The sequence below is a fragment of the Nonomuraea sp. NPDC050202 genome (assembly GCF_040656115.1).
Classification (GTDB): domain Bacteria; phylum Actinomycetota; class Actinomycetes; order Streptosporangiales; family Streptosporangiaceae; genus Nonomuraea.
The window spans coordinates 1-57,671 of record NZ_JBFALF010000029.1; the positions used below are offsets into that span (position 1 = coordinate 1).

Consider the following 57,671-nt stretch of genomic DNA (forward strand, 5'->3'; position numbering starts at 1 on the left):
GAGGTGGCGCGGGGGTTGACGTTTCATGCGCCGTCGATTCCGATCGTGTCCACGTTGGCCGGGGAGCCGACTGCGGAGATCGCCACTGCCGGGTATTGGGTGCGGCAGGTGCGGGAGCCGGTCCGGTTCGCTCAGGCGCTGGAGTGGCTGGGCGAGGTGCCGGTGCTGTTGGAGATCGGCCCGGACGCCACGCTGACCGCGATGGCCCCCGACCGCGACGTCGTCCCGCTGCTGAGAAGGGACAAGGACGAGCCGCGCGCACTGCTCACCGCCCTGGCGACCGCCCACACGCGCGGAGCGCAGGTCGACTGGCGCGCCATGCTCACCGGCAGCCTGGTCGACCTGCCCACGTATCCGTTCCAGCGCAGCCGCTACTGGCTGGATCCCACCTCCGGTACGGACGCCACAGGCCTCGGCCTCACCCCGGCCGGGCACCCCCTGCTCGGCGCCACCGTCTCCCTCGCCCAGGAAGGCGGGACCGTCGTCACCGGCCGGCTGTCCACGCGGTCCCACCCGTGGCTGGCCGACCACGTCGTGGCGGGCGCACTCGTGATCCCCGCCGCCGTCTTCGCCGACCTGGCCCTGCACGCCGCCGCCCACGCCGGCCAAGACCAGGTCGGCGAACTCTCCCTCGAGACTCCGCTGGTCATCCCGGAAGGCGGCGAGGTCACCCTCCAGATCTGGGTGGACGCCGACGGGCACCGGCTCACCATCCACGCCCGCCCCGGCCCCGACCAGCCCTGGACCCGCCACGCCACGGCCACGCTCACCGCCGGTGCCGGCACCCCGCCACCCGAGGACGGCACGGAGCCCGATCCGGCGGGCGGTCCTCCCGAGGGCGACCCCGCCGACCTCGACGCGCTGTACACCGCCATGTCCGCCGCCGGGCTGGAGTACGGCCCGGCCTTCCAGGGCCTGCGAGCCGCCTGGCGGCACGGTGACCGCGTGTACGCCGACGTCGCGCTGCCCGAGCCGCTGCAGGCGGGCGCCGACCGCTACACCCTCCACCCGGCGCTGCTCGACGCGGCGCTGCACGCGGCCGGGCTCGGTGTGCTCGCCGCCACGGTCGCGGCGCGGATCCCGTTCGTCATGACGGGCATCCGCGTGCACGTACCCGGCGTGACGGCGGCGCGAGCCCGCCTGACGCCGCTCGCCCCCGACTCGCTGGCCCTGACCCTGACCGACGCCGCCGGCCGCACGGTCGCCGACGTGGACGCGATCACCTTCCGCCCGCTCCCGGCCGAGCGGCCGGACGCGGACATGTACACCGTGGACTGGGCCGAGATCCAGGCACCCGACGCCGTGCCCCAGGCCGGCATCGCCGTTCTCGGCGAGCCGTACGAGGGGATCGCCGCACCGTGTCACCCCGACCTGGCCGCCCTGCCCACCGGCGCGCAGGCGCCGCAGTACGTGCTGGCCCCGATCACCGCGGCACACGCCGGGCGGCCGGACGACGAGGTGGCCGCCGTGCACAGGACGGCCGAGCGCGCGCTGGACCTGGCACGTGCCTGGCTGGCCCACGACCGGCTCCCGGGCGCCCGCCTCGTCCTCCTGACCCGGGGAGCCATGGCGCCACGACCGGGGGAGGACGTCACCGACCTGGCCGGCGCGGCGGCATGGGGCCTGATCCGCTCCGCGCAGTCCGAGCACCCGGGCCGGTTCGTGCTCGTCGACCTCGACGAGACGGCGCAGTCCCGCGACGGCCTGCGCCGGGCGCTCGCCACCGGCGAACCGCAACTGGTGCTGCGCGGCGGCACGATGCTGGTACCGCGCCTGGCCCGCGCGAGGCCAGGGGACGAACCTCCCGCGGCGTACGACCCGGAAGCGTACGGCCCGGAAGGGACGGTCCTGATCACCGGCGCGACAGGGGCGCTGGGCGGGCTGCTCGCCCGGCACCTGGTGTCCGAGCGCGGCGTGCGCAGGCTGCTGCTGGCCAGCCGCAGCGGCGCGGACGCTCCCTCGGCCCCCGGACTGCGGGCCGAGTTGCAGAGGCTGGGAGCGCGCGTCGAGTTCGTGGCGTGCGACCTGGCGCACCGGGACCAGGTCGCCGCCCTGCTCGGCACCGTCGATCCCGAGCACCCGCTGACGGCTGTGGTGCACGCGGCCGGAGTGCTCGACGACGGCGTGCTGGAGTCCCTCACGCCCGACCGGCTCGCCGCCGTGCTCCGCCCGAAGGCGGACGCGGCGCTGCACCTGCACGAGCTCACCCACGGTCTGGCCGCGTTCGTGCTGTTCTCGTCGGCCGCCGCCGCGTTCGGGACGCCTGGCCAGGCCAACTACGCCGCCGCCAACGCCGTGCTGGACGCGCTCGCGCAGCGCCGCCGGGCCCGCGGGCTTCCGGCGACCTCGCTCGCCTGGGGCCTGTGGGACGTGGAGGCCGGAATGGCGGCCACCGCCAGGCCGGGGACCGCCGCGCTGACGCCCGGGGCGGGGCTGGCCCTGTTCGACACGGCCGGCCGGTACGACCACGCCGTCCTGGTGCCCGCGCGCCTGGACCTCGCGGCGATCGCGCGCTCCGGCGAGCCGCCGCACCTGCTGCGCGGCCTGGTCCGCACCCGCCGGCGCCCCGCGGAGGCCGGAGGCCCGCAACTGGCGCGCCGCCTGGCCGGGCTGTCCGGCCAGGAACGGGAGCGAGCCGCCCTGGAAGCGGTGCGGACCGAGGTCGCGGCGGTTCTGGGACATCGCGGCCCGGAGGCCGTGCCGCCCGCCGCGACCTTCGCCGAGCTGGGCCTGGACTCGCTCACCGCCGTCGAGCTGCGCAACGCCCTCGCCGCCGGCACCGGCGTCCGCCTGCCCGCCACCCTGGTCTTCGACCATCCGACGCCCGCGGCGCTGGCCGGATTCCTGCTGCGGGAGATCATGGACACGCCGGCCACGCCCGCCCCTGTCGTCGTGGACCGGCCGAGCGCGGACGAGCCGATCGCGATCGTGGCGATGGCCTGCCGCTACCCGGGCGGCGTGCGCTCGCCGGAGGACCTGTGGGACCTGGTGACGGCCGGCGGCGACGCGATCTCGCCGTTCCCCACCGACCGGGGCTGGAACCTGTCCACCCTGTACGACCCCGACCCGGACCGGCCCGGCACCAGCTACACCCGTGAGGGCGGTTTCCTGTACGACGCCGACCGCTTCGACGCCGACCTGTTCGGCATCGGCCCCCGCGAGGCGCTGGCGATGGATCCGCAGCAGCGGCTGCTGCTGGAGGGCGGCTGGGAGACGTTCGAGCGCGCGGGCCTTGACCCCACCTCGATGTCCGGCAGCGACACCGGCGTCTTCGTCGGCGTGATGTACCACGACTACGTCACGCTGCTGCCGTCCGTCCCCACCGACCTGGAGGGCTACGTCGGCACCGGTACGGCCGGCAGCGTCGTCTCCGGCCGCCTCGCCTACGCCTTCGGGCTGGAGGGCCCGGCCGTCACGGTGGACACGGCGTGTTCGTCGTCGCTGGTGGCGATGCACCTGGCGGCACAGGCGCTGCGGCGCGGCGAGTGCTCGATGGCGCTGGCGGGCGGCGTCACGGTGATGGCGACGCCGGGGACCTTCGTGGAGTTCAGCCGCCAGCGCGGGCTGGCGCCGGACGGCCGGTGCAAGTCGTTCGCCGCCTCCGCCGACGGCACGGGCTGGGCGGAGGGCGTGGGCCTGGTGCTGCTGGAGCGGCTGTCCGACGCCCGCCGTAACGGCCACCGCGTGCTGGCCGTGCTGCGCGGCAGCGCCGTCAACCAGGACGGAGCCTCCAACGGGCTCACCGCCCCGAACGGCCCCTCGCAGCAGCGGGTCATCCAGCGCGCGCTCGCCGACGCGCGCCTGGCCCCCGGCGACGTGGACGCCGTCGAGGCGCACGGCACCGGCACCGCGCTCGGCGACCCCATCGAGGCCCAGGCGCTGATCGCCACGTACGGCCACGACCGCGACCGGCCGCTGTGGCTGGGGTCGGTCAAGTCCAACATCGGCCACACCCAGGCGGCGGCAGGGGTCGCCGGCGTCATCAAGATGGTGCAGGCCATGCGGCACGGCACGCTGCCGCGGACCTTGCACGTCGACGAGCCGACACCGCACGTGGACTGGTCGTCCGGGGCGGTGTCGCTGCTGACCGAGCAGCGGTCCTGGCCGGCGAACGGGCGGCCCAGGCGGGCCGCGGTGTCGTCGTTCGGGATCAGCGGCACCAACGCGCACGTCATCCTCGAAGCGGTCTCCGCCGAACCCGACCCCCCGGCGAGCCGCGAACCCGGGCTCGAGCCTCCGGCGAGCCGCGAACCCGGGCTCGAGCCCCCGGCGAGCCGCCAACCCGAACCCGAACCCGAGTCTCGGGCGAGCCGCGAAGCTCAGCCGCTGCCGTGGGTGGTGTCGGCGGCGACCGAGCCCGCGCTGCGCGAGCAGGCCCGCCGCCTGCTGACCCGCTTGGAGCGCGACCCGCAGCCGGATCTCGCCGGCCTCGGACTGGCCCTCGCCACCACCCGAGCCGGCCTCGAACAGCGCGCGGTGCTGGTGGGCGCCGACGTGGCCGCCTTCACCCGAGGGCTCGGCGCGCTCGCGGCAGGCGAGCCCGCGGCCGGAGTCGTCCGGGGATCCGCCCGCGCAGGGACCGAGGCGGTGTTCGTCTTCCCCGGCCAGGGACCGCAGTGGCTCGGCATGGGTGCGGCGCTGCTCGACTCCTCGCCGGTGTTCGCCGCGCGGATCGCCGAGTGCGCCCAGGCGCTCGCCCCCTACCTCGACCTCTCCCTCGAGGACGTGCTGCGCGGGAAGGGCGACCTGGAGCGCGTGGACGTGGTCCAGCCCGCGCTCTGGTCCATGATGGTCGCCCTGGCCGAGCTGTGGCGCGCGTACGGCGTGCGGCCCGCCGCCGTCGTCGGCCACTCGCAAGGGGAGATCGCCGCCGCCTGCGTGGCGGGCGCCCTCTCGCTGGACGACGGCGCGCGGGTGGTCGCGTTGCGCAGCCGCGCGCTGCGCGCCCTCGCGGGCACGGGCGGGATGGCGTCGGTACAGGCGCCGCCGGACCGGCTCGCCCTCGACGGCACCGGGCTCACCGTGGCCGCAGTGAACTCCCCGTCGTCGGTAGTGGTCGCGGGCGCGGACGCGGCTCTCGACGCCCTGATCACCCGATGCGAGGCCGAGGGGATCCGCGCCCGGCGGCTGCCCGTCGACTACGCCTCCCACTCGCCAGGGGTCGAGCCGATCCGCGACGACCTGCGCGCGGCGCTGGCCGGGATCGCGCCCCGCCCGCCCGCCGTGCCGTTCCTGTCCACGGTGACGGCACAGTGGGTCGAGGACGAGCCGCTGGACGCGGAGTACTGGTACCGCAACCTCAGACAGCCCGTCCTGTTCGCCGAGGCCACCGGCGCGCTGCTCGGCCGAGGGCACCGGACGTTCCTGGAGGTCGGCCCGCATCCCGTGCTGGCCGCGGGCATCCAGGAGAGCGGAGAGCAGGCAGGGCTCGCCCTCACCGTGGCGGCGACGCTGCGACGTGACGACGGCGGCCTGGACCGCTTCCTGACCGCGCTGGGCGAGGCGTACGCCGGCGGCGTGGCCGTCGACTGGCGGGCCGCCTACGACGGCCGACCGGTCACCAGGGCGGAGCTGCCCACGTACGCGTTCCAGGGCCGGCGGTACTGGCTGGAGCCCGAGCCCGAGCAGGCGACCGCCGGGGCCGATCCGGCGGAGACGGCCTTCTGGCAGGCGGTGGCGAGCGCGGACGCCGGCCAGGTCGCCCGGACACTCGGCGTGGACGACCCGGGCCCGCTGGACGCGGTGCTGCCCGCGCTGACCGCCTGGCACGCCCGCCGTGGCGAGCGGAACGCGACGGCGTCCTGGCGCTACGAGGTCACGTGGACGCCCGTCGCACCCGAGGCGTCCGGGCTGTCCGGCACCTGGCTCCTGGTCGTCCCCGAGACGCCCGCCGCGGGCGAGAGCGCCGCGTTCTGCGCCGCCGCCCTGGCCGAGGCGGGGGCCGAGGTGGTGACCGTCACCCACGGCCCGCGGTTCACCCTGCCCGCCGGGCTCGCCGGAGTGGTGTCGCTGCTCGCGCTCGACGACGTGCCCGTGCCCGGCCACCCCGCCGTCTCCGCCGGCCTCGCCGCCACGGTGGCGCTGGTTCACGAGCTGGACGGCGCCGGCGTCCCGCTGTGGCTGGTGACGCGCGGCGGCGTGCGCACCGGCGCGTCCGACGGTCCGGGCGAGCCGGGCCAGGCACAGGTGTGGGGGCTGGGACGTACCGTGGCGCTGGAACTCCCGCGGCTGTGGGGCGGCCTGGTCGACCTGCCCGCCACCCTCGACGCCCGCGCCGCCACCCACCTGGCGCGCGCCCTCGCGGGCACGGGCGGCGAGGACCAGCTCGCCGTGCGGCCCAGCGGCCTGCTGGCCCGCCGCCTGGCCAGGCTGCCGGTCCCGGCGCCCGGACCGGGCTTCCGCGCTCGCGGCACCGTCCTCGTCACCGGCGGGACGGGCGGCTTCGGCGCCCACGTGGCCCGCTGGCTCGCCGGCCTGGGCGCCGAGCACCTGGTGCTCGTCCCCGAACGCCCGGGAACCGGTGACCTCGACGCCGGCGCCTTCGGCGGCACCCGGGTGACCGTCGCCGACTGCGACCTCACCGATCGCGCCGCGCTGGCCGCCCTGCTCGCCGAGCATCCGCCGACCGCGGTCTTCCACACGGCGGGCACGCTGAACGCGGCCCCGCTGGCAGGCACCTCCCCGGCCGAGCTGGACGCGGTGCTCGGCGCCAAGGCGCTCGGCGCCACCCATCTGCACGAACTGCTCGCCGGCCACGAGCTGGACGCCTTCGTGCTGTTCTCCTCGATCGCCGGAGTGTGGGGCAGCGCCGGGCAGGCCGCCTACGCCGCCGCCAACGCCCACCTGGACGCGCTGGCCGAGCACCGCCGCGCCCGCGGCCTGCCCGCCACCGCCGTGGCGTGGGGCCTGTGGGCCGAGGTCGATCTCGGCGATCCGGCGGCCGAGGCCGAACGCCGCGAGCAACTGCGCCGCCGCGGCGTGCCGCCGATGCCGCCGGACCTCGCGCTGGTCGCGCTCGGCCAGGCGCTGGAGGAGGACCGCCCGGCTCTCGTGCTGGCCGACGTGGACTGGGAACGGTTCGTGCCCGCCTTCACCGCGCTTCGGCGACGGCCGTTCGTGGAGGACCTGCCCGAGGTGGCCGGCCTCCTGCGCGCCGCCGCCGACAGCCGGCTCGCCGACGCCGGGAACGCCGAGCTGCCGCGCAGCCTCGCCGGGCTCACCGACGCCGAACGCCGCCGCCGGCTGCTGCGGGCCGTACGCGGCGAGATCGCGGCCGTGCTCGGCCACGACGGCGCGGACGCGGTCGAACCCGGCCGCCAGCTGCGCGAGCTGGGCCTCGACTCCCTCGCCGCCGTGAACCTGCGCAACCGGCTCGGCGCCGCCACCGGGCTGGACCTGCCCCCCACCCTCGTCTTCGACCACCCGACCGCCGAGGACCTGGCGGCACACCTGGGCGCTCGCCTGGACGAGGCCGCCCGCCCGTCCCTGGACGACGCGCTGGCGGGCATGGCCGCGGCGATGGCCGCGATCCCGCCGGGCGACCCCGCGGCGGAGCGGGCCGCCGCCCGGTTGCAGGCGTTGCTCGGCGAACTGACCGCCCGGCACGAGCCGCCCGCCCTGCCGGGGGAGGCCGTGGCCGAACGGCTGCGCGTGGCCAGCGACGACGAACTGTTCGACTTCCTCGACGCCGAGCTGGAAGGGTGAGAATCGGTGACCGCTGGCGCCGCGCCGACCGGAGAGTCGACCGAAGACAAGCTGCGTGACTACCTCAGAAGGGCCACGCTGGAGCTGCACGAGACCCGCCGCAGGCTCCGTGAGGCCGAGGAACGGCACCGCGAGCCGATCGCGATCATCGCGGCGAGCTGCCGCTACCCCGGAGGCGTGCGCACGCCGGAGGACCTGTGGCAGCTCGTGGCCGGGCAGGCGGACGCGATCGGGCCGTTCCCCGCCGACCGGGGCTGGGACCTCGAGTCCCTGTACCACCCCGATCCCGACCATCCCGGCACCACGTACGTCCTGCGGGGCGGGTTCCTCGACGACGCGGGCGGCTTCGACGCGGCCTTCTTCGGGATCTCCCCGCGCGAGGCCCTGGTCATGGACCCGCAGCAGCGGCTGCTGCTGGAGACGTCCTGGGAACTGCTCGAACGCGCCCGCCTCGATCCGGAGTCGACGCGCGGCAGCCGGACCGGGGTGTTCGTCGGCACCAACAACCAGGACTACGCCGCGCTGCTCGACCCCGTCCCCGACGGGCTGGAGGGATTCCTGCTGACCGGTGTGGCCGCGAGCGTGCTGTCGGGCCGGCTGGCGTACAGCCTGGGATGGGAGGGGCCCGCGCTCACCGTCGACACCGCCTGCTCCTCCTCGCTGGTGGCGTTACACCTCGCCGCGCAGTCGTTGCGGCAGGAGGAGTGCTCGCTGGCCGTGGCGGGCGGCGTGTCGGTGTTGTCCACTCCCTCGGGGTTCGTGGAGTTCAGCAGGCAGCGCGGGCTGTCGCCGGACGGCCGCTGCCGATCCTTCGCCGCCTCCGCCGACGGCACGGGCTGGGCCGAGGGGGTCGGCCTGCTGCTGCTCGAACGGCTCTCCGACGCCCGACGCAACGGGCACGAGATCCTCGCCGTGATCCGGGGCAGCGCGCTGAACCAGGACGGCGCCTCCAACGGCCTCACCGCGCCGAGCGGCCTGGCGCAGGAGCGGGTGATCCGCGCCGCGCTCGCCTCAGCCGGGCTGACGCCCTCCCAGGTCGACGCCGTCGAGGCCCACGGCACGGCGACCGTGCTCGGCGACCCGATCGAGGCGCAGGCGCTGCTCGCGACCTACGGCCAGGACCGGGACCGGCCGCTGTGGCTGGGGTCGATCAAGTCCAACCTGGGGCACGCCGCGGCCGCCGCCGGAGTGGCCGGGGTGATCAAGATGGTCGAGGCGATGCGGCACGGCGTGCTGCCCGCCACCCTGCACGTGGACGAGCCGACATCCCGGGTCGACTGGTCCCGCGGGCGCGTCGCGCTGCTCACCGAGGCCCAGCCGTGGCCCGACACGGGGCAGCCGCGACGGGCGGGCGTCTCGGCGTTCGGCGTGAGCGGCACCAACGCCCACGTCATCCTGGAAGCCGCGCCACCGCCGGAGCCCCGGACGGAGCCCCGGACGGAGCCCCGGACGGAGCCCCGCACGGAGCCTCGGACGGAGCGCCTGCCCGCGATGGGGATCACCGGGGGAGCAGCGGCCGCGTGGCTGCTGTCGGCCAGATCCGAAGCCGCACTCCGCGCCCAGGCCGCCCGCCTGCGCCCCTACGCCACGGACGCGGAGCACGGCGAGCCCTCCCGCGTTCACCGGGTCGCCTGGTCGCTGGCGACCACGCGGGCCACGCTCGACCACCGTGCGGTGATTGTCGGCGCCGAGGCCGCCGACTTCGCCCGGGGCCTCGACGCGCTGGCCGCCGGGCAGTCGGCCCCCGGGCTCGTGCGGGGAACGGCACGCCCGGGAGCGCAGGTCGCGTTCGTCTTCTCCGGGCAGGGCGGGCAATGGGCGGGGATGGGCAGGCGGCTGCTGAGGTCCTCTCCGGTGTTCGCCGAGGCGGTCGGCCGTTGCGCCGACGCGCTGGCACCGTACGTCGGCTGGTCGCTGACCGAGGTGCTCGACGGCGGCTCGAACGCCCCCGACCTGCGCCGCGACGACGTGGCCCAGCCGGCGCTGTGGGGGACGATGGTGGCGCTCGCCGAGCTGTGGCGGGCGGCGGGCGTGACCCCCGACGCCGTGGCAGGACACTCGCAGGGAGAGATCGCCGCCGCGACCGTCGCCGGCGCGCTGTCCCTGGACGACGGCGCCCGCGTGGTCGCGCTGCGCGCCCGGCTGATGGCCGAGGCCGGCGGCGCGGGCGGGCTGCTGGCGGTCGCGCTGCCCGCCGACGAGGTCGAGCGGCGCTGGGGCGATCGGGTGACGGTCGCCGCCGACACCGGGCCGCGCTACACGACGGTGGCAGGGGAGGCGGGGCCGCTGGCGGAGGTGCTGGCCCAGTGCGAGGCCGACGGGGTGCGGGCGAGCCGCGTCGAGGTCGGCTACGCGGCCCACTCCCCGTACGTGGAGCCGGCCCGGGACCGGCTGGTCGCCGAACTCGCCGGGCTGACACCCGGGACGGCGCGGATCCCGTTCTACTCCTCCGTCACGGGCGGGCCGCTCGACGGCCGCGAACTCGGCGCCGCCTACTGGGGCCGGAACCTGCGCGAGCGCGTCCGGTTCGCCGACACGGTCCGGGCCCTGCTCGCCGACGGCGCCACCCTCTTCGTGGAGCCCGGGCCGCACCCCGTGCTGGCGGCGGGTGTGGCGGCGACGGCGGAGGCGGCCGGCGCACCCGCCGCCGCGATCGGCACGCTGCGCCGCGACTCGGGAGACCTCCGCCGGTTCCTGACGGCGCTCGGCGAGGCCCACGCCCACGGGGCACGGGTGGACTGGCGGGCCATCCTGACTCCCGCCCCGCCGGTCGACCTGCCGACGTACGCCTTCCAGCGGCGGCGCTTCTGGCTCACCCCCCGCAGACCCGCCGCCCACGGGGGCGACTCGTGGCGGTACCGGCTGGACTGGCGGCCGATGCCCGCGGCGGCTGCGACGCCGGTGCTGTCGGGCACCTGGCAGGTGCTCGTCCCCGCGGCCCACGAGCGGCACGGGCTGGTCGAGGACGTCGTCGCCGCTCTGACCGAGCACGGCGCCGAGGTCGAGACGAGCAGCCGGGCGCGGCGCGGGGCGTACGCGGGAGTGGTGTCGCTGCTGGGCCTGGACGAGTCCGCGCATCCGGACCATCCCGCGCTGAGCCGGGGCCTGGCCGCCACGCTGGCGCTCGCCCAGCCCGGCGGCCTCCACAGCGGCCCCCTGTGGCTCGTCACCCAGAACGCCATCACCGACACCGGCGCCCCCGCCGGCACCGCTCCCGGCAGCGGTGCCGGGGAGCCGGCGCGCGCCCGGATCTGGGGCCTGGGCCGGAGTCTCGCCCTGGAGCGGCCCGAGCTGTGGGGCGGCCTCGTCGATGTGCCGGAACGGCTGGACGAGCGGGCGCGCGTCGCCTTCGCCCGCGCGCTCGCGCAGCCTCCCGGAGGTGAGGACCAGGTGGTGGTGCGCGGCGGTACGCTGCTCGTCCCCCGCCTGAGCCGCGCGCCGTACGCGGCGCCGGAGTGGCAGGCCGCCGGAACCGTCCTCGTCAACGGCGGCTCCGGCCCCTACGGGCCGCACCTCGCCGCCTGGCTGGCCGAATCCGGTGCCGACCACGTCATCCTGGTCGCCGACGAACCGGTCGCGGACCTGGGCGAGCGGATCACCGTCGCCGTCGCCGACCCGTCGGACCCGGCCGCGCCCGCCCGGCTGGTCGCCGAGCACCGGCCGTCCCTGGTGGTGCACGCGGCCGACCACCTGGAGGAGAGCACCCTGGCCGGGCTCACTCTCGACCGGCTGGAACGCGTCCTGGTCGCCAACGCCGTCGAGGCCAGGGCGCTGAGCGAGGCCACGGAGACGGACCTGGTGCTGTTCTCCACGATCGCGGCCACGTTCGGCGGCGTCGGCCAGGCGGCGTACGCCGCGGCGGGCGCGGAGATCGAGGCGCTGGCCCGGCATCGGCGCGCCCGCGGCCGTCCCGCCACGGTGGTGGCCTGGGGGCCCTGGCTCGAACGCGACAACGGCGAGCTGGGCGCGCGCCTGGAGAGCCAGGGGGTGTCGAGGATGCGCCCCGGCCCCGCCTTGCAGGCGCTGCGGCGCGAACTGTCCGCCGCGGGCACCGCCGCCACGGTATCCGCCGCGGGCACCGCCGCCACCGCCGGCTCCATGTCCGCCCCCGGCGCCGGCGGCGCCGGCGGCACCGGCGGCACCGCCGCCATCGTCGATCTCGACTGGCCCCGGTTCGCCTCCGCCTACGCCGGGGACCGCCACCGTCCCTTGATCGCCGATCTGGACGAGGCCAGGCCGCGCGGCTCCGCCGTCCCGGACGGCATGCCCGCGCTGGCCGGCCCCCTCGACCAGGAGAACCTGATCACGCTGGTCTGCGGCCACGCCGCGTCCGTCCTCGGCCACGACGATCCCGCCGACATCGACGCCGACAGCCGCTTCACCGACATCGGCTTCGACTCGCTGACCGGCCTGCAACTGCGCAACGCCCTCGGCCGGACCGTGGACCACGCCCTGCCCGCCGACCTCGTCTTCGAACACCCCACACCTCGCCGGCTCGCCCAGCACCTGGAGCAGATCCTGAAGGAGCACGACCGATGAACCAACGCGTCAAAGTCCTGATCGTCGGGGCCGGGCCAGTCGGACTGATGGCGGCGTGCGAACTGCGCCGCCGCGGCGTCGCCGCGGACATCGTGGACGCGGCGCCGGAACCCGGCACCGGATCCCGCGCCATCCTGCTGTGGCCGCCGTCCCTGGAGGTCTACCGCGACCTCGGCATCCTGGAGGAGGCCCGCAAGCGCGGCGTGGGGGTCGGCGCGCTGAGCTACCACGTCGGCGGCGCCACGCTCAGGCTGCCGCTCGCCCCCACCATGGCGCCGCTCATCCTGCCGCAGCAGGACACCACCGAGCTGCTGCAGGACGAGCTGCGCAGGCTCGGCGGCGACGTACGGCGTGGCCTGCGGGTGGTGGGCCTGACACAGGATCAGGACTCGGTCACCGTCACCGCCCGGGAAGTGGACGGCCGGGAGGTGACGCTGGAGGCGGAGTGGCTGATCGCGGCCGACGGCTTCCGCAGCACAGTCCGGGACCTGATCGGCGCGGACTTCACCGGCGCGCCCCTGCCGATCACCTTCCTCCTCGCGGAAGGCCGGATGGAGGGCGACTACGACGCGCAAGCGGTGAACTACTACCTCGGCCGTGCCGGGGTGGTGCTCGTGGCTCCGCTGCCCGGCGGCCGGGTGCGGATCTCGGGCGCGGTACCCGAGGGCACCGAGCTCACCGATGAGACGGGGCAGCGCCTGCTGGACGAGCGCGGGCCGGGCGGCCTGCGGCTCACCGACCTGACCATGAACACGCTGTTCACCAGCCACGAGCGCATCGCCTCGCCACTGCGGGCCGGCCGCTGCTTCCTGGCCGGCGACGCGGCACACGTCCACTCCGTGGTCGGCGGGCAGGGGCTCAACCTGGGGTTCGCCGACGTGCGGAACCTGGCGTGGAAGCTGGCCGGCGTCCTCGACGGCAGGTACGCGCCGCACATCCTGGACAGCTACGACGTCGAGCGCCGCGCCGCCGCCGAGCAGACCGTGCAGGCCACCGGCCGGATGGCCAGGCAGGCGGTGCTCAGCCCGGTCGCGCACCGGATCCGCGACCTGGCCATGACCCTCATGCACCGCACCGGCGTGCTCGGCCGCCGGATGCCGCCGCTGCTGTCGGGCTGGCTGATCACCTACCCGGACACCCTGTTCCCGGCCGCGGGCAAGGTGCCGCGGGGGCTGCCCCGGCCGGGCACCCGCCGGCCGAAGTGGCCGCTCGAACCCGACGCCGGCGACCGTTTCCAGCTCGTCACCACCGGGCCGGACGGCGGCCTGGCAGGCAGCCAGGGGGCGGCGCTGGCCGCCCGGCTGCCCGAACTGGTCGTCCACCGCCACCGGGCGGGCGGCGCCGACGCGTTCGTGCTGCTCCGCCCGGACGGCTTCGTCGGCGCGAGCGGCCCCGCCATCGTACTGCCGCACGCCGCCACCGCTCTGGAGCGGCTGGCGCCTCGCACCACGTGAAGGGACAGTCATGACCGAACAGCAAGAGCTTCCCCCTGTACTCGACGGGTTCGACCTCTCCGACCAGAGCCGGTTCGGCGACGGGTTCCCTCATCACGTCTTCACCCGCCTGCGCAAGCAGGCGCCGGTCTTCTTCCACCCGCCGGGCACGACCGCTGACGGTGAGGGTTTCTGGGTGCTGAGCCGCTACGCGGACATCCGTGCCGCGGCGGCCGACCCGGCGTTCTCCTCCCAGGGCGGGGGCGGCCGGGCCGGCGGCGGCACCCACATCGACGACCTGGCGCCCGGCGTCCACGCGGGGACCATGCTGAACATGATGGACGACCCCCGGCATCAGGCGCTCAGAGACCTGGTCAGCCCCTCCGTCGACGGCGAGACGGTCGCCACGCTGGAGCCGGAGCTGCGCGCCGTCGCCGCGAACCTGGTCGCCGGGGCGGTGGCGGACGGCAGGGGCGACCTGATGGTGGACATCGCCGGGCCGTTCGCCATCAGGACGGCGCTGCTGGTCCTCGGCGTGCCACGTCGTGACTGGCCCGCCCTGCACGCGTGGGCCGACGTGAGCATGGGCTTCGACGACCGCGAGGTCGGCGAGGACACCGAACGCTCCCAGATGTCGCGGCTCGCGCTCTACCAGTACGGCAGCGGCGCCCTCAAGGCGCTCGCCGCCGACCCGGGCCCTGGCCTGCTCTCCCTGGTCGCCACGGGCGAACTGCCCGAGGGGGAGCGGCCGCTGTCGAGCTACGAGCGAGAGGTGTTCTTCAACCTGATCCTCGGCGCGGGCTCCGAACCGCCGCGCAACGCCATCGCCCACGGCCTGCTGGCCCTGGCCGAACACCCCGACCAGTGGAAGGCGCTGCGCGAGGACCGTTCGCTGATCCCGGGCGCGGTCGAGGAGATGCTGCGCTGGTCGTCGCCGACGCCGTACAACCGGCGCACCGCCACCCGCGACGTGGAGGTGGGCGGCATGCAGATCAGGGCCGGGCAGAAGGTGACGTTCTGGTGGGCCTCCGCCAACCGGGACGAGGAGGTCTTCGCCGACCCGCACACCTTCGACATCCGCCGCGAGCACAATCCCCACCTGGCGTTCGGGTTCGGCACCCACGGCTGCATGGGGGAGCGGCTGGGCCGGCTGGAGCTGCGGCTGGTCCTGGAAGCCCTGCTGGACCGGGTGGGCGAGCTGAGCACGGCCGGTCCGGTGCGGTGGGCCCGCAGCAACAAGCACACGGTGATCCTGCGCCTGCCGGTCACCTACGGCGCCCTCACCCCGGTCGAAGCGCCCGAACTGCCGGAGCAGCCGCCGCCCACGATCCCGGCCGACCCCGGCCAGTACGCCATCAGCAGGATGCTGCCGTTCAACCCGTTCGATCCGGAGTTCCGCGAGGACCCGTACCCCATCTACCGGCGGATCGCCGAGAACGGCCCGGTCATGCGAACGCCGGGCGGCATGGTCGTCGTCATGGGCCACCGGGAGGCCTCGGACGCGCTGCGGGACCCGCTCGTCGGCTGGGGAGACGGCCAGTCGGTGGCCGAGCACTTCGGCCGCGACGCCGAGGGCAGGCCGGTGCGCCAGTTCATCTTCATGGACCCGCCCGACCACACTCGGCTGCGTTCCCTGGTGAGCGGGGCGTTCACCGCCCGCGTCGTCGAGCGGCTGCGCCCGCGCGCCGTCGAGCTCGCCGACCGGCTGGTGGCCTCGGCCGGATCCTCCTTCGACCTGATGGACGCCATCGCCCATCCTCTTCCGGCGCTGCTGCTCGGCGACCTCATGGGGGTGCCGGAGGAGAACATGGACCGCTTCCGCGGCTGGTCGGCGGCGATCGGGCGGGGCCTCGACCCCGACTTCGCGCTCACCAGGGCCCAGGTCGCGCAGCGGCAGGGCGCGCGGGAGCAGTTCAACCAGTACTTCACGGAGCTGGCCGCGCAGCGCCGCGCGGAACCCGCCGACGACCTGGTCAGCAAGCTGGTCGCGGCCGAGCAGGAGGGCGACAGGCTCACCGAGACCGAGCTGGTGACCACCTGCACGTTGCTGGTCTCGGCGGGGTACGCGCTGACCGTGCACCTGATCGGCAACGGCATGCTCGCGCTGCTGCGCGAGCCCGGGCAACTCGCCTGGCTGCGCGCGAACCCCGGCCAGATCGGGGCCGCCGTGGAGGAGCTGATCAGATATGACGCGCCCGCGCAGGTGATCTCGCGGACGGCACTCAGCGACACGGTGATCGGTGACACGCCGATCCGGCAAGGTGAGTCGATGCTGCTGGTGCTGGGCGCGGCCAACCGAGACCCGGCCGTGTACGACGAGCCGGACCGGCTGGACCTGGCTCGCCGGGCGCCGGTGCGCCACCTGGGCTTCGGGCACGGCATTCACTTCTGCCTCGGCGCGCCGCTGGCCCGCCTCGCCGTCCAGGTGGTGATCGGGCGGCTGGCGGAGCTGGACCTCACCATCGCCGACCCCGGCCCGCGGCACACCGAAGGCATGGTCATCCGCGGCCTCGCCTCCCTTCCGGTGGTGGCCCGATGACCGCGCTCGACCTGGACCTCTGGCTGCGCCGGTTCCACCCGGGGCCCGGCGCGGGCCCGCTGCTGGCCCTGCTCCCGCACGCGGGCGGCTCGGCGACCTACTTCCACGGCCTGTCGGCCCTGCTGGCTCCGGCTCTCGACGTGGTCGCGGTCCAGTACCCCGGCCGCCAGGAACGCCGCAGGGAGCAGGCTCTGGAGGACGTCCACGCACTCGCCGACCAGGTCACCGCCGTGCTGACGGCCGCGGCGGCGGGCAGGCCGGTCGCGCTGTTCGGGCACAGCATGGGGGCGAGCGTCGGCTACGAGACGTCTCTGCGGCTCCAGGCCGGCGGCGTGGAGGTGGCACGGCTGTTCGCCTCCGGACGGCGGGCACCGAGCAGGCGGCGACGGGAGGTCCCCGGCGGGCAGGACGACGAGTCGCTGCTGGCCGAGCTCCGCTCGCTCAGCGGCACCGACGCCCGCCTGTTCGACGACCCGGACGTGGTGCAGATGATCCTGCCCGCGCTGCGTGCCGACTACCGGGCGATCGAGGCGTACGCGTGGCGGCCGGGCGAGCTCCTCGGCTGCCCGATCACCGCCCTCGTGGGGGACGCCGACCCCCGGGTCAGCGAGGACGACGCACGGGCCTGGGCCGGGCACACGACCGGCGGGTTCGAGCTGGTCGCCTTCACCGGCGGCCACTTCTACCTGGCCGAGCACGCGCAGGAGGTGGCGAAGACCATCGTCGACCGCCTCACCTGAGGGGCAGGCCGGCCGGCACCGTCACCAGGGCGGACCGCAGAGCCCACCGCGCGGGTGAATCATCCGTTTCCCGTCGAATGTCCCAGGGATGATCAAGAATGGTGTGCCATGGGATGGATCGGGATCGCGACGGGCCACGAGCTCACCGTCGAGGGGACGCGGCGGCCGGTGCTCGCCTGCCGGACGGCCGCGGGCCGCGTGCTGGCCAAGGTGCCCGCCAACGTCAGGAAGGACCCGGCCGCGCTCCGGCTCGCCGCCCTCTGCGACCGGCTCGGCGAGCACGCGCGGTCGGTGCACGACCGGGTCGAGTCCTGGATGGTGGGGTCGCTGCCCGTCCCGGCCGCGGTGTTCGCGGCCGTGTGGGACGACCCGGTGTGGCGCGAGACGCTCACCGACCTGGTCATCGCCCCGATCGTCGACGGCGCGCCCGACCTCGGCCGCTGCGCGCTCCTGCGCGCGGGCGCGTGGACGGGCGCGGACGCCTTCGCGATCCCGCACCCGCTGCTGCTCGGCGACGAGCTGCCCGTCTGGCGGGGACGGAACCTCACGCAGGTTGTCGAGCAGGTACGCCGCGAGGTGTGGACGCGTCCCGCGAGCATGGACCGGACGTTCGGCGTGGTCGACACCTTCGGCTACCTGGACGCCCGGTACGAGAGCGGCGCCGCGTTCGAGCGCCGCGTGCACGAGCTGGGCGGGCGCATCAAGGGGAACACGGCGCGGTTCACCGTGCACGCGCCCGAGCCGCTCGGCCTCGAGATCGACCTGGACTGGAGCGGGCCGATGAGCCCGGCCTACCTGGCGTGGCTGAGCTTCGCCGCGGGCGGCAGGGAGATCGGCGACATCGCCTGGTCCGAGGGCGTGCGCACGCTCATGGCTCTGTACGCGGGCCGCACCGTGGACGAGACGGAGCCGGTGGTGGAGGCGGCCGAGGCGTACTCCCGCTACTGCGACGCCCACCAAGGCGAGCCCGGCACCGTGGCGCCCTCCGGCAGCACAGCCCCGACGCGCGACGTGCTGCTGCGCGCCGGGGCGGTGCTGCCGGGCACGCCCGCCGGCTCCGGCGAGGACACGTGCGTCGCCGTCCGCTACGAGCACTCCGTCCTGGACGAGCCGGTCGTCGAACTCGTCCGGCGCGCGGCCGTCGACGGCGACAAGGCCGAGAAGTCGCTGCACGACCTGGCCCCGGTGGCCGAGACCGGCGTCGGCACCGTGCACGCGGGCCCGCTCGGCTTCCTCGCGACCGCCCTGCACCGGTACCCGGCGCACCGCGCCCGCATCCTGGCCGCGCACACCGACCTGCGGGCCGCGCGCGGCCTGGCCGCCCGAAAGCCGGGCCTCGCGCGCACCACGCTCACCCGTACCGGCGACGACCTGGAGACGCACGCGCCCGAGCTGCTGCCGCCGTTCTACGAGGAGTGCGCGCGGATCCTGGCCGCCGCGGGCAGCGCCCGCTTCGCCGCCGCCTTCTTCGACAAGGCCCGCGCCGCGGAGGAGGCGCACGCGCTGCCGGTCGACGAGGCCGCGCTCGTCGCGGCGCACCTCGCCGCGGGACCGGACGCCGCCGGAACGGCCACGCTCAAGAAGCACGGCAAGCGGCTCGCCGCCCGCCATCCCGCCCCCGCCGCGTACCGCTGGCACCGCAGCCTGCTCACCGAGTGGTGCGAGCAGGTCCCGGACGGCGCGGACGGCGCGCTGGCCCTGGCCGACGGCTGGGCGGCGCTGGCGAAGGCCGCCAGGCACACGCTCGGTGGGCCCGAGGACGAACGCGCCGTACGGGCCCTGCTGGAGAGCGGCTGCATGGAGTCGGCACCGCCGGCCCTCTGGAAGTTAGCCCTTCCGCTGCTCGGCCCGATGGGCCGGGCGGACGCGGGCATCGGCCGCGCGCTCCTCGGCATCCTGCCGCTGCCCGCCCAGGACACCCCCGAGGCGAAGAGCGCGGCAGTGTCGCTCCTCCTCGGCAACCTCGCGGGCGCGGGCCTGACCGACCCGTTCACCACGTTCCCCGGGGCGGCGGGGGCGGCGGCGAAGGACTGGCTCGGCCGCTTCCTGAGGCTGTACGCGGGGCTCGCGCTCCCCGTCGCCGGTCTCGGCGACCTGCTGCACGACGCCGGCACGCGGCTGCGCGCGGAGGGCCTCACCTGCGACGACCACGAGGCGGTACTGGGAGTGGACGAGGACGAGGTCAACCGCTGGGAGGAGACCGCCGCCGACCTCCCGCTCCTCGACCTCCTCCTGGACCGCGGCGTCCCGCTCGCGCGGCCCCGGCTGCTGCACACGTTCAAGCTGTACGACCGGCTCGCGGCCGGAGCGGGCACCGACCTGGCCGCCGTTGCCGCCGACCCGGACTGGGCCCCGCTGCTGCGCGACGCGATCGCGGGCAACGTGACCAACCAGCTCAACGTCACCGAGCCCGCCGTCCCGAAGCAGACCGCCCCCGAGACCGTACGGGCCCTGACGACGACACCGGGAACGGCGCAGATCGTCGCCGCCATCCTGGCCGAGCATGCCGGACGGGTCCCGGATCAAGGGCTTCCTGACGCGCACGCCGCCCTGTGCGACGCCGAACGGTTCACCATCGCCGGAGTCCCCGGCCCCCTCCTGGACAGCGTCCGGACGATCGCGACCGGGACGGACCCGGCCCGCGCCCTCGCCGCCACGCTGAGCGGCGGCGTCCTCGACGAGCTGGAGCTGCCCGCCTTCGTCCCCGGCCACGTCAACACCATCACCGACTACCTGGAAGAGAGCGGCGCCGACCTGCTCCTGATCGAGGCCGGCCGGCTCTGGGAGCACCAGTTCCGCGCCTGCGTCGTCACACCGGACGGGGCCGGCCCGTCCCACGGCTTCGGCACGTACGAGCACGTCTCCAGCCGGTCCCACGAACGGACCGAGGCGCGCGACCTCTACGACCGCTGCCTGATCGCCGTGAACGGCCGGGTGACCGTACTGGACCACGGCGGCCCGCACTGCCCGCACGGCAGCGCGCACCCCGCCGCCCGCCGCGTCGTACCGGCCGACGGCGAACGGGTCGCCTTCCCCGGCGGCGCCGAGGCCACCGTGTGGCGCGGCCAGGGCCGGATCATCGAGCTGCGGGACCCGGCCGGGCGGACCATCGGCCGCTACGTCCGCGGCTGGGGCAGGGTGCCCGAGCACGACGGTGCCGAGAACATCAGCACGGTCGAGCACCACCGCTACGCGTCCGGGACCCGCCTGGTCGCGCCTCCCGGCTGGTGGTCGGCGATGCGGCCGCGCGACCCCGAAGGATCCAGGGCGCTGCGCGCCGTCGACGATAAGAAGGCGCAGGCCCTGATCGACGTCGCCGACGCCGCGCTCGCCGCCGACCTCATGCGGGTGCTGGACCCCGAGAGCGAGTACCTGGACAAGCACGCCGCCCGCGACGAGCTGGCGGGACGGCTCCGCCCCCTCCTGCCGGAGATCACCGACGAGTCGCTCCGGAAGGGGGTCACGTTCCTGGTGTGGACGGCCGTCGAATGCCGCGAGCGCGCGGCCGCCCTGCTGGAACGCCTGGCGCTGACCCCGCCGCCCCACCTGCGCCCGGCGCCCGCCTCCGCGGCACCCGCCGTCCCGTCCGAGAAGTCCCCCGAGCCGGACGATCCGGGGCCGGAGTCCGCGTACGAGAGGATCGCCCACTTCGCCCGCGCCGCCGTCGAGGTGCCGTACGACAAGAAGATCGCGACCTTCGACGCCGCCGCCGTCAAGGGGGTCGAGAACACGCTGGGCCGCCTCGGCGCCGCCGTCCTGGAGGCCGCGTGGGGCGACGGCGGCGGGCGCGCGCAACTGCTGGAACTGGCGGCCGTCCCCGGACTCCTCCGTACCGACGGCACCTGGCACGTCGCCCGGCTGCGCCCGGAGTACGACCTCGGGCAGATCCGCTCGGGCCGCGGCCCCATCATGGCCGCCGCCGTCGCCGACCACGAGCAGGTGGGGCACGGGTACGCGGTCACGGCGCTCCTCCACACCCCGGACGGCCCCGACCCGCTCCTGTTCACCCGCAACCGCGTCGTCGAGCTGCGGACCTGCCGCGGCTGGGGCGACCAGGACCGGCTCCGGCGGGCGCTCGGCCTGATCGCCGAGAACGGCCCGCCGCCCGTGGACCGGGAGGCGACCGTACGGGCGTTCGCCGAGGCCACCGGCCTGTCACCGGCCCAGTGCCTGATCCTGCTGTCCACCTCGGCCCGCACGCTCTCCTGGCCGGACGGCTGGGCGCGGGGCCGCGTCGCCGCCTTCGGGAAGGGCGACGCCGCCCGCGCCCGCGAACTCGACCTGACCGAGACCGAGCTGCACATCGCCGCGCTCTCCCTGGAGGCGCTCACCACCACCGACGAGGCCGTCGAAGCCGTCGAGCTGCTCATGCCCGACGACCCCGCCGACCTCTGGCGTACGGGCCCCGACCTGGACCGGGCGGTCGCGTACTGGACGGAACGCCACCCGAGGCTCACCCCCCTCACCACCGAGCAGTGGGTCACCCTCGCCTCCGGCGCCGAGGACGCCCTGGAGGCGCTGATCGCCCTGCTCGGCGAGCGTCCGTCCGTGCCGCCGCTGGGTCACCTCGCCCGCGCTGCGAGGCTCCTGGCCGACCGCCTGCCCAAGGACCACCCCGCCCGTACGACCGCCGCCGCCCGCCTGCGTGACCTGCACGAACACGTCACCGGCCCGGACACGACCCTGCCCATCGCCGCCGGGGTGACCTCGGTCACCGCCCTGGAACGAGCCGCCGGAGCGACCGCCGTCCACCTCCCTGAGAGCAGGCTCGCCATCGGCGAAGCCCTCACCCTGGAGCCCGCCGGAGACGGCTACCGCGTCCACCTCCGCCCGTCCCGCCGGCCCGACCCGGACGCGCTGGCCCCGGCCCTCCGCCGCGGCGGCGCCACCGATGTCGCCCTGGTCATGGAGGACCTGCGTTTCCTCGGTTCGTCCGAGTCGCTGGAGGCCGCGGCCCGGCTGCGGTGACGTTCCCGGAGGGGGTGGCAGGCGAACCAGTGGCCCGGGGCCGGCAACCGCCTCCGGGGGTTCCATGTCCGCGCCGCGGGCGTCGGAGCGGGGCCGCAGGTCCAGACGGCCCGGCACGGGCTCTCCAGCCACCCGGTGTACCAGGGCTCGGGCGTGGCGGTCGAGGAAGACCATGCGCACGTAGTCGCGGTGGCAGGGCGGCCAGGTCCCCGAGCAGGGCGGCGGCGAGGCGGTTCCAGGCCAGGATGTCGAGGCAGCGAGGGGGACCAGGCCCAGATCGCCACTCACCCTTGTCGCGGGCTCCAGCCGCACGCTAGCTTAACCCCCTTAGAGGGTTAAGGAGGTAGGGCAGTTCATGAGTGGCATCGTGACAACGACCGGCGTGGCCTTCGTGAACGGCATCCGCGTGCACTACACGCGGGCGGGTTCCGGTCCGCTGGTGATCCTGCTCCACGGCTGGCCGCAGACCAGCCTGTGCTGGCGGGCCGTGCTGGAACCGTTGGCCGCCGATCACACGGTCGTCGCGCCTGACCTGCGTGGATACGGTCTCAGCGACAAGCCGCCGACCGGCTATGACAAGCGGCAGATGGCCGCCGACATGGCCGAGCTCGTGCGGACGCTGGGCTTCGACCGGGCCGCGGTCGTGGGGCACGACCGCGGCGCCCGCGTCGCGCACCGCTGGGCGCTGGACCGCCCGGAGCAGGTGGAGCGGCTCGTCGTGCTGGACGTGGTGCCGACGCGGGAGATGTTCCGCCGGCTGGACGCTTCGGTGGCGGCCGGGTATTGGCACTGGTTGTTCCACCTGCAGCCGGACCTGCCGGAACGCCTGGTCGCCAACGACGTCCGCGGATATCTGGAGTACTTCTTCGAACGCTGGACCTACAACCGTCACGGGCTGGACCCCGACGCCGTGGACGCCTACGTCCGCGCCTACTCCCGGCCCGGCGCCCTGCGGGCCGGCTTCGACGACTACCGCGCCCAGGATCAGGACCTCGCGCTCGACGATGACGACGCGGCGATGGGGCGCAAACTGGTCATGCCCGTGCTGGCCTTGTGGGGATCGGTCGGACTTCCCTCCCGGCTCCCGACCCTGGACATCTGGCGTGAGTACGCCGAGGACGTCACCGGCGCCCAGATCCCCGAGTGCGGTCACTTCATCGCCGAGGAGCGGCCCGACGTCCTCCTCGATCACCTTCGAGGTTTCCTGGCCGAGGGGAGAGGCCGTTGACCCCGTCACGCGAGGACCCGCTCGCCGTTCGCCCCCGCAGACCGGCTGCCGGCCTCACGCTTCGCCGAGGTGCCCGGCCGAGGCGAACCTGGCAGTGGACCACGGCGCGCGGATGACGTCCCGAACCGCAGGCGCGGCAGCGCAGGACGAATGGCTCTGGTACGGCGGCCGGGTGTGCCTCGACTACGTCAACACCCTGCGTGACCGCTGGAAGGAGCCCCGTGAGACGCTCCGCGAACCTGACGACGTGCTGCGCTGGTTGCACACCGCCGGAGTGACCGGCGAGCCGATCCGGACGCCTGCCCAGCCAGAGGTCATGCTGGGCTTCGCGCGGCGACTGCGCGAGGCGATCGACCGCGCCGTCATGGCGGCGGCGGGCGGCGGACTGCCCGACGTAGGAGACCTGTCCCTGATCAACGATGCCGCGATGGTGGTGCCGCGCCCGGCACCCCAGGTCGTCATCGTGGGCGGGCGCCTGGCGCCGGGGAACAGGAAGGACGGAGCCGAGGACGCGGCAGCCGGACTCGGCCTGGTCGCTCATGACGCGGTGGAACTGCTGCTCTCGGACGAGATCCACCGGGTTCGCGTCTGCGGCGCGGACCGCTGCGCCCTGCGCTTCGTCGACCGTTCCCCCGCACACAACCGGCGCTGGTGTTCCATGGCGCGCTGCGGCAACCGGACCAAGGTGCGATCCCATCAACTCCGGCACGGCGGGTAGTGACCGGGGACATCCGCTCCAAGCGGGCCAGAATCTCCAGAAACCGGCGGACGGCGGAACGCGTCAACGGGTGTCCGGCGGACAGTCGCCGCGGAGCTCCCGATGACCGCCGCGACCCTGACCGGGATCGGGGTCGGACCGCTGACGGCGGCGGCACGGCTTGGCGGATCTCCGGCCAGCCGGTCCTCGGCACCGCGATGGCCGCCACAACGGCCCCCCCGATGCGGTCAGGCATCGCAGCGGGAAGCCGCCGGGACACGGGATCAGCCCGGCGGCCGACAGCACGTCCCTGGCCTACGCCGGGATGCTGGGAACGCTAGTTGAAGCAGTCCTGCTTCTTGAGCGCGATGCCGTACTCGGTGACCTTGCCGCGCGTGACACCGAAGGTGTAGTGAGCCTTCCAGTTGCCAGGGACCGTGATCACGTAGTACCCGTGGATATCCTTCTTGATCTTCGGGTAGGCGGCCTTCAGCCGGTCGAGGGTGGAGCCGATCTTGATGCCTTCCGGCGTCCTCATCTCCTTCGCGGCAAAGATGGCGGCCAGTCCCACGCGCGGTGAGATATAGACGCCGACCTCGTCCTTGGGAGTCGGGAACTTCTTCAGGTCCCAGCCGGAGCAGCCGCCTCCGCCCGGCATCTTGCTGACCACCTGCCCTGTCGCCTTGGCCTGCTTGACGGTCATGCCGAGCTTCACGGCACCGTAACCGTACGGCCCCAGCGTCGGCTTCGCCTGCGCCACCGCGGCGGTGGCGCCGGAGACCATCAGCGAACCAGCGAGGAGCGAGGCCCCGATCATCGTCTTCATCATGTCTGCTTCGACTGCCAAGATCGGGTAAAAGTTCTGGGACACGATCAACTGTTGATCGCTGCCGGCCCCCACGGCCTGGTGGCAGCCAGTTGATCACTGAAACCCACCGCCCGCCCGGGCATGTCACCTGGCCTCTTGCGCTGACATACCCCGGACATACCGCGCGCCTCTACTTTGGCGTGCATGTCTCCCTCGTGGTGGCGGCTCGCCGCCCTGATTCTGGTCGCCGCGTTCCTGGTGCCGAGCCCTCCGGCCGCCGCGGCCGCGCTGTCCGACGCGGGCTTCTTCGGGAGGTGGAGCGGCGGCGCCTGGACGGTGGGACCGCGGTTGAACTACGCGCTCGCGGGCCTGAAGCCCGTGGAGAGCGCGGTGAAGGCGGGCGACTACGCGCTGGCCAAGCGGCGGTTGCTGGATTACTACCGCTCGCGCCCGGCCATCGAGGCCGGCGGCTTCTCGCACACGGCCTGGCCGGGCGCGATCGAGCTGACCTCCAGCCACATCTGGACGCTCGGGTCGGGCGAGGTCTACGTCAAGACGCTCACCTTCGGCCCGGGGGAGAAGACCGTCACGGCCGACGTCACCAGCAGCGTCACCAGCGGCAAGACCGGATTCTTCCTGATGAGCCGGCACAAGGACGCGGTCATCGCCCTCATCAACAGCAAGAGCAAGGGCTCGGGCAAGCCCACCCTCCGCTTGACCCTGTCCGACGGCTCGGTGCGGACCCTCACCCCCGCGCACGACACCTACATCTGGGCGGCCAACCCGGGCAACGTGTACGGCGCCAAGTACTACATGCAGGTCAGCGACCAGGGCGCGGGGCCGTTCACCGACGAGACACGCAAGGCCTACCTGCGCTTCGACCTCGGCAGCGTCACGGGTGTGAAGAAGGCGGAGCTGACGCTGACCGGCACGGCCGACACCGCGAAGGACATCATGCTGTACGGCAACGCCGAGACCTTCGACGAGGCCACCCGCACCTGGTCCAACACCGTGCAGAACACCTTCTCCTGGGCGGGCGACCCCGGCGGCTTCGACTGGAAGCTGCCCTCCGGCGCCGACATGGAGTATCTCTACCAACTGCCCCGCTTCTACTTCGCCGGCCCGCTGGCCCTGGAGTACCAGAAGACCGGCAACGAGCAGCACGCCCGCACGCTCATCGGCCTGATGACCGACTTCATCAAGGACGCCGACGTCTACGACGCCGACCAGGGCGCCGGTTCCTACCCGGGCAACCTGCACGCCGCGCGCCGCCTGCACAACTGGATCGCGGCCTACGAGATCCTGCGCAAGAGCCCATCGCTGACCCCCGAGGCCAACACCGCGATCCTCAAGACGATGAACCGGGCCGGCCTGCACCTGCAGGTGAACGTCAACGCCACGCCGAACAAGATGCAGTCACAGAAGATCACGCTGCTGCACGCCTCCGTCTACTTCCCGGAGTTCCGCGTCGCGCCCGCGTGGCGGACCAACGCCGCCGACTTCCTCTCGGCCCAGCTCAACGACTCGACCTACGCCGATGGCGGCTACAAGGAGTCCACGGACGCCTACCTGCGGGGCTACCTCAGACAGTACGTGGACGTCGTCGCCTTCATGCGGCGCAACGGCATCACGTTCACCGCCACCGCCAAGCTGCGGCAGCTGGGCCGCTTCCTCATGGATCAGAGCTATCCCAGCGGCTACGGCCCGGCCTACGGCGACAGCGACTCCCTCGACCTGCGCAGCACCCTCAGGAGCCTGGGCGAGCTGCTCAACGACCCCGAACTTGTCCATGTCGGCACCTCCGGCACGTCCGGCGAGAAGCCGGCGCGCACCTCCGTGCTCTACCCGGACACCCGGGTAGCGATCTCCCGTTCCGGCTGGACCGCCGGCGACTCCCACCTCCGGATCAACGCCGACCGCGGCAACCACAGCCATCCGGACGAGCTGGCGATCACCGCGTACGCCTACGGCCGGCCGCTCCTGCCCGACATGGGCACCTTCACCTACAGCACGGACGAGCGCGCGAAGTGGCTGCGGTTCACCACGGAGGCGCACAGCACGATAGAGATCGACGATCAGCGGCAGACCTCGACCGCGGCCGGCGGGATCTCGCATCTGATCAGCAACCCCGCCTTCGACCTGATCGGCGCGAACACCGAGAGTTCCGCCGGCGTCCGCCACGAACGATCCGTCCTGTCGCTGCATTCGGGCCTGTGGGTGGTCTCCGACCGGCTCAAGCCGGTGGACGCCGTCAAGGAGCACCGCTACGAGCAGAACTGGCATTTCGCCGCGGACGCCAATCCCTCGATCCGGTCCGGGACGGAGGCCACGACCACCGCCTTCGCGACGGGCGCGAACCTCACGATCGTCCCCGCCGACCCTGCCGAGGTCGCCTCCACCCTGCGCGACGGCTACTACGCGCCGCGGTTCTACTCGGTGGAGAACGCGAAGTACGCCTCCTACGTCAAGACGGGCTCCGGCCAGACGACCTTCGACACCCTCCTGCTGCCGTCCAAGGGCGCGGCCGACACCTCCGTGACGGTGGAACGGCTTCCCGTGGGCGGCGCCAAGCCGTACGAGGCGACAGCCCTGAGCCTGAACGGCGGCGAGGGGGTCTACTACAAGTCCTGGACCACGAAGGCGCCGCGCGCGTTCGGGGCCTACACCTTCGACGGCAAGCTGCTCCACGCCGACGCCGGATCGATCGTGATGGTCGACGGCTCGTCGATCGAACGTGCCGGCGAGACCCTGGTCAAGGCGCCGGCCGCGGTCAAGGATCTGGCCGTGACCTTCGACGGGAACGGCACCGTGCGTATCGACGGCAGCGGACTGACCGCGAGCACCGACCCGGCCAGGTCCATCGCGATCAAGGCGCCGAACGCCACCAAAGTGATCCTCAACGGCGCGGTCGTTCCGTTCGAACGCGCGGGCGCGCTCATCCACGCGGCCGCCTGACACCTCCCTTCCCAGGACGCCAGGTCGGGCTCCCCGTGCGATCTGTCATCGGTGCGGACGTCGAGGATGGTGCCGGCCATGGTGCAGGGCCGGCATCGTCGTGCTCACCCACAGCACGTTCAGGAGCCGGTGGTGGGGTGCGTCACCACCGGCGTGCAAGGCATGGCAGGATCGCCGCCATGTCCCTCAGCGTTCCCCGTCTCCGGATCGGCTCGACCGAGATCATCGCCCTCGCCGATGGCGAGGGCCCGTTCTTCTCCCCGCGTGCCGAGGCCTTCCCCGAGGCCACGGCCGATCAGTGGGCCGAGACCGACCGCTACGACCCGGGCGCGGTCGACGCCGAGGGCCGCTGGCGGCTCCAGTTCCGCGCGTACGCGATCCGCAGCGACAGGGGCCTCACCATCGTGGACGCCGGGATCGGCCCGGCGGACGGCCCGGCCGTCTCGTGGGCGCCCGTGCCCGGTGCGCTCCCCGAGTCGCTCGCCGCCGCGGGCATCGATCCGGCCGAGGTCGACACCGTGGTGCTCACGCACCTGCACACCGACCACGTCGGATGGGCGGTCGTGACCGAGGCGGCCGTCCCATCAGGGGGCGGCGCGGCGACGGGCAACGCCTCGACCAGCAGCGCGATGGGCGGCGCCCCTGCGTCCGGCAGCGCGTCCGGCGACCGCCGCCCCTACTTCCCGAACGCCGAATACCTGCTCCAGCGGGCCGAGTTCGACGCCCTCGACGCGCTCAACCCGCAGCTCCGCGAGACCCTCACCGACCCGCTCCAGGCGGCCGGTCGGCTCCGGCTCCTCGACGGCGACACCCAGCTACGCGCCGGGCGCACGGTCGCCACGCCAGGCCACACGCCCGGGCACCAGAGCGTGCTGGTCGCCGAGGGGCGCGAGCTGGTGCTCGTCACCGGCGACCTCCTGGTCCACGCCCTCCAGCTGCTCCACCCCGAGCTCGCCTACTCGCACGAGATCGACCGTGAAGCGGCCAGGCACGCGAGGGAGCGCATGCTCAGCCGCGAAACCGCCACCACGCTGCACCTCGCGACGCCGCACCTGACGGAGCCGTTCATCTCGGTGTGATCGCGGCCGTCCGAGCCGTTCGGCACGGGTCACGCCGCGAGGGCCCTGCAGACGCTCCCGTATGCAGGAGCAGCACGGTCGCCGGTCGCAGGCGTACGGCGGGCGATGGGGTCAGGTGGGGCCGACGCGGGCCGCTTCCGGCGAGCCGACCTGGGCGAACAGGACGCGGGCGCGCCGCCATGCCGCCTCGGCCGCCGTCCGGTCGCCGCGGGCCCGCTGCACGTCCCCGAGCGCGCTGAGCGCGCGGGCCTGCCACAGCGGCGTCAGGATGGAGCCGAAGATCCGCAGTGCCTCGGTCAGGTGGCCGTACGCCTGCTCGTGCTCACCCCGCCGATGGTGCAGCAGGCCGAGCGCGACCCGGATGCGGCCGTCGGTCAGGGGCTCGCGGAGCGGCCGGTTCAGGGCCAGGGCCTGGCGGAAGAGGCCGGCCGCCGCCGCGTACGCGCCGGTCTCCAGCCGCACCAGGCCCAGCGCGTACCGGGCCTCCGCCTCCTCCCTGGGATTGCCGAGGTCCTCGGCGATGGCCAGCATCTCCTTGAAGTCGGACTCGGCCGCGTCGAGCTCGCCTGTGCCGAGGCGGAGCTGGCCCAGCCAGTACAGCACCTCCGCGCGTACCCGCCGGTCGCCGTCGCGGCCCACCGCCAGCGCCCGTTCCAGCAGCGGCCCTGCCTGCTCGAAGCGGCCCACCTCCACCAGGAGCTGGCCCAGCGAGCGGGACAGCAGCGTCTCGGCGCCGCGGTCGCCGGAGGCGCGGTGCACCTCCAGCGCCTCCTCGTGGCGGGCGATGGCCTGGTCGTAGCGGCCCATCATGCCCTCCACATGAGCCGCGATCCCGAGCGCGTACAGGAGGCCGCGAGTCTCGCCGAGCCGCCTGAACGTCCGTACCGACTCGTCCAGGACCTCGGCGGCCTCGGCGTATTCATGCCGGTACGCGCCCAGCAGGCCGAGCCCCATGAGCATGGTCGCCGTGCCGCGGGCGTTGCCCGCACGGCGCGTGCAGGCCAGGGCGCACCACAGGACGTCCTCCCAGTCGTCGTTGTGCCCGCGGGTCAGGAACAACGGGTAGGAGCCGGCTACCAGCTCCCAGCACAGCTCGTCGAGCTCCAGGTCGCAGGCCTGGCGCACGGCCCGCACGAGGTTCAGGTGCTCGGTGTCGTACCAGGCCAGGGGGTCCTCGGCGATCAGGCCGGCCGGCTCGGTCACGGCCGGGCGCCACCGCGGGGCGTCGCCGCGCAGGGTGACGTAGTCGCCGCCGGACAGCGCGAGGTGGGCGTGTTCGGCCAGGGCCAGCCAGCCGCCCAGCGCGCGCACGACGGCCGGGCGGACGTCTTCGGCGACGCTCTCCCTGGCGAACAGCCGGATGAGATCGTGCAGGTGGTAGCGGGGACGGGTGGTGCCGGACGTCTCCAGCAGCCGGGCGCGGACCAGCTCGCCGATCAGCTCACCGGCCTCTGCCAGGTCGATGCCGAGCGTCGCAGGCGTGTCATCCGCCCTGTGGTTGTCTGGCGCCGCGTGGTTGTCTGGCGCTGCGTGGGTGTGGGGTGCCGCGTGGGTGTGGGCCGCGTGGGTGTCGGGCGGACGGTCGGTGCCGAGCAGGGCGGCGCACGTCCAGGCGGAGACGTCGGGCGCGTACAGGTGGGCCAACAGGCACAGCAGCCGCTTCGCCCGCGGGCTGAGCCGGTGGAAGCTGTAGGACAAGCTCCCGCGTACCTCCAGGTCACCATAGGACAGCTCGTCGAGGCGGCGGCTCTCGTCGGCCAGGCGGCGGGCCAGCTCGGCGATCGTGGCACGGCCGTGCACGACCAGCCTGGCCCCCATGATGCGCAGCGCGAGCGGCAGGCCGCCGCACAGCCGGACCAGCTCGCGCGCCGCCCCCGCCTCGGCCGCCACACGCCCGGCGCCCGCGATGCGGCCCAGCAGCTCGACGGCGCGCGAGGTGTCCAGCACGCCGAGCTCGACCAGTCGGGCGCCGGGCAGGCCGGCCAGCTTGGCGCGGCTGGTCACCAGGACGGCGCAGCTCGGCGTGCCCGGGATCAGCGGCCGGACCTGCGCCTCGTCGGCCGCGTTGTCGAGGACGACGAGCAGCCGGCGGCCCGCCAGGCGCGAGCGGTACTCCTTGGCGCGTTCGTCCGCCCCGCGCGGGATCTCCGCGCCCGCCATGCCGAGCGCGCGCAGAAACCGGGCCAGCACCTCGTCCGGCCCGGCCCGGTGGGCCTGCCAGCCGCCGCGCAGGTCCGCGTAGAGCTGGCCGTCGGGGAAGGCGCCCGAGACGGCGTGCGCCACGTGCACGGCCAGCGTGGTCTTGCCGACCCCGGCCTGACCGCTGATCGCCACCACGGTCACGGCCGTGCCGTCCGGGGCGGGGCGAAGCAGCTCGCGCATCCCGGCGGCGATTTCGTCCCTGCCGGTGAGGTCGGCCACGTCCGGCGGGAGCTGGCGGGGCCGGACGGGACCGGCGGCCCGGCCCGCGGACGAGGCCGGCGGGGCGAGGGCGTCGTCGCCGGTCAGGATGGCGTGCTCCAGCCGCCTCAGCGCGGCCCCGGGCTCCAGGCCCAGCTCCTCGACCAGCGCCGTACGCGTCCGGCGGTAGGCTTCCAGCGCCTCGGCGGTGCGGCCGTCGTGGTGGAGCGCCAGCATCAGCAGGGCGCACAGCCGCTCGCGCAGCGGGTGCTCGGCCACGAGGTCCGCCAGCTCTCCGGCGATCTCGTGGTGGCGGCCCAGCCGCAGCTCCAGCTCCAGGCACTCCTCCAGCACCTCCAACCGCCGTTCCTGAAGGCGGCGGGACTCTGCCAGCACCAGGCGATGGTCGATGTCGGCCAGCGGCTGCCCCCGCCACAGCGCCAGCGCGGCCCGCAACCGGGCGGCGGCCTCCTGCTCACCTCCGGCCCTGCGGGCCTCGCCGACCTGGTGCTCGAACGCGAGCAGGTCGAGCTCTCCGGGGGTGGCCGTCAGCAGGTAGCCGCCGGGCCTGGTCGCGATCGTGCCCGCCGGTACGCCGCCGGCCGTCAGGGTCCTGCGCAGCCGTCCCACGCCGTTCTGGATCTGCCTTCGGGCGGTGGCGGGCGTGTCGGCCGGCCAGAACGACTCGACCAGCGTGTCCAGGCTCACCGGGTGGTTGGCCCGCAGGAGCAGCATCGCCAGCAGCTCGCGCTGGTTACGGCCGGCCATGGACACCGGCCGGCCGCGCGCCGTTACCTCCAGCGAACCCAGGACCCCGAACCACGCCACGCCGTGCAAGCTCGTCCTCCCGCCGGAGAACCCGAAGGGCGATCTGGAGGAGTCAAGTGTAGTGCGGCGGACTTCACCGGGCTTGTCAGGCTGCGACAGAACTCGCGCCCCGGCTGTGGCCGGAGGGACGGGCAGGTAGCGGGGGAGCGGCGACCGGCGGCACCCCGGGGCCGGTCGCTCCCCAGGGTGCCGGGCCTGCCGGCCGGCTCGCGGTCGACTGGCCTACGATCGGCCCGTCGCAAACGCACCCCGCACCGGTGAGTTCCTGCCGAAACCCACGGCGCGGGGCGTGGATCAGCTGCCGGGCGGGGGTGTGGCGTCGCCGATGTCGTTGGCCGAGGGATCCGCCACGACCTTGCACGGCTCAATGGGCCCGGTCGTCAGCCGCCCGCTGAACTGCCAGGCGACCCCGGGACGCTCTACGGTGGGCGTGACCGGATTCTCCATGACCTCGATCATCGCGATCTCGCCAGGCTTGATGTGGCGGGGGTAGATGGTGATGCCGTCCTGGGGGCGAATCGCCTGGTAGGAGCTCGACTTCTGCAGTCTCTCCCGGAGCGTGGCCTGCGTGGCGGCATCGCTGCTCGACAGCTCCTCCTCGGTCGCGCCGATGTCGTCACCCTTGAGGAAGGGCGCCCGGTTGTTTCCGCAGCGCTTGCCGAGAGGCAGGTAGGTGATGTCGGCCGGCACACCCCACTTCGCCAGATCCTTCTCGAGGTGCTCGGGGTTCCGGAAATCGTAGATCTTGAGGTTGATCGATCCGTCCTGGTTCTCCGTCAGGGCGTAGGCCGGCTTGGCGGAACCGAGCAAGGAGGGCACGGCCACGCCCGCCGCGACGGCCGCCGCCACAGCTGCGCCCATCGCGAGCCGCCGCCCGCTCAGGAGCGGCCGTTCCAGCCCGGTGCGCCGGCCGAACGGAAGCAACCTCCTCCAGCGCCGGCCGCGCGGTGCCGTGCTCGCCTCCTGAGTGAGCCGGAGTCGTTGCCGAGCCAGGGAGTGGGGTGGCTCATGCTCCAGTTCCTTGATGAGCGTCTTCAGTTCATCCATGATCGTGCTCCTCCAACGGGTTGACCCCACCCAGGGTTCGGCGGATCTTGCGCCTGGCCCGATTGAGTCGTGACTTGACCGTGCCGACCGGAATGTCGAGCGCGCGGGCCGCTTCCTCGTACGTCATGTCGCTCCACGCGACCAGGAGCAGGGCGTCTCGGTCGCCTCGCGACAGCAGCGCGAGCGCGTTCAGCAGAGCCGTCCGCGACCCTTGAGCGGTCAGATCACGAGTGATCGCCTCTTCTGGCCCCTCCACGGTCTGGGCCGGGCCCTGCCGCTCCAGCGCGCGGTAGCGGCTGACCTCGGATCGGCGGTGGCCGGTGATGAGCTTGGTCGCGATTCCCAGCAGCCAGGGCCGGGCCTCGCGGTAGGCGATGTCGTACGCCGCACGCCTGCGAAACGCGATCAGGAAAGTCTCTCCGACGAGATCTTCGGCGAGTTCCGGGCCGAGCCGGAAGGAGATGTACCTGTAGAGCATCGCGGCGTAGCGGTCGAACAGGGCGGCGAACTTCTCCGGATCATCAAGGGAACTTGCGATGATCTCGGAGTCCACCACCAACGGTGACGTGTCCGTCACCATAGACGATCTGTTTCCACTGGACCCCCTTCGAGATGTCAACTGTGTCTTGTCGCAAGAGCCTTGAGTGTTCACGGGCATCCGGCGCGAAGCAGGCTTACCGCCACCTGGCGTGGATGCGCCTGCGTGAGCGTGACCGCTCGTCTTCAGGCAGGAGCAGGCGGGGGCGTTGCCGGCCATGGCGGAGCGACCGATGCGGGCGAGGCCCAGAGCGTGCAGGCGCTGGGCAGGCCGGACACCCGTTCCCGGGTGGAGGGAATGCGGTCCCGCCTTCAGCGGCTGGCGACCGAGGGGTGGTTGCGACGCGAAGAGGACGGGTTCTCGCGCCGTCGCTTCCGGCGTCAACGGGCATGCGCCGAAGCGGGAGGCTGGTTGATCAGCCGTCCATGATCACGGCCGGGCCGTACCGTGAGGAGGCGGGGTGTCGCCGAGGGTTCGGCTCGGCGACACGAGCGATGATGTCTCCCGCACGCCGACCGCAATCACGATCTCGATCAGCGGGCCGCGCCACCCGGAGGGCCGGTGGGCCGCTGTCGCTGCCCGAGGGCGATCTCGAGCAGGGCGATGGTGGCCCCCGGCGGCCGCGCCACGTTCCCGAGCATCTGCCTGGAGCCCGCCCAGTCAGGCTGCAACAAGCGCCTGCACCAGGCCCTGCCCTGTGTGGGGGGAACTTCCCGCGAGTTCAGCGTGCTCGAACGCGGCAATCTGCCGTGTTTCGTCGTTCTGGGGGTGTGCCAGGGTCAGTGCCGCCGGGACCGCAGCCTGTCCAGGAAGCGCCGGGCCTTCTGCTGATTACGCGGGTCGCGGGCCGCGCGCTTGGCCTTCTCGACGGTCTGTCTGCCTTTGGGGCTGCGCAGGTACGCGCGTACTCGATCCATGAGTGTGGTCATGCGACCCTCCCTACCCTTGTCGCCGTACGCGAAGCGCTGCGGCCCCTACGCGTCTCGCCGGCGGCTCGCAACGTGTCCGGCGGGACGGGTCCGGCATACCTTGATCAGTACTGCCAGATGGCGTTGCGACGGTGCCGTGCGGGGTGGACTTCGAGATCATCGATGGCTTCGACGGCGGGAGGACCATCGGTTGTGGCGTTGACCCTCTGACGGATGGCTTCGAGCCTGAGACGCAGGCGCCGGCGTGCCTGGCGCTCCTCGATGTCGGCCCACTCCGATACGGACTGGTCGCGCGGATCGGACCTGGCCCAGGAGTAGACGTCGACCCTGCGGCGGAGGGACATCGGGCGTGGCCGGTGACCGGCCCGCCCGGCCTGTCGCAGGCATGCGGCACTGTAACGGAGATCGACTATCGTCACCGATCGCCAGGGGGTGCCCCCGTCGAGACTCGGGCGATCGATGTGATGGGCAGTGCGGGACATGAGGCTCCCCAGGTAGCACCGCCAGGTATTTCCCGGCGCACTACTGGAAGCCGGCCGGTCCCGTTGATCGCTGTTGAGCCATGGCCGCACCATGGCATTGCGGGCCGGACGGGGGCTCGATGCCGTGAGAGGCGCTTGCCGCTGAACCCGGCGGCCGGTGGCGGCCGGGGTGACGAACCGGCAGGTGGCCAGGGGAGCCGGTGCTGAACGTCAAGATGATCGAACATCACCTGGGGAACGCGGTACGCCAGGCTGGAGGGCAGCTCACGGGTGGTGCCGGCCGCCGGGACCCGCGCCCCGATGGACTGAGCAGCGCCCGCGCGCCCTCCGGCGAGGGCCGGGCTGGACGGATTTTCCGGCTTTGACTGGACGCCATCACCATATGTCCAGCCGCGTGCTGACATTTCGGAAATGTATGGACCATGGAGACGTGAATCTCAACGGTCGTACCTTCGTGATGGTGAGCTCGACGGCGAGCGCGGTGAACCCCGACAGTCCCACCCGGTTCCAGTACTGGGAGGCCGACGAGGTCGTGTGGGGCGAGTACACCGGCGACACGGTGACCCACGGGCGCTTCGTCGGCACGCGCGACGGCGACCGGGTGTCGATCGCGTACGCGCACGCGCTGAAGGCCGGCGGCAAGGCGGGCGGGCAGAGCAGCAGCCGCATCGAGACCGGCGACGACGGGCTGCTGCGCCTGGTGGAGGAGTTCAGCTTCGACGGGGACGACACGCTGCACGTGAGCGTGTGCACCGAGGTCGCCTGAGCCCTCGCGGCGGGTTCAGTCGTCCTTGCGCAGGGCGGCCCGGCCCTCGGCGGCGCCGACGAAGCGCATCTTGCCGAGCGGCACGTCGCCCTGCGCCTCCTGGGCGGGCCGCCGCTGCTGCCGGGGCCGGTCCCGATCGCTCGGCAGCACGTACGGCCGCCTGAGCACCTCGTCCAGGATGAACACGGTCTCGGTCGCCTTGACCGCCGGGATGTTGGCCAGCCGGTCGGTCACCATGGTGTGCACGGCGGCCACGTCGGAGACCCGCACCTGGATCATTGCGTCGTGCTGCCCGGTGGTGATCGCGCAGTATTCCACCTCCGGCATCCTGGCCAGTTCCGCCCGGAACTGCTTCCACATCTGCTGGCGCACGGTCACGAAGATCAGCGCTGTGATGCCGAGCCCCGCCCTGACGTGGTCGATCTCCGCCGTGAACCGTTTGATCGCGCCGTCGGCGCGCAGCGCCTCGAAGCGGGTGTAGGCGTTCGCCCGGGAGATGCCCACCCGCTCGGCCAGCGCCGCGACGGAGATCCTGCCGTTCTCGCGCAGGACCTCAAGGATCTTCAGGTGGATGTCGTCCAGTTCGAGACCGATGCCGATCCGTCCAGGCTGACCGCCACCGCTGACACCATTTCTGGAAATTTCACTCATCATTACCTCATCCACCTTTATATACGTCTAGCTGACCGCACAGTCCCTGGACGATCTGCCGCACAATCCTCGACATCCTTCTGCTGAACGTCCAATTTTGGAGGACTCTCATGGCGACCCGCTCGCAGACGGCGGCCGTGCTGCTCGCCGGTGCACTCGCCCTGGCCGCCTGCGGCGGCGGCGGCACCTCACAGACCCCCGCGGCCTCCGGTGGCGGCGGGAAGACCCTCGTCATCGACACGTCCTTCGACCTCAAGACCGCCGACCCCGGCCGCACGTACGAGCCCACGGGGCTCATCGTCGGCAAGGCGGTGTACGAGACGCTGCTCACGTTCGACGGCGCCGACGTGACCAAGCCGGTGCCGGCGCTGGCCGAGTCGTACGAGCTGTCGGAGGACGGCAAGACGCTGACCCTCAAGCTCAAGCAGGGCGCGACGTTCGCCGACGGCTCGCCGGTGACGGCCGACGACGTGGTGTTCTCGCTGACGCGCGTGCGCGACATGAAGGGCACGCCGTCGTTCCTGCTGGACGGCGTCGAGGTGACCAAGACCGACGACACGACGATCACGCTGACGTCGAAGGCGGCCAACCCGGCGCTGCCGTTCATCCTGCCGAACCCGGCGCTGGGCATCCTCAACAGCAAGGTCGCCAAGCAGAACGGCGCGACCGCCGACGCCCAGGACAAGGCCGAGCAGTACCTGAACGCGAACTCCGCCGGCTCCGGGCCGTACACCATCGAGTCGTTCAACGTGAGCAGCCAGGTCACGCTCAAGGCGAACCCGAAGTACTACGGGACCAAGCCCGCCTACGACAAGGTCGTCATCCGCAACGTCGAGGCCGCCACCCAGAAGCTGAACGTCCAGCGCGGCGACAGCCAGGTGGCGCTGAACCTGTCGGGCGACCAGGTCACCGGCATGCCCGCGACCCTGCAGGTCAAGAAGACCGCCTCGGCGAACGTCATCTTCCTGCTGGCCAACCAGGACTCCGCGATCAGCAAGACCACGCCGAACGCCAAGTTCGTCGAGGCCGTGCGCAAGGGCGTGGACTACGCGGGGCTGCTGGAGCTGGCCGGCGAGGGCTCGACCCAGGCGCCGGGCGTGATCCCGTCCCAGATCCTCGGCGCGCTGCCCGCCGACCAGGGGGCCAAGCGGGACGTCGAGGGCGCCAAGGCGGCGCTGGCCGCCAGCGGGCTGTCCAACCCGACCGTGAAGCTGGAGTACCCGAGCGAGCTGACCGTGAACGGGCTGTCGTTCCAGCCGCTGGCCGAGCGTATCCAGGCCAACCTCAAGGAGGTCGGCATCACGGTGGACCTGCAGCCCGCGCCGGTCACGACGGCGCTGGACAACTACCGCAACGGCAAGGAGGAGATGGGCCTGTGGTACTGGGGCCCCGACTACCCGGACCCCAGCGACTACCTGGCCTTCCTGCCCGGTAAGACGGTGGGGCTGCGGGCCGGCTGGAAGGCCGGGGCGGCCAAGGAGATCGAGGCCGCCGGCGACAAGGCGGCCACGACGATCGGCGACGAGGCGCGCAAGACGGCCTACGCCGACGTGCAGACCCGGCTCAACGCCTCCGGGCCGTTCATCCCGCTGATCCAGCCCAGCCAGAACATCGTGACCGCGGCCTCCGTGACCGGCCTGGACTACCACCCGGTGTGGACGGTCGACGTCGCCGACCTCGGCGTGAAGTAGGGGCCGGCACGTGTCCTCCCCCAAAGCCGGGCCCAGGGAACGGCGGCGAGGGGCGCATCCGCTGGCGCGCTTCCTCGTCCGCCGCGTCCTGCTGGCCGTCCTGATGGCCTGGGGCATCACGCTGGTGACGTTCGTCCTGACGAACCTCGTCCCCGGCGACCCGGTCGCCGCCAACCTCGGGCAGCGGGCACTGGGCGATCCGGCCATCGTCGCCCAGTGGCGGGCCGAGCACGGCCTGGACAAGCCGCTCTGGCAGCAGTACCTGATCCACCTGCAGGGCCTGGTCCAGGGCGACCTGGGCACGAGCCAGCAGAGCCACCGCCCGGTCAGCCAGGACCTGGCCGAGTTCGTGCCGGCGACGCTGGAGCTGGCGGGCGCGGCGATCCTGGTCTCGCTGGTGCTGGGCGTGGCGTTCGGCGTCGTGGCCGCGCTGCGCCGCGACCGCCTCTCCGACCACGCGCTGCGGGTGCTGAGCCTGATCGGCATCTCGGTGCCCACGTTCTGGCTGGCGCTGGTCGCGTTCTACGTGTTCTTCTACCGCCTGCAGATCACCCCGGGCAGCGGCCGGGTGGACGCCGCCCTCGGCGGCGCCCCCGCCGTCACCGGGCTGCAGACGGTGGACGCCGTGCTGGCCGGCCGCTGGGACATCTTCTCCTCGGCCGTCGGCCACCTCGTCACGCCCGCGCTGGTGCTGGCGCTCTACACGATCGGCCTGCTGACCCGCTTCACCCGCTCGGCGGTGCTGGAGGTGCTCGGGCAGGACTACGTGCGCGCCGCCCGGGCCAAGGGCCTGCCCGGCCGGGTCATCCTCTTCCGGTACGTGCTGCGCTCGGCGCTGGTGCCCATCATCACCGTGGCGGGCCTGGCCTTCGGCAGCCTGCTGTCGGGCACCGTCCTGGTCGAGGCGATCTTCGCCTGGCCCGGCATCGGCCAGTACGCCTACAAGAGCGCCACCACCCTCGACCTGCCCGCCGTCATGGGCGTCGGCCTGGTGGTGGGCATCGTCTACCTCGTCATCAACCTGGTCGTGGACGTCCTGTACGGCGTCATCGACCCCCGAGTGAGGCTCCAATGAGACGGCGCGACCCCCTGACCCGCGTCAGGGAAGGCAGGGGCCTGCTGCGGCGGCTGCCCGAGGCGTGGCGGCAGCCGCTGGCCGTCGCCGGCGCCGTGCTCGCGCTGCTGTGGCTGGTCGTGGCGCTGGCAGCGCCCTGGCTCGCCCCGCACGACCCGCTCGCGCAGGAGCTGCCCCGGCTCGCGCCGCCCGGTCCCGGCCACTGGTTCGGCACCGACCAGCTCGGCCGCGACATCCTGAGCCGCGTCATGTACGGGGCTCGGGTGTCGATCCCGCTGACGCTGCTGCTGGTGGCCCTGTCGGTGCTGATCGGCGGCCTGCTCGGCGCGTGCGCCGGGTACTTCGGCCGCTGGGTGGACGAGACCATCATGCGGGTGGCGGACCTGGTGTTCGCGTTCCCGACCGTGATCCTGGCCATGGTGGTGGCCGCCGCGCTGGGCGCGAGCCTGACCAACGCGGTGCTGGCCGTGCTGGTGGTGGCCTGGCCCGCCTACGCCCGCGTCACGCGCGGGCTGGTGCTGGGGGTGCGCGAGCGGGAGTTCGTGCTGAGCGGGCGGCTGCTGGGCTTCTCCGTGTGGCGCTCGCTCCGCGTGGACGTGCTGCCGAACATCACCGGCCCGGTCCTGGTGCTGGCCACGCTCGACATCGGCACCGCGCTGCTGCTGCTGTCCGGGCTGTCGTTCCTGGGCCTGGGGGCCAAGCCGCCCTCCCCCGAGTGGGGGGCGATGGTGGCCTCGGGCGTGGAGGTCTTCGACAGCTGGTGGGTGGCGACGTTCCCGGGGCTGGCCATCCTGACCGTCGTGCTGGCGTTCAACTTCCTGGGGGACACGCTGCGCGACGCCCTCGACCCCCGTACGGCCCGCGCGATCAAGGAGCGTGCCCTTTGACGCTGGACATCACCGATCTGCGGGTCTCGATCGGCGACAAGGAGATCCTGCGCGGCGTGGACCTGCGGCTGCAGGCCGGACGCGTGCACGGGCTGGCAGGGGAGAGCGGGTCGGGCAAGACGATGACCGGCCTGGCCGCGCTCGGGCTGCTGCCGCACGGAGCCCGGGTGACCGGCTCGATCCGGCTCGGCGAGCGCGAGCTGCTGACGCTGCCGCCGAAGGAGCTGAACCGGGTGCGCGGCGGCCAGATCGCCATGGTCTTCCAGGACCCGGCGACCAGCCTGCACCCGATGCTCACCATCGGCAGGCAGCTCACCGAGCACATGCGCCACCACCTCGGGCTGGGCAAGGCCGAGGCGAAGGCGCGGGCCGTGGAACTGCTGGGCAAGGTCCGCATCCCGGGGCCGGAGGAGGCGTACGGGCGCTTCCCGCACCAGTTCTCCGGCGGCATGCGGCAGCGGATCGCGATCGCCATCGCGCTGGCCTGCTCGCCGAAGGTGCTCATCGCCGACGAGCCCACGACGGCGCTGGACGTGACCGTGCAGGCCGGCGTGCTGCGGCTGCTGCGCGGCCTGTGCGACGAGCTGGGGCTCGCGGTGCTGCTGGTCACGCACGACCTGGGCGTCATGTCGGCGGTGGCCGACGAGGTGAGCGTGATGAAGGACGGCCTGGTGGTGGAGTCGGGGCCGCGCGGCCGGGTGCTGCGCGAGCCGGAGCACGCCTACACGCGCGCCCTGCTGGACTCCCTGCCCGATGCCGGGCCTGCCCCCGAACCTTCCTCTGGGCGCGATGCGGAGATGCCATGACCAGCCTGCTGACCATCGACGACCTGGTCGTCGAGCACCGCTCCCCGGGGCGTCCCGTCGTGCGGGCCGTGGCCGGGGCCAGCCTGAGCGTGCGGCCCGGAGAGGTCGTCGGGCTCGTGGGCGAGTCCGGGTGCGGCAAGTCGACGCTGGCCCGCGCGGTCTGCGGGCTGAACCCGATCACCGCGGGCTCGATCGACTTCGACGGGCAGCCGGTCACGCCGCTGGGACTGCGCCGCCGCAAGCTCACCGGGATCCAGATGGTGTTCCAGGATCCGTACGCGTCGCTGAACCCGCGCAGGCGCGTGGGCGACCAGATCGCCGACGGTCTGCGCACCGCCCACGACACCGCCGCGTCCCCTGCCGACCTGCTGGAACGCGTCGGCCTGCCGCGCGACTTCGCCGGGCGGCACCCGCACGAGTTCTCCGGCGGGCAGCGGCAGCGCATCGCCATCGCGCGGGCGCTGGCGGCGCGGCCGCGGCTGCTGATCGGCGACGAGCCGATCTCGGCGCTGGACGCCTCCGCGCAGGCGCAGGTGGCGCGGCTGATGCGGGACCTCGCGGTCGAGTCGGGGGCCGGGCTGCTGTTCATCAGCCACGACCTGTCGGTGGTGCGGCTGATCGCGGACCGGATCGCGGTCATGTACCTCGGCAAGATCGTCGAAGTCGGCGAAACGGCGGAGGTGTGGGCGAACCCCCGGCATCCGTACACCAGGGCGCTGCTGGCGGCCATCCCGCAGCCGGACGGGCTGGGCGTGCTGCCGGCGGAGCTGCCCGGCGACGTGCCCGACCCGGCCAGCCCGCCGCCCGGATGCCGGTTCAGCCCGCGCTGCCCCCTGGTGATGGACGTGTGCCGCGACAAGGAGCCGGACTTCGGGCCGGTCGCCTGCTGGCTGCACGAGCCGAAGTGACACCGGGGCCGCCCGCCGCGCCCGACCCCGTGATCACGCCCGAGGCGGTGGTGGCGGCGCGGGTCGCGAGGGCGCGGCGGGCCATGGCGGAGGCCGGGATCGACGCGCTCGTGTTGCGGCCGTCGCCCGACTTCCGCTTCCTCGGCGGCGGGCAAGGGCCGTTCCTCGTCGTGACGCAGGAGGCGATGGCCGAGACCGGGGACCCGGCCGCGCTGGTGCCGCGGGGGGCGCGCCGGGTCGGGGTGGACCCGGAGATGCGGGTGCGCGAGCTGTTCGGGCTGGCGATCGAGGCCGAACTGGTCCCCGCCACCCCCGTGCTCGCGCCGCTCCGCCTGCGCAAGGAGCCGTACGAGATCGAGGCTCTGCGGCGCGCCGTGGCGGCGGCGGAAAGCGTGCTGGAGCGGGTACGGGAGCTGGCCTGGTTCGGGGAGACCGAGCGGGCGATGGCCGCGCGGCTGCGCACGCTGCTGCTGGAGTCCGGGTGCGAGGAGCCGCTGTCGCTGCGGGTGGCCGCCGGCGAGCACACGGCGCGGCCCGCGCACACGCCCGCGCAACGCGTGATCAACCCCGGGGACGCGCTGGGCGTGTCGGTGTGCGGCCGCTGGGACGGCTACTGCGCGGAGGCGGCCCGGGTCTTCGTGGTGGCCGAGCCGCCGGAGGACTTCGAGGCGATGTACTCGGTGGTGCTCGCCGCCCACCGGGCGGGCCTGGCGGCGCTGCGGCCCGGCGTCCCGGCCGGCGAGGTCGCCCGCGCGGTGGCCGAGGTGATCGACGGCAGCGGGTACGGGCGGTTCGCGGCGCCGCACGCCGGCCGGGGCGTCGGCCTCGGGCCCGACGAGGGGCCGTTGCCGGGCGAGGACACGGTCCTGGAGCCGGGGATGACGTTCTGCCTGGAGCCGGCCATCCATGTGCCGGACCTGTTCGGGGCCAGGGTGGCGGACGTGGTGCTCTGCACGGAGGACGGCGCGCTGCCGCTCGGCACGACCCCGCACACGCTGCACATCCTCGACCGTTAGCGCCGCAGATCAGCACGTGGGTGCACGGTCGCCGACGGGATGGCAGGTCGGCGTCGGGCGGTGGCCGGCCGGCTCGGTGGGCTGCGGCTCCGGTACCGCGCCGAGGGGACTCGGGCCCTGCCCAGGGGACGACGGATCGGTGCGAGGGGAGTCGGAGGCGCCGCGCGTGACCGTTGGCACAGGCGCAGGGGTGGGCTCGCCGGCCGGCGTCGGCATCGTTGTGACGACCGCGGTCACGGTCTGCGCCGGAGTGAGCGTCGGAGTGAGGACCGGGGTGGCCGCCGGGCTCGGGGACAGGCTCATCGACGGGGTGGCCGGCGTCCGGATCGGGCGAGCGGGGACGTCGGGCACGGAGCCCTCGTCCTTGTCGGCTGCCGGCTTGGTTCGCGCAGTCTTGCGTGCGGGCTCGCCGGTGAGCTGCTCGGCCACGGTCCGGTCGGCCACGGTCTGGTACGTCAGGATGCCGCCCATGCTGATGGCGAACACCAGCCCGGTGGCGGTGGCCACCCTGGCCCACGGCAGCTTCCTGCGCGGCACCTCCTCGATCGCTGCGACCAGGGTGGACGATCCGCCGCCCCCCGCCTTCGCGGCGGCGTGCCCGCGCTGGGCATTCACCGTGTGCTGCTTGACCTTCTCACCGGTGCGTTCGAGGTAGTGCGCGTACACGGCGGTGCCCACCGTGGTGCCGACGCTGACCAGCGCCGCGCCGATCACGGTGCCGGCCACCCCCAGATAGGAGGCGGCGACCGCGGCGGTCGCCGCAGCCAGCGCGCTGCCCGCGATCTGCGGTCCGGTCAACTCGAACTTCCGCTGCACGTCGCCCATCGCGGCGCAGTCCCCTTCTTGATCATGTATTCGGTGAGAAAAGCCTTGCCTGGACACAGCCGGACAACGGACCACAACGGCGCCGGCCATCACGGGCACGAGCTTCGGCGGCGGGAGAACACTCTGGCTCGACGATCGTCGCCCCCGCGCGTGACCTTGGCCCCCCGAGTGCCGGCACGCCCGATGGGCGCCGGCGCTCGCTCGCCCGACGTGACCGGACGAACCGGCCGCCCTCGCCACCGGCCACCCGCGCGTGGCGAGGGCCGCTACCGCCCTACCGGCTGTGCGACCACCAGCGTCGCTCGACGGCGTCCCACGCGAGAAGCCAGCGCTGCCGCGCCTCCGTGGTCAGGTCACGCATGCCGGCGACGGCGCCATGCGGATGACTGCGCAGGAACGAGCGCAGCTCCGCGCCCGCGAGGCAGAGCAGAGCCAGCAGGAGAGTGATTTCCAGGGCCGAGACGGCCGCGATTCCGAGGACGATTGCCGTGATCACTGGGACGACTCCAGCCGCCCATTAGGCGGCGTTATTGATGGGTTCAGCGGGCATCGAGGGGTTGGTAGGGATGAGTCTAGGTTCGTCACCGCCGCTCACCCGGCCGGCTCACCGCCGAATGGGCAGATCTTTGCCCTCCCGCGCACCACCTTTGGCGGCGGGCGGGTTTGCCGTGATGACCTGCGTGCTCACTTCACTCGCCCTCGGCTCCGCCCGGCGGCGACGCGAAGAGCGCTGATCTTGTGGATGAGGGCGATCTCTGCCCGGCTCGCACCACACCGCACGGCCGGACACTTGTCCGTACGGACCCTGGACCTGCGCCCGGGGCGGGAGGCACCAGCTGCATGACACGCGCCACGGGCACGGACCCGGAAGCGGCCACCCAGCGATGAGATCGAAACCATCCTAACGGAGCCCCAGGTGAGCGGCCTACCGGCCCCATGCCCGGCGTCGGTGGCTTCTGTGATCTCAGGGGGTGGCGCGCAGCCCCGCATGCACCCGGGGGATGAGGGCCGTTTCCCTCCTCTGCGTGGGGGCAGGGGCTGTGGCTAGCCAGGCTGCTGTTCTGAATCTCAAGCGGTCGTCGCTGCCTCGCTGCCGCGCTGATCGCGCCAAGGAAGGGACCATGATGTCCAAGGCGCCGTCAGTCGTCTTGCTGGCCATGCCCGAGCCTGCGTACGTTGTCCCGTCACCCGGAAGGCCGCCCGCCGTCGAGGTGCCGCCGGGAACGGGCATGCGGCGCATCAGAGTGGTGGCTCCTGCGGCCGGCAGGCGTCCGCTCCTCATGACCGGCGACCAGGCGGTATGAGTGGTGAGCAGGATCCACGGGCCGCCGCCGGAATGCCGGGACCCGCTGCTGACCTGGACGCTGGACGCAGCCGATCCCGATGGCTGGGCTGCCGGCGATCCGAGCGCGTTGCGCCAAGGCGTGAGCGCTCACGCCGCCCGGCAGGGACTGTCGCAGGCCAGGTGCGAGGACCTCGAACTGGCCGTGCACGAAGGCGTGGCCAACGTCTTCGACCACGGCGGCGGGTCCGGGCGGGTGCGGCTGTGGCGGGCCCAGGGCCTGTTGTGCTGCGAGATCAGCGATCACGGACCCGGGATCCCGGCCCGCTGCCGGCAGGCGTCGATGCCTGCCCGCGACCGCGATGACGGCCGCGGGCTGTGGCTGATGGCCCGGCTCAGCGACTCGCTCACGGTGGCCACGGGCCCGGCCGGCACCACCGTGATCATCGTTGTCCGTCTGCCCGACTGATCCCCCTGTATCCCGGAGCTCGGGGGTTTCGCGGTTGGTCGGGTGACGCCGGCGGGGTGGACGTGCGGGTATCAGAAGCGGCCGTGGGGAGCGCGCAGTTCCTCGCCCACCCGGCGCGGCATCACCGGAAGTCGTCGGCATGGTCGCGGGCCCACTGCGCGAAGGTACGCCCGCGGCGGCCGGTCACCTTCTCCACGTCCGGCGAGACAGGCACCTCGGCGTCGTTCAGGTGGTCGCCCAGTTGCAGGAACCACTCGATCACCTCGGGCGGGTAGGCGTCCCGCCATTCCTCGCGAGCCTGTTCCGGGGTCAGCTCGATGAAGCGGACCTCCCGCCCGATCGCCTCCCCGATGAGACGCACCGCATCCGCCCGCCGTACGGGCTCGGGCCCGGTGGGCCAGTAGGTGCGGCCGGCATGGCCGTCCTCCAGCAGCGCAGCCGTCAGGACCGCGGCGATGTCCGCCTCGTGCACCATGGCGTTGGTCCAGCCGCCGAACGGCGCCCGCACCACGTTCCCGGCCTTGATGGAGGGCGCCCAATCCAGGGTGTTGGCCATGAACTCGCCCGGGAACACGTGGGTCCATTCCAGGCTGGAGCCCTCGATGAAGCGGTGCAGCGCCCGGTGGTCGGCCTCCATCGGGTCGTCGTCGGAGGCGCTGGGATCGTTGTGGCCGAGATGGGTGAGCCGCCGCACCCCTGCGCGCTCGGCCAGCTCGATGATCTCCGCGCCGGTCGTGAGCGGCCCCTGGCCCTCGACGGCCACCAGGTGCATGCGCTCGACCCCGCGCAAGGCGGCGACGAGGCTCGCGGGGTCGCCGAAGTCACCGCGTACGAGCTCGACCTCCGGCGGCAGCGCTGTTTTCTCCGGAGAGCGGGTCAGCGCCCGCACTTGCCGGCCCGCCTCCAGGAGGTGCTGGACGAGGCTGCGCCCGACCGTTCCCGTCGCTCCCGTGACCAGAATCGGCATTGTTGCTCCTTGTGATTCTTCGCGCGCCAACGTGAACCCTGTTCGGGGAATTGGCGTGGAGCGGCCTATTCTTGCTATTCGGCTCGCATTCTGGCAAACGCGAACATGGCGTTCATATTCTTCTTTGACCTGCGGAGACGTGGCGGCCTGCGGACGGCGTGCGATGTGATGTGGAATGCCAACAGAGCCTCTGGCCTGGGCTTACCTCACGTGGAGAGAATTACCGGAAATTTCCATGGAATCGGCCGAAGCGGCCGGGGTGTTCGTGCTCATGTCGAACTCTGGGAATCGGGGCATGACCGGCTGGCCCAGACGCTCAGCCACAGTGCCGCCCCGTCGGCACCGGTCGAGTCAGGAATGGCGCGGACCTTCGATCCAGCCTGATTCGACGGCGATACGGACGGCGTCGGTCCTGTTGCGGGCGCCGGTCTTGGTGATGACGCTGGAGATGTAGTTGCGGACCGTCGCCGTCGACAGATGCAGCCGGGCGGCGATCTCGCCGGTGCCGGCGCCCGAGCCGACCAGCCCCAGCACGGCCGCCTCGCGGTCGGTGAGCGGGGTGGTGGTGGCGCTCATCGCGGCCAGGGCCAGGGAGGAGTCGATCACCCGCTCGCCCTGGGCGACCCGGCGGATGCTCTCGGCCAGGCGTTCCGTGGGGGCTTCCTTGAGCAGGAAGCCGCCGGCCCCCGCCTCCATCGCGCGCCTCAGCAGGCCGGTGCTGGCCAGGCCGGTGAGGATGAGCACGCCGCAGGCCGGCATGGCGAGCTTGAGACGGCGGGTGGCCTCGACGCCGTCGATGCCCGGCATCTCGATGTCGATGACGGCCACGTCCGGGCCGCAGGAGAGGGCACGCGGGACGACCTTGTCGCCGCGATCGGCCTCGGCCACGACCTCGATGTCGCCCGTGAGGTTCAGCAGGGCCGTCAGCGCGCCCCTCACGACGCCGTGGTCCTCAGCCAGCAGGACGCGGATCAACGGTGCTCACCTTCCCGATCGTGTACGGCGGGCAGCCACACCCGCACCTCGAACCGGTCTTCGCCCACGGCCCCCGCCTCCAGGGACCCGCCCAGCTTCTCCACCCGCCGGCTCAGCCCGGCCAGTCCCGAGCCGGGCGGCCGGGCGGCCGGCTCGCCACGGACCCCGTCGTTGCGTACCAGCAGGCGGACCCGGCCGTTCACCCGGTGCAGCTCGATCAGGCAGTGGCGGGCGTCGCTGTGCCTGACGATGTTGGTGGCCGCCTCGCGTACCATCCAGCCGAGCGCGTCGCCGGTCTCCTCGTCGATCTCCTTGAAGCCCAGGCGCAGGTCACAGCTCGCGCCGGTGAGCTCGATCAGGGAGGCGGCGGACGTCAGCTCCGCGCCCAGGTTGAGCGCGCACGTGGCCTCCACCACGTCGCCGATCTCCGCGCGCGCGTCGCTGGCGAGGACGATCGTCTCCGCCAGCTCGGCGGCGGCGCGCTCGCGGTCCACGTCGAACAGGGCCCGGGTCAGCTCGGTCTTCAGGGTGATCGACGTCAGCGTCTGGCCGAGCAGGTCGTGCAACTGGCCCGCCAGGCGCAGCCGGTCCTGGTCCACGGCCATCTCGGCCAGCGCGACCCGCAGTTCGCGCAGCTCCCGTACGAACCTCGCGTAGTGCACGATGCCGGCGGCGACCACCGCGGCGACGAGCACCCCGGCGCTGCTGTACGTGGCGGGCACTTCGACCGAGGCGCCCTCCATGCGCGTCAGCGGGTACTCGGCGACGGCCACGACCAGGAGCACGCCGACGCCGTAGCGGAAGGGCAGCAGGAGCAGCCCGGCGGTGGCGACGATGAGCGGCGTGTAGATCCACACCGAGCCCTGGAACGGGATCGCCCCGTAGACGACGACGGCGAACAGCAGGAAGATGCGTGCCCGGTGGGGCCCTTGGCTCGTTCCCGCGATGTGCCGGGCGACGATCCTGGCGTACACGACGAGCAGCCCGCCGAGCAGGACGAGCGCCAGCAGGGCGCGCAACGGGTCACCGTTGAGCAGGAAGGCGAGCGGGGTCAGGCCCCACAGCGCCCCGGTGACCGCGACGACGGCCGTGGTCAGCCACCTGACCTGCGCTTCACTGTTCTGGACCACAGGAGTGCTCCCGCTTGTCCCGATGGATGCATCATGCTGATCGTGACGCCTTCCCGGCCTGTGATCAATGGTCGGCGGTCACCGGCCTTTCGTTCAGCCAGCCGTTGGCGCGGGCGACGCGCACGGCGTCGTCGTCGTTGCGGGCGCCCGTCTTCAGCCGGGCGGCGGCGAGGTAGTTCTTGATCGTGTGGACCGACAGGCCCAGGGAGCCGAGCAGGTCGCTGCCGCGCTTGCCGGCGGCGACGGCCGACAGCACGGCGATCTCCCGCGCCGTCAGCGGGTTGGTGTCGAGCTCCTGCTCGCCGCCACCGCCGTCCGCTGCCAGGTCGAAGTCGATGTAGCGCTCGCCCCTGGCCACCACCCGGATGGCGTCGGTGAGCCGGTGGGCGGGGGCGTCCTTGACCAGGAAGCCGCGCACCCCGGCGGCCATGGCCCGGTCGAAGTTGCCGGGGGTGCCGACGCTGGTGAGGATCAGTACGGGCGGCGGCTGCTCCAGCTCCTTGATCAGGCCCGCCGCCTCCAGGCCGTCGATGCCCGGCAGCCCGATGTCCAGCAGGGCCACGTCCGGCTTGGAGCCGACGACGGCGGGCACGATCTCGTCGCCCCTGGACACCTCGCCGATCACGCGGATGTCCCTCTCCTCCGACAGCAGGGCGATCAGCGCGCCTCTGATGAGGTCGTGGTCCTCCGCGATCAGAACTTTGATCATCTCCGGTCTCCTGTAGCAGCAGAGGTCGTCAGGGCGGGCGCCAGGGGGCGGCGACCGGGAACGTTCAGGGACAGCGTGAACCAGCCGTCCTCGGTGTGGCGGCCGCAGCTTCCCGCCACCTGCGCGAGGCGTTCGTCGAGCCCGGCCAGGCCGCTTCCGCCCACGGCGGGGTCGGCCTGCGGGCCGGGAGCGCGTACGCCGTCGTTGGCGACGGTCACCGTGATGCGGTCGCCGTCGGGCTCGACGCCCAGCAGGCAGACCGTGGCGTCGCTGTGGCGCAGCAGGTTGGTGGCCGCCTCGCGGACCGCCCAGGCCAGCGCCACCCGGACCTCCGGCGGCAGCGAGGGAGGCAGCTCGGCGAAGTCGCACCGCACGCCGGCGGTCTCCAGCACCCGGCGAACCCCGCGCAGCTCGCTCTCCAGCGACATCTCGCGGTAGCCCTTGACCACCGCCCGCACGTCGTGCAGCGAGCGCCGCGCGATGTCGTGGATCTCCTTCAGCTCCCGGCGCAGCCGCCCGATCTCCTCGGGCGGTATCCGGGTGCCCAGCTCGGTTCGCATGGCGATGACCGAGAGGTTGTGGCCCAGCACGTCGTGCAGCTCGCGGGCGAACCTGAGCCGCTCCTCGGTGATGGCGAGCTTGGCGGCCTCCTCGCGCGTGCGCTGCAGCTCGGCGAGCAGGGTCGCGAAGATGGTCAGGCCCGCGAGCGCGCCCGCCGTGAGCAGGTTCTGCAGCGAGCCGAACAGCACCCAGCTCAGATCCTGCGACGTGGGCAGGACGAGGCAGGCGGCCAGCGAGGCGAAGAAGCCCGCCGCCGCCCACCGGCCCCGCAGCGTGACGGCGAAGGCGAGCGGCAGCATGAACCCGACGCTCAGCCAGGTGGGGCCGGCGGCGAACGGTACGGCCACGGCCAGCGCGCACATCCCGCCCAGCACCGCCAGGTCCCACCGGGACCCCATGTCCAGCACCGCGCGCACCGCCAGCCACAGGTAGCAGCCGGTGAGGCCGATGAGCAGGACGACCGCGGCCGTGGCCCGCACGGCGGGGTGGACGCCCAGAGCCTCCGCCAGCGGTACGGCGGCGAAGGCCGCCATGCCGACGAGGAAGACCCCGGCCGTGACGCGGGCCAGCCGTACGGTGCCCGGCCCGACGCCCCTCAACCTCTGCGAGGCTCCCACCTGAACCACCTCTTCGCGGCGAGCAGGGACAGCGCGAGCCAGGCGCCCAGGACGAGCCACCCCGGCCACACGACCAGGAAGCCCTCCACCACCCCCACCTCGGACCCGGTGACGTCACGCCCGAGATAGGCCGTCCTGATCCCCTCCGCCATCCGCTCGAACGGCAGGAAGGACGAGATCGTCCGCAACCATTCGGGGAAGGCCGCGACAGGGTAGGCGAATCCGGACAGGGCGAGGGAGAGCAGCAGGAACGGCAGGCTCACCACGACCGTGGAGCCCTGCGCGGGAACCCTGCCGCTCACCGCGACCGCCATCGCGGCGCACACCGCGAGCCCGAGCAGCACCATGACCAGCAGCAGGGCGGGATTGGCCGGCAGCGCGACGCCGTGCACGACCCTGGCCAGGCCGACGATCAGCACGAGCTGCAGCAGCCCGACCGACAGCACGGTGAGGATCTCCCCGCCGAAGATGGCCAGGTCGGGCAGCTCCGTCCCGCGCAGCCGCTTGAGAATCAGCAGTTGCCGCCGCATGACGAAGGACTCCACCACCGTCATGAAGCCCAGGGTGGTGATGCCCATCACGATCACGCCGGTCATGACGGCGACGTCGATCGGGGCGCCGTCCCGGGTGCCGCCCGGCAGCATCAGCGGCATCAGCCCGCCGAACAGGACGGGAAAGAACAGGGCGATGCCGACCGAGATCGGCGTGCGCCAGAACAGCGTCTGGGTCAGCCGGAAGTGCGCCAGCGTGTACGCGGTCACGTCCGCACCTCCTGGGCGATGTCGAGGAAGACCTCTTCGAGCGTCGCCTGGCGGACGTCCAGGCCGGTCACCCGCACGCCGCGCGCCTGCGCCCACCCCAGCACGGCGTGCGCCACCGACTCGGGCTCGGCGGTGACGATCACGCACCGCCGCCCGGTCGCGGTGAGCACGTCCCGCTCGCCCACCGGCAGCCCCTCGGGGGTGGCGCCGGCGGGCAGCTCGAAGGCGACCCGTCCCGAACCCCGGCCCAGCACCTCCGACATCGTGCCCTGGGTGACGATCCTGCCCCGGTCCATGATGGCCACCCGGCCGGCCAGCTCCTGGGCTTCCTCCAGGTAGTGGGTGGTGAGCAGCACCGTCATCCCGCCGGCCGCGAGATCCCTGACCAGGTCCCGGACCCGACGGCGGGCCTCGGGGTCGAGCCCCGTGGTCGGCTCGTCGAGGAACAGCAGGTCGGGACGGCCCAGGGTGGCCAGCGCGATGTCCAGCTTGCGCCGCTCGCCGCCGGACATGCGCTTGACCCGCGTACCGGCCTGGCCGGACAGCCCCACCAGCTCCAGCGCCTCGGCCACCGGCATCGCGCCGGAGGTGAACCTGCTCCAGGCGGTCACCGTCTCGGCCGCCGACAGGTCGCCGAACAGGCCGGACTCCTGCAGCACCAGGCCGATGCGGGAACGCGGCGCGCTCGCCGGGTCCTGGCCGAACACCCGCACCGTGCCCGAGGTGGCCCGAAGGTAGCCCTCCAGGATCTCGATCGTGGTGGTCTTGCCGGCCCCGTTCGTGCCGAGGAGCGCGAACACCTCGCCCGCGCGGACGTCGAAGGTGATGCCGTCCACGGCGGCGCAGGGCCCGTAGCGTTTGCGCAGCTCCGAGACCTCGATCACCGGCTCGTTCATCGCGTCTCCGTGAGAGGGTCTCCCGCGCCGGCACCGACCTCGCACAAGGTGCTGCGGCAACTGCCGATGCGGCTGATCGAGGAGGCCGCTCCGGCCGTGGAGCCGGCGGTCACCTCCGGCCAGGCCGCCGCGACGAGCCTGGCGAACTTCCTGCGGTCCTCGTCACCGAAGACGTAGACACTGTCGGCCATCACAGACTCCTTGATCTTCAGGTCGCGTCGCTGACGCAGGAGGGGACGCTCGGCCCGGTGTAGGAGGTGGAGGTGAGGATGGTGCTGACCGTGCTGCCCGGCTCGGCATTGCCCCCGGCGGCCGACTCCAGGTCGGCGATGTCGAACTCGCCCTCCGGCTTGGGCGGCAGCGGCGGGGCGGGGACGCCTTGCGGGTAGGCGATGCCGTACTGGGTCAGCAGGGCGATGGGGTCGCGCTCGTAGCGGGCGCGCAGGTCGCCGTCCTCCCACGCGGCGGCGACGAGCCTGGCGAACTTCTTGCGGTCCTCGTCCCCGAGGATGTAGATGCTCTCGGCCATCAGGGCTCTCCTTTCTATTCGGCGGGCGGGCCGCCGATGAGGAAGTCCCCCACCGACGACTCGGCGGCCCAGTCGAGGCCGAAGGTGCGGGCGGCCAGGTCGGAGTCGCCGCTGCCTAGCCCGCAGGGCGACAGGCCCATCGCGGTGGCCACCAGGTAGAGGGTCTGGTAGAGCACGCCGGTGGTCTTCAGCGTGGCGGCGTAGGCGACCCCGGAGTACTTCCACGACATGCGACGGAAGCGCGAGGTGACGGTGATCAGCACGTCGGGGTCGGCGATGCCGCCCGTGGCCAGGCTCGCCGTGGTCAGCATCGCCTGAGCGTCCTCGGGCCTGGCAGGGAGCGTGACGAGCCGGTGGCCGAGCGGGTCGTAGTAGTAGACGCCGCCGTCCAGGCCCTCGCACCGGGCGACGGTCAGGTACAGCTCCAGCTCGTGGACGGCGCCGCCGCCGGGGTAGGGGCGGCTGCTGGCCTCGTACGGCATGCCGGGCGCCGGCCCGTACATCCGCCTGACCCTGGCGGCCCGGTAGAGCAGCTCGCCGAGCTGCCGGATCGTCGGCGGGCCGGCGTACCGGCGCACCGACCTGCGCGTCTCCAGCACGGTGGTGAGCGGCGGGTCGGCTGCCGCGGCCTCCTCCAGGCAGGGCCGGTACAGCTCCACGGCCGCGCCCTCGGGCACCGGCTTGATCACCGGCTCGGGCGGCAGGTCGTCCAGGAAGCGGAAGGTCGCGCCGAACGGCTGGTCGTGCCGCCCGGACCTGCTCCTGGAGTGGAAGAGCAGGTCGTGGAAGTCCCACGAGCGCAGCGCGGGATCGCGTTCCTCGTCGTCGCCGGCGAAGGCCAGGCCGGCGGCCACGAGGTGGGTGAGAGCCTCGGGCGCCTCCTTCACCATGACCGGGCGGCCGAGCGCCGCGAGCAGCGGCATGGCGTCCTCGGTGAGCGTGACGCGGTGCAGCGACAGCGCGGACTCCAGCACGAGCCCCTGCTCCGACCTGCGGACGAAGGCGAACTTCGACAGCCGTACGGTGTCGCCGGGGGACAGGTCGGGCGGCTGGAACCGGGCGCCGCGGGCGATGGGCACCACCCGCAGCAGCGGCTCGACCGCGTGCACGAGCACCGGGTGCAGCCGCGACAGCGTCAGGTACAGCAGGGCCGCGTCGTGGCTGGTGCCGCCCGCCGCGAGGAGCCGCTCGGCCAGGTCGTCCCGCTCGGCCAGCGTGCCGGGCAGCTCGCCCAGCAGCGCCTCGACGGCCGGCGGCAGGCCGCGCAGGGCGACCGTGCCGAAGGGGCACGTGATGGTCAGGACGCCGTCCTCGGAGGCGACCACCGCGTCCTCGCGCAGGCCCACCATGGGCGTCGGCGTGGGCGTGCTCACAGGAACATCGTGATGGGGTTCATCTGCTCCTCCGGGGTGGGCTCGGCGAGCCAGCCGAGCTGGACGGGCACGTCGTAGAGGCGGCCGGGGGCCAGCCGCCGCCAGAAGTGGCGCATGCCGGGCACGATGACCTTGACGACGGGCAGGCCGATGTCGGGCCTGGTCTGGTCGAGCACGAGCATCTCCATCCCGCGCTCCTCGACCAGCGCACGCGCCCGCTCGACGTCGTCGAGCAGGTCGGCGGTGGCCGGCCGGGCGTAGGCGGAGGCGGGCACCGCCTTCCCGGCGGGCGACAGGTAGGGGTGGTCGGCCACGCGCGCGTGTGTCCACCAGTCGACCTGGTCCTTCTCGGGGAACCTGTAGCGGGTGACGCCGTCGGGGCCGACGTCGATGACGGCGGGGATGAACTGGTTCAGCTCGGCCAGCGCGCGCTGGACGGCGATGCGTACGTCGAAGTGCGCGCCGAAGGCCATGAGGATGTCCTCACTCGGCCCGTCGACCCGGCGGCTGATCGCGGCGGCGGCCGGGACGCCGAGGTCGTTGGTGAGGTCGAGCACGTGCAGGTCGCGCCCGAGCCCGGCGTAGACGTCGCGGAACTCGGCCATCCACGGGTCGGCGAAGGTGTCGAGGTCGAAGGCGGGCCTCGGCACCCGGTTGTACCACCACAGGGCCACCGCGTCCCGCTCGACGAGCTCCATGAAGCCCTGGACGACGGCGTCCTCCAGGGAGGAGCCCGCGGCGTTGCCGTTGGAGTCGGCCCAGGCGTAGAGCGGGCCGGTGAAGCCGGGGTCGTTGTAGTAGTAGTACAGGTAGCCGGTGGGCAGGTACTTGTGCCGCCCCTCGGTCAGCGACCACACGGGCGTCCACTCGATCGCGGCGTTCTCGTCGAGCGGGGCGTTGACGAAGGAGTAGTTGGTGGTGGCGCCGAGCTCCTTGCGGGTGCGGAACTGGGTGTCGCTGTAGAGCGAGCAGGCGTTGGGGTGGACGGCGTCCGCGCCGAGCTCCAGCAGGCTGGCCCTGCGCCTGGCCTCGTCGCCCTGGAAGATGCCCGAGTAGCGCTCCATCGCCTCGCACATGGCGCTGACCTTCGCCTGCAGGTCGGTCATGCCCTTGCCGGCGCTCTGGCTGCGCAGCCCCTTGCGCAGCGAGGCCAGGTCGTGCATCTGGCGGGCGAAGTTGTGGCCGGCCATGTACGCCTTGACGAAGGGCACCCTGGTGTCCATCCGGGCGAGCTCGCGGATGACGCCGGTGATCGGGCTGACCAGGTGGGCGTACCGCTCGGCGGTGTCCTCCGGGTGCCGGGAGCGGTGGCCGCCGTCGGTGGTGAACGCCTTGGGCCGCGAGCCCAGCTCGACGGGGGAGTGCGCGGCCGCGGCCATCAGGCCGGCGTCGCCGCACTCGGGACACTGGGGCCTGCGGCGCAGCTCGTGGCGGGTGGCGGCGACCTGCATGGTGTCGAAGGTGATCACGTCGCGCTGCTGCGGGCTGCGCGCCCCGGCCAGCCACTTCACCGCCTCGGCCGCGACGAGCCGCGCGCCCGCGCCCCGGGTGAGCCCCAGGTCGGCGGCGGGCAGGGCCAGGGGCCTGCTGGCCCGCAGCTTGTCCTCCAGGTACGTCAGCGACTGCCGGTGCCCCTCCAGCCGCTGCGACAGGCATCGCCAGCAGCCGCCGTCACCCTCCCCGGGCCGGAAGAGCGGGCCCACCCACAGCACGGGCCCGGTCGTCCGGGCCAGCAGCCACGGCCGCCCTTCCGCCAGGTGCCGCCGGTTGATCTCGGCGAGGTCGCCGCGCAGGTAGTCGTCGGTCAGCACGACGGTCAGCGCCGCGCCCTCCCCGGGCCCCGCCACCTCGACCCCCTCGGCCACCAGCAGGTTCCGCAGCTCCTGGGCCGACACGTCGCCGACGGTGAGCACCTCGGCCCGGCCGCCGCGCACCGCGGCGACCGCATCCTGCGCCTTGAGCCCCGTCATCTCCCAGTAGGCGGCCGTCCTGCGATCCACGTCCTCGGTGACGTCCACCAGCAGATCGCGCTGCCGCAGCGTCTGCAGCACGAAGTAGACGTTCTCGGGCGGGATGTCGGGTTCCACCGCGACCAGGATGTCGTTGACGGTGTGCTTGCCGTCCAGCAGGCGGGCCACGGCCTCGATCGAGCGGCCGGTGAGCACCTGGGTCTCGCGCTCGGAGATCAGGTAGACCCCTTCTCCCTCGATGACCTCGACCCTTAAGTGGCGGCGGAAAGACGGCCGGGCGTCCATGGTGTCCACGACGTTTCCTTTCGATCAGTGCACGAGGCGCAGCGAGGCGACCTGGTCGTCGGCGAGCCGGAGGAGGGTGAGGCCCGCCGCGGCGAGCCCGTTGGTGGCGGACAGGGACAGGCGGTCGGCGCGCCGCCGGTCGGCGAACCAGCGGCCCGTGTGGTCGCGGCGGCGCAGCAGCTCGGCGGTCAGCTCCCTGGCCGAGCGCGCCAGCGCCCCGTCCCCGGTCAGCCGGGCGGTGTGCAGCGCCACCTCGGCGTCCACGACGAGCCGCGCGCAGGAACGTCTCGGGTCGGGCGCGCAGTACCTGGCCACCTGCTCCTTCAGGGGGCCGGGCACCTCGCCGGTGAGCAGGTGGGCCGTGGCGACGGCGGCCAGCAGCGAGCCCGGCGTGTCCAGCGCGAAGCGGTGCGCCCGCAAGGGCGCGGGGTCCGCGCCCAGCGCGCCCGCGCTGGAGGCCAGCGCCCACACCAGCCCGTCCTGCCCGGTGGGCACCCCGTCGAGCGCGGGCACCCCCGGAGGGTACGGCGACCGCGTCGCCCCGCCACCGGCCAGCTCGGCCAGCAGCTCCTCGTGCAGCCGCACGGCCAGCGCCTCGGCCGCGGGAACCGCCACCGGCGACGCCTCGCGCAGCTTGTGCAGGGCCAGCAGCAGCCCGGCCCGGCCCAGCACGGGCTCGGCGGAGGTCGGCAGGGCGAGCTGCTCCTCGGCCAGCGGCAGCAGCTCGGCCGCCCGCTCCACGAGCCTGGCGTCGGCCAGCGCGGCGCCGCAGCGGCTCAGCGCGTAGATGGCCGAGCCGAGGCCCACGAACGCCCCGACCGGCGCAAGCGTCCCGCACATCCGGCGGTAGACGGCCGAGCGGGTGGACAGCGTCGCGAACTCGGCCGAGGCGTCCAGCGCGTCCTGCGCGGCCGTCCAGTGGCCGGGGGCGCCGGTGTTGGCGTACAGCTCGGCGAGGAAGACGGCCAGCCCCGCGGTGCCGGTGAGCAGGTCGCCCTGGAGCGGCTCGATCTGGTCCAGCCCGTGCGCGGGGTAGGTGACGACGCCGATCCAGCCGGACCGCTCGCCGAGGGGGTCGCCCGCGGGCGTGCCGAGCGTGACGGCGGTGGCCAGCACCTGGTCGGCGAGCTCGCCGGCGCGGGCGAGCAGCAGCTCGGCCTCGGGCTCCTCCGGCCGGCCCGACACGTCGTAGACGTACTGGCCGATCTCGCGGATCGTACGCGGGCGCGGCCCCGGCCCGGGGAAGGCGGCGGGCAGCTCCTTCGCGCCGGTGAAGTCCAGGCAGGTCTCCAGCACGGCGAGGTGCTCCTCCACCGGGAACCCCGCCAGGTCGGCGACGCGGTCCTGGAGCCGCTGCCAGGCCGTGCCGGAGAAGTGCCCGGGGATCTCGACGCCGTCGGGGGTGAACACCGAGTCGGAGCCGGGCCTGGAGACGAACAGGGGGACGTCCATCCGGCGGAACGCGTCGATCTCCTGCTCGACGAGCTCCAGGATGTCCTCGCGCCCCGGGTCCCGCCGCAGCGTCTCGCGGGCGCTGCGGAACAGGTGGGCGAGCGTGACCTCCCTTGCCATCCCGTCGACCAGCGCCCCGGGGCTCAGGCTCATGTT

General features: G+C 73.4%; 39 protein-coding genes (1 of these 39 running past the window's edge). 18 read left to right on the forward strand and 21 right to left on the reverse strand.

Going from position 1 to position 57,671, the window contains the following annotated elements:
- Nucleotides 1–45: 45 nt before the first annotated feature.
- From AB0I79_RS46070 to AB0I79_RS46105, 8 genes are all read left to right on the forward strand, one after another.
- Nucleotides 46–7,704 carry a type I polyketide synthase gene (locus tag AB0I79_RS46070; RefSeq protein ID WP_357887544.1) on the forward strand — a complete coding sequence of 2,553 codons (7,659 nt, stop codon included), beginning with the start codon at nucleotides 46–48 and terminating at the stop codon, nucleotides 7,702–7,704.
- Between the two features lie 6 nt (nucleotides 7,705–7,710).
- Nucleotides 7,711–12,243 (forward strand): type I polyketide synthase, encoded by a 4,533-nt coding sequence (locus tag AB0I79_RS46075; RefSeq protein ID WP_357887547.1) that lies wholly within the window; start codon nucleotides 7,711–7,713, stop codon nucleotides 12,241–12,243.
- Entirely contained in the window at nucleotides 12,240–13,697 is a 1,458-nt protein-coding gene (locus AB0I79_RS46080; protein WP_357887550.1) for an FAD-dependent monooxygenase, read from the forward strand. Before AB0I79_RS46075 ends, AB0I79_RS46080 begins: the two co-directional genes overlap by 4 nt.
- Before the next feature lie 10 nt (nucleotides 13,698–13,707).
- The gene (locus AB0I79_RS46085; protein ID WP_357887553.1) at nucleotides 13,708–16,215 is read left to right on the forward strand and encodes a cytochrome P450; all 2,508 of its coding nucleotides are present in this window, start codon (nucleotides 13,708–13,710) and stop codon (nucleotides 16,213–16,215) included.
- Nucleotides 16,212–16,955 (forward strand): alpha/beta fold hydrolase, encoded by a 744-nt coding sequence (locus AB0I79_RS46090; protein WP_357887556.1) that lies wholly within the window; start codon nucleotides 16,212–16,214, stop codon nucleotides 16,953–16,955. Before AB0I79_RS46085 ends, AB0I79_RS46090 begins: the two co-directional genes overlap by 4 nt.
- Before the next feature lie 108 nt (nucleotides 16,956–17,063).
- Entirely contained in the window at nucleotides 17,064–21,923 is a 4,860-nt protein-coding gene (locus AB0I79_RS46095) for a DUF4132 domain-containing protein (protein ID WP_357887559.1), read from the forward strand.
- Between the two features lie 355 nt (nucleotides 21,924–22,278).
- Nucleotides 22,279–23,151, forward strand: a complete 873-nt coding sequence (locus tag AB0I79_RS46100; protein ID WP_357887562.1) for an alpha/beta hydrolase — start codon at nucleotides 22,279–22,281, stop codon at nucleotides 23,149–23,151.
- Nucleotides 23,152–23,263: 112 nt separating this feature from the next.
- Nucleotides 23,264–23,869 carry an ABATE domain-containing protein gene (locus tag AB0I79_RS46105; protein WP_357887565.1) on the forward strand — a complete coding sequence of 202 codons (606 nt, stop codon included), beginning with the start codon at nucleotides 23,264–23,266 and terminating at the stop codon, nucleotides 23,867–23,869.
- Between the two features lie 316 nt (nucleotides 23,870–24,185).
- On the opposite strand, the gene AB0I79_RS46110 is transcribed toward AB0I79_RS46105, so the two are convergent.
- Entirely contained in the window at nucleotides 24,186–24,677 is a 492-nt protein-coding gene (locus AB0I79_RS46110) for a hypothetical protein (protein WP_357887568.1), read from the reverse strand.
- A 183-nt stretch (nucleotides 24,678–24,860) separates the two neighbouring features.
- Between AB0I79_RS46110 and AB0I79_RS46115 the strand changes: the two genes are divergently transcribed.
- On the forward strand, nucleotides 24,861–27,611 hold the full coding sequence (locus AB0I79_RS46115) for a heparinase II/III family protein (RefSeq protein WP_357887571.1): 2,751 nt from the start codon (nucleotides 24,861–24,863) through the stop codon (nucleotides 27,609–27,611).
- Between the two features lie 179 nt (nucleotides 27,612–27,790).
- On the forward strand, nucleotides 27,791–28,690 hold the full coding sequence (locus AB0I79_RS46120; RefSeq protein WP_357887574.1) for an MBL fold metallo-hydrolase: 900 nt from the start codon (nucleotides 27,791–27,793) through the stop codon (nucleotides 28,688–28,690).
- Nucleotides 28,691–28,801: 111 nt separating this feature from the next.
- On the opposite strand, the gene AB0I79_RS46125 is transcribed toward AB0I79_RS46120, so the two are convergent.
- The 5 genes from AB0I79_RS46125 to AB0I79_RS46145 form a co-directional block, all read right to left on the reverse strand.
- The gene (locus AB0I79_RS46125) at nucleotides 28,802–31,918 is read right to left on the reverse strand and encodes a BTAD domain-containing putative transcriptional regulator (protein WP_357887576.1); all 3,117 of its coding nucleotides are present in this window, start codon (nucleotides 31,916–31,918) and stop codon (nucleotides 28,802–28,804) included.
- A gap of 294 nt (nucleotides 31,919–32,212) precedes the next feature.
- Nucleotides 32,213–32,965, reverse strand: coding sequence for a hypothetical protein (locus AB0I79_RS46130; protein WP_357887579.1), 753 nt, complete (start codon nucleotides 32,963–32,965; stop codon nucleotides 32,213–32,215).
- Nucleotides 32,958–33,545, reverse strand: a complete 588-nt coding sequence (locus AB0I79_RS46135) for an RNA polymerase sigma factor (RefSeq protein ID WP_357887582.1) — start codon at nucleotides 33,543–33,545, stop codon at nucleotides 32,958–32,960. Before AB0I79_RS46135 ends, AB0I79_RS46130 begins: the two co-directional genes overlap by 8 nt.
- A gap of 491 nt (nucleotides 33,546–34,036) precedes the next feature.
- Nucleotides 34,037–34,177 (reverse strand): hypothetical protein, encoded by a 141-nt coding sequence (locus AB0I79_RS46140; protein WP_357887585.1) that lies wholly within the window; start codon nucleotides 34,175–34,177, stop codon nucleotides 34,037–34,039.
- A gap of 105 nt (nucleotides 34,178–34,282) precedes the next feature.
- Entirely contained in the window at nucleotides 34,283–34,432 is a 150-nt protein-coding gene (locus tag AB0I79_RS46145; protein ID WP_357887588.1) for a hypothetical protein, read from the reverse strand.
- Nucleotides 34,433–35,344: 912 nt separating this feature from the next.
- Here AB0I79_RS46145 and AB0I79_RS46150 point away from each other — a divergent pair.
- Nucleotides 35,345–35,680 carry a hypothetical protein gene (locus AB0I79_RS46150; protein WP_357887591.1) on the forward strand — a complete coding sequence of 112 codons (336 nt, stop codon included), beginning with the start codon at nucleotides 35,345–35,347 and terminating at the stop codon, nucleotides 35,678–35,680.
- Between the two features lie 15 nt (nucleotides 35,681–35,695).
- Here the strand turns inward: AB0I79_RS46150 and AB0I79_RS46155 are convergent, their stop codons facing one another.
- The gene (locus AB0I79_RS46155) at nucleotides 35,696–36,334 is read right to left on the reverse strand and encodes an Lrp/AsnC family transcriptional regulator (protein ID WP_357887593.1); all 639 of its coding nucleotides are present in this window, start codon (nucleotides 36,332–36,334) and stop codon (nucleotides 35,696–35,698) included.
- A 107-nt stretch (nucleotides 36,335–36,441) separates the two neighbouring features.
- On the opposite strand from AB0I79_RS46155, the gene AB0I79_RS46160 reads away from it, so the two are divergent.
- Genes AB0I79_RS46160 through AB0I79_RS46185 form a run of 6 tightly spaced genes read left to right on the forward strand, consistent with a single transcriptional unit; the run spans nucleotide 36,442 to nucleotide 42,714 of the window.
- Nucleotides 36,442–38,022 (forward strand): ABC transporter substrate-binding protein, encoded by a 1,581-nt coding sequence (locus AB0I79_RS46160; RefSeq protein WP_357887596.1) that lies wholly within the window; start codon nucleotides 36,442–36,444, stop codon nucleotides 38,020–38,022.
- Between the two features lie 10 nt (nucleotides 38,023–38,032).
- Complete coding sequence (locus tag AB0I79_RS46165; protein ID WP_357887599.1) at nucleotides 38,033–39,097, forward strand: ABC transporter permease; 1,065 nt, start codon at nucleotides 38,033–38,035, stop codon at nucleotides 39,095–39,097.
- Entirely contained in the window at nucleotides 39,094–39,984 is an 891-nt protein-coding gene (locus AB0I79_RS46170) for an ABC transporter permease (RefSeq protein ID WP_357887602.1), read from the forward strand. Before AB0I79_RS46165 ends, AB0I79_RS46170 begins: the two co-directional genes overlap by 4 nt.
- Nucleotides 39,981–40,790 (forward strand): ABC transporter ATP-binding protein, encoded by an 810-nt coding sequence (locus AB0I79_RS46175; RefSeq protein WP_357887605.1) that lies wholly within the window; start codon nucleotides 39,981–39,983, stop codon nucleotides 40,788–40,790. Before AB0I79_RS46170 ends, AB0I79_RS46175 begins: the two co-directional genes overlap by 4 nt.
- Nucleotides 40,787–41,698, forward strand: a complete 912-nt coding sequence (locus AB0I79_RS46180; protein ID WP_357887608.1) for an ABC transporter ATP-binding protein — start codon at nucleotides 40,787–40,789, stop codon at nucleotides 41,696–41,698. Before AB0I79_RS46175 ends, AB0I79_RS46180 begins: the two co-directional genes overlap by 4 nt.
- Nucleotides 41,695–42,714, forward strand: a complete 1,020-nt coding sequence (locus AB0I79_RS46185) for a Xaa-Pro peptidase family protein (protein ID WP_357887611.1) — start codon at nucleotides 41,695–41,697, stop codon at nucleotides 42,712–42,714. The genes AB0I79_RS46180 and AB0I79_RS46185 overlap by 4 nt, the downstream gene beginning before the upstream one ends.
- A 9-nt stretch (nucleotides 42,715–42,723) precedes the next feature.
- Here AB0I79_RS46185 and AB0I79_RS46190 read toward each other — a convergent pair whose 3' ends face one another.
- Both AB0I79_RS46190 and AB0I79_RS46195 read right to left on the reverse strand, forming a co-directional pair.
- Nucleotides 42,724–43,539, reverse strand: a complete 816-nt coding sequence (locus AB0I79_RS46190; RefSeq protein ID WP_357887614.1) for a hypothetical protein — start codon at nucleotides 43,537–43,539, stop codon at nucleotides 42,724–42,726.
- A 274-nt stretch (nucleotides 43,540–43,813) separates the two neighbouring features.
- Nucleotides 43,814–44,035: a hypothetical protein gene (locus tag AB0I79_RS46195; protein ID WP_357887617.1), complete on the reverse strand. Its 222-nt coding sequence runs from the start codon at nucleotides 44,033–44,035 to the stop codon at nucleotides 43,814–43,816.
- 811 nt (nucleotides 44,036–44,846) lie between these two features.
- Between AB0I79_RS46195 and AB0I79_RS46200 the strand changes: the two genes are divergently transcribed.
- Entirely contained in the window at nucleotides 44,847–45,290 is a 444-nt protein-coding gene (locus AB0I79_RS46200) for an ATP-binding protein (protein WP_357887620.1), read from the forward strand.
- A gap of 121 nt (nucleotides 45,291–45,411) precedes the next feature.
- Here AB0I79_RS46200 and AB0I79_RS46205 read toward each other — a convergent pair whose 3' ends face one another.
- The 12 genes from AB0I79_RS46205 to lanM form a co-directional block, all read right to left on the reverse strand.
- The gene (locus AB0I79_RS46205; protein ID WP_357887623.1) at nucleotides 45,412–46,257 is read right to left on the reverse strand and encodes an NAD(P)H-binding protein; all 846 of its coding nucleotides are present in this window, start codon (nucleotides 46,255–46,257) and stop codon (nucleotides 45,412–45,414) included.
- 351 nt (nucleotides 46,258–46,608) lie between these two features.
- Nucleotides 46,609–47,232 carry a response regulator transcription factor gene (locus AB0I79_RS46210; RefSeq protein WP_357887626.1) on the reverse strand — a complete coding sequence of 208 codons (624 nt, stop codon included), beginning with the start codon at nucleotides 47,230–47,232 and terminating at the stop codon, nucleotides 46,609–46,611.
- Entirely contained in the window at nucleotides 47,229–48,362 is a 1,134-nt protein-coding gene (locus AB0I79_RS46215) for a histidine kinase (protein WP_357887628.1), read from the reverse strand. The genes AB0I79_RS46210 and AB0I79_RS46215 overlap by 4 nt, the downstream gene beginning before the upstream one ends.
- A 64-nt stretch (nucleotides 48,363–48,426) precedes the next feature.
- Nucleotides 48,427–49,071: a response regulator transcription factor gene (locus AB0I79_RS46220; RefSeq protein ID WP_357887630.1), complete on the reverse strand. Its 645-nt coding sequence runs from the start codon at nucleotides 49,069–49,071 to the stop codon at nucleotides 48,427–48,429.
- Entirely contained in the window at nucleotides 49,068–50,249 is a 1,182-nt protein-coding gene (locus AB0I79_RS46225; protein ID WP_357887632.1) for a histidine kinase, read from the reverse strand. The genes AB0I79_RS46220 and AB0I79_RS46225 overlap by 4 nt, the downstream gene beginning before the upstream one ends.
- The gene (locus AB0I79_RS46230; protein ID WP_357887634.1) at nucleotides 50,228–51,010 is read right to left on the reverse strand and encodes an ABC transporter permease; all 783 of its coding nucleotides are present in this window, start codon (nucleotides 51,008–51,010) and stop codon (nucleotides 50,228–50,230) included. Before AB0I79_RS46230 ends, AB0I79_RS46225 begins: the two co-directional genes overlap by 22 nt.
- Complete coding sequence (locus AB0I79_RS46235; protein ID WP_357887636.1) at nucleotides 51,007–51,906, reverse strand: ABC transporter ATP-binding protein; 900 nt, start codon at nucleotides 51,904–51,906, stop codon at nucleotides 51,007–51,009. The genes AB0I79_RS46230 and AB0I79_RS46235 overlap by 4 nt, the downstream gene beginning before the upstream one ends.
- Nucleotides 51,903–52,097: a hypothetical protein gene (locus AB0I79_RS46240; RefSeq protein WP_357887638.1), complete on the reverse strand. Its 195-nt coding sequence runs from the start codon at nucleotides 52,095–52,097 to the stop codon at nucleotides 51,903–51,905. The genes AB0I79_RS46235 and AB0I79_RS46240 overlap by 4 nt, the downstream gene beginning before the upstream one ends.
- Before the next feature lie 17 nt (nucleotides 52,098–52,114).
- Nucleotides 52,115–52,435, reverse strand: coding sequence for a hypothetical protein (locus tag AB0I79_RS46245; protein WP_357887641.1), 321 nt, complete (start codon nucleotides 52,433–52,435; stop codon nucleotides 52,115–52,117).
- Between the two features lie 14 nt (nucleotides 52,436–52,449).
- Nucleotides 52,450–53,808, reverse strand: a complete 1,359-nt coding sequence (locus AB0I79_RS46250; RefSeq protein WP_357887644.1) for a SagB family peptide dehydrogenase — start codon at nucleotides 53,806–53,808, stop codon at nucleotides 52,450–52,452.
- Nucleotides 53,805–56,063 (reverse strand): TOMM precursor leader peptide-binding protein, encoded by a 2,259-nt coding sequence (locus AB0I79_RS46255; RefSeq protein ID WP_357887800.1) that lies wholly within the window; start codon nucleotides 56,061–56,063, stop codon nucleotides 53,805–53,807. The genes AB0I79_RS46250 and AB0I79_RS46255 overlap by 4 nt, the downstream gene beginning before the upstream one ends.
- Nucleotides 56,064–56,087: 24 nt before the next feature.
- A protein-coding gene (lanM, locus tag AB0I79_RS46260; RefSeq protein WP_357887647.1) for a type 2 lanthipeptide synthetase LanM crosses the window boundary here: on the reverse strand, nucleotides 56,088–57,671 show its 3' end. It continues 1,590 nt past the right edge of the window; the window shows 1,584 of its 3,174 coding nt (coding positions 1,591–3,174); its start codon lies beyond the right edge, outside the window; it ends in the stop codon at nucleotides 56,088–56,090.

Coding starts and splice junctions, on each gene's coding strand:
- AB0I79_RS46080 (WP_357887550.1), top strand. CDS start 12,240: ATGAACCAACGCGTCAAAGTCCTGATCGTCGGGGCCGGGCCAGTCGGA.
- AB0I79_RS46085 (WP_357887553.1), top strand. CDS start 13,708: ATGACCGAACAGCAAGAGCTTCCCCCTGTACTCGACGGGTTCGACCTC.
- AB0I79_RS46090 (WP_357887556.1), top strand. CDS start 16,212: ATGACCGCGCTCGACCTGGACCTCTGGCTGCGCCGGTTCCACCCGGGG.
- AB0I79_RS46095 (WP_357887559.1), top strand. CDS start 17,064: ATGGGATGGATCGGGATCGCGACGGGCCACGAGCTCACCGTCGAGGGG.
- AB0I79_RS46100 (WP_357887562.1), top strand. CDS start 22,279: ATGAGTGGCATCGTGACAACGACCGGCGTGGCCTTCGTGAACGGCATC.
- AB0I79_RS46105 (WP_357887565.1), top strand. CDS start 23,264: ATGACGTCCCGAACCGCAGGCGCGGCAGCGCAGGACGAATGGCTCTGG.
- AB0I79_RS46110 (WP_357887568.1), bottom strand. CDS start 24,677: ATGATGAAGACGATGATCGGGGCCTCGCTCCTCGCTGGTTCGCTGATG.
- AB0I79_RS46115 (WP_357887571.1), top strand. CDS start 24,861: ATGTCTCCCTCGTGGTGGCGGCTCGCCGCCCTGATTCTGGTCGCCGCG.
- AB0I79_RS46120 (WP_357887574.1), top strand. CDS start 27,791: ATGTCCCTCAGCGTTCCCCGTCTCCGGATCGGCTCGACCGAGATCATC.
- AB0I79_RS46130 (WP_357887579.1), bottom strand. CDS start 32,965: ATGGATGAACTGAAGACGCTCATCAAGGAACTGGAGCATGAGCCACCC.
- AB0I79_RS46135 (WP_357887582.1), bottom strand. CDS start 33,545: ATGGTGACGGACACGTCACCGTTGGTGGTGGACTCCGAGATCATCGCA.
- AB0I79_RS46145 (WP_357887588.1), bottom strand. CDS start 34,432: ATGACCACACTCATGGATCGAGTACGCGCGTACCTGCGCAGCCCCAAA.
- AB0I79_RS46155 (WP_357887593.1), bottom strand. CDS start 36,334: ATGATGAGTGAAATTTCCAGAAATGGTGTCAGCGGTGGCGGTCAGCCT.
- AB0I79_RS46160 (WP_357887596.1), top strand. CDS start 36,442: ATGGCGACCCGCTCGCAGACGGCGGCCGTGCTGCTCGCCGGTGCACTC.
- AB0I79_RS46170 (WP_357887602.1), top strand. CDS start 39,094: ATGAGACGGCGCGACCCCCTGACCCGCGTCAGGGAAGGCAGGGGCCTG.
- AB0I79_RS46180 (WP_357887608.1), top strand. CDS start 40,787: ATGACCAGCCTGCTGACCATCGACGACCTGGTCGTCGAGCACCGCTCC.
- AB0I79_RS46190 (WP_357887614.1), bottom strand. CDS start 43,539: ATGGGCGACGTGCAGCGGAAGTTCGAGTTGACCGGACCGCAGATCGCG.
- AB0I79_RS46205 (WP_357887623.1), bottom strand. CDS start 46,257: ATGCCGATTCTGGTCACGGGAGCGACGGGAACGGTCGGGCGCAGCCTC.
- AB0I79_RS46220 (WP_357887630.1), bottom strand. CDS start 49,071: ATGATCAAAGTTCTGATCGCGGAGGACCACGACCTCATCAGAGGCGCG.
- AB0I79_RS46235 (WP_357887636.1), bottom strand. CDS start 51,906: ATGAACGAGCCGGTGATCGAGGTCTCGGAGCTGCGCAAACGCTACGGG.
- AB0I79_RS46240 (WP_357887638.1), bottom strand. CDS start 52,097: ATGGCCGACAGTGTCTACGTCTTCGGTGACGAGGACCGCAGGAAGTTC.
- AB0I79_RS46245 (WP_357887641.1), bottom strand. CDS start 52,435: ATGGCCGAGAGCATCTACATCCTCGGGGACGAGGACCGCAAGAAGTTC.
- AB0I79_RS46255 (WP_357887800.1), bottom strand. CDS start 56,063: ATGGACGCCCGGCCGTCTTTCCGCCGCCACTTAAGGGTCGAGGTCATC.